At 68.5% G+C, this 55991-nt stretch carries 54 protein-coding genes and 1 tRNA gene (1 of these 55 only partly in view); 28 read left to right on the plus strand and 27 right to left on the minus strand.

The window, feature by feature from the left end:
- Positions 1 to 18 precede the first annotated feature (18 nt).
- The 5 genes from AC07UH_RS07545 to AC07UH_RS07565 all read right to left on the minus strand — a co-directional run bounded on the left by AC07UH_RS07545 (position 19) and on the right by AC07UH_RS07565 (position 7378).
- Positions 19 to 369 (minus strand): lysozyme inhibitor LprI family protein, encoded by a 351-nt coding sequence (locus tag AC07UH_RS07545; protein ID WP_495180270.1) that lies wholly within the window; start codon positions 367 to 369, stop codon positions 19 to 21.
- The gene (locus tag AC07UH_RS07550; protein ID WP_495180269.1) at positions 366 to 1652 is read right to left on the minus strand and encodes an FAD-dependent monooxygenase; all 1287 of its coding nucleotides are present in this window, start codon (positions 1650 to 1652) and stop codon (positions 366 to 368) included. The genes AC07UH_RS07545 and AC07UH_RS07550 overlap by 4 nt, the downstream gene beginning before the upstream one ends.
- Positions 1653 to 1969: 317 nt before the next feature.
- Complete coding sequence (locus tag AC07UH_RS07555) at positions 1970 to 4153, minus strand: penicillin acylase family protein (RefSeq protein ID WP_495180268.1); 2184 nt, start codon at positions 4151 to 4153, stop codon at positions 1970 to 1972.
- A gap of 235 nt (positions 4154 to 4388) precedes the next feature.
- Positions 4389 to 5972, minus strand: coding sequence for a DUF4139 domain-containing protein (locus tag AC07UH_RS07560; protein ID WP_495180267.1), 1584 nt, complete (start codon positions 5970 to 5972; stop codon positions 4389 to 4391).
- Positions 5906 to 7378 (minus strand): DUF4139 domain-containing protein, encoded by a 1473-nt coding sequence (locus AC07UH_RS07565; protein ID WP_495180266.1) that lies wholly within the window; start codon positions 7376 to 7378, stop codon positions 5906 to 5908. Before AC07UH_RS07565 ends, AC07UH_RS07560 begins: the two co-directional genes overlap by 67 nt.
- A 252-nt stretch (positions 7379 to 7630) precedes the next feature.
- Here AC07UH_RS07565 and AC07UH_RS07570 point away from each other — a divergent pair, with 252 nt between their 5' ends.
- Complete coding sequence (locus tag AC07UH_RS07570) at positions 7631 to 7951, plus strand: hypothetical protein (protein ID WP_495180265.1); 321 nt, start codon at positions 7631 to 7633, stop codon at positions 7949 to 7951.
- Positions 7952 to 8115: 164 nt separating this feature from the next.
- A complete protein-coding gene (locus AC07UH_RS07575) occupies positions 8116 to 8946 on the plus strand; it encodes a 23S rRNA (adenine(2030)-N(6))-methyltransferase RlmJ (RefSeq protein ID WP_495180264.1) in 831 nt (276 codons plus the stop codon).
- Between the two features lie 367 nt (positions 8947 to 9313).
- Here AC07UH_RS07575 and AC07UH_RS07580 read toward each other — a convergent pair.
- The 3 genes from AC07UH_RS07580 to AC07UH_RS07590 form a co-directional block, all read right to left on the minus strand.
- Positions 9314 to 9389: transfer RNA gene (locus AC07UH_RS07580), tRNA-Ile, on the minus strand.
- A 152-nt stretch (positions 9390 to 9541) separates the two neighbouring features.
- On the minus strand, positions 9542 to 9805 hold the full coding sequence (locus AC07UH_RS07585; RefSeq protein ID WP_038659191.1) for a hypothetical protein: 264 nt from the start codon (positions 9803 to 9805) through the stop codon (positions 9542 to 9544).
- Positions 9806 to 9941: 136 nt separating this feature from the next.
- A complete protein-coding gene (locus tag AC07UH_RS07590; protein ID WP_495180263.1) occupies positions 9942 to 11339 on the minus strand; it encodes a M20/M25/M40 family metallo-hydrolase in 1398 nt (465 codons plus the stop codon).
- Positions 11340 to 11500: 161 nt separating this feature from the next.
- On the opposite strand from AC07UH_RS07590, the gene ettA reads away from it, so the two are divergent.
- Together ettA and AC07UH_RS07600 are read left to right on the plus strand one after the other, a co-directional pair.
- Positions 11501 to 13180: an energy-dependent translational throttle protein EttA gene (ettA, locus tag AC07UH_RS07595; RefSeq protein WP_495180262.1), complete on the plus strand. Its 1680-nt coding sequence runs from the start codon at positions 11501 to 11503 to the stop codon at positions 13178 to 13180.
- On the plus strand, positions 13180 to 13701 hold the full coding sequence (locus AC07UH_RS07600) for a ribose-phosphate pyrophosphokinase (RefSeq protein ID WP_495180261.1): 522 nt from the start codon (positions 13180 to 13182) through the stop codon (positions 13699 to 13701). The genes ettA and AC07UH_RS07600 overlap by 1 nt, the downstream gene beginning before the upstream one ends.
- On the opposite strand, the gene AC07UH_RS07605 is transcribed toward AC07UH_RS07600, so the two are convergent.
- From AC07UH_RS07605 to AC07UH_RS07625, 5 genes are all read right to left on the minus strand, one after another.
- Positions 13590 to 14186 (minus strand): Uma2 family endonuclease, encoded by a 597-nt coding sequence (locus tag AC07UH_RS07605; RefSeq protein ID WP_495180260.1) that lies wholly within the window; start codon positions 14184 to 14186, stop codon positions 13590 to 13592. The genes AC07UH_RS07600 and AC07UH_RS07605 overlap by 112 nt on opposite strands.
- A gap of 49 nt (positions 14187 to 14235) precedes the next feature.
- A complete protein-coding gene (locus AC07UH_RS07610; protein WP_495180259.1) occupies positions 14236 to 15021 on the minus strand; it encodes an NYN domain-containing protein in 786 nt (261 codons plus the stop codon).
- 23 nt (positions 15022 to 15044) lie between these two features.
- Positions 15045 to 15425: a DoxX family protein gene (locus tag AC07UH_RS07615; protein WP_137897269.1), complete on the minus strand. Its 381-nt coding sequence runs from the start codon at positions 15423 to 15425 to the stop codon at positions 15045 to 15047.
- Positions 15426 to 15510: 85 nt separating this feature from the next.
- Positions 15511 to 15996, minus strand: a complete 486-nt coding sequence (locus AC07UH_RS07620; protein WP_137897363.1) for a GreA/GreB family elongation factor — start codon at positions 15994 to 15996, stop codon at positions 15511 to 15513.
- 9 nt (positions 15997 to 16005) lie between these two features.
- Positions 16006 to 18033 (minus strand): lytic transglycosylase domain-containing protein, encoded by a 2028-nt coding sequence (locus AC07UH_RS07625; protein ID WP_495180258.1) that lies wholly within the window; start codon positions 18031 to 18033, stop codon positions 16006 to 16008.
- Between the two features lie 79 nt (positions 18034 to 18112).
- On the opposite strand from AC07UH_RS07625, the gene dapA reads away from it, so the two are divergent.
- The 13 genes from dapA to AC07UH_RS07690 all read left to right on the plus strand — a co-directional run bounded on the left by dapA (position 18113) and on the right by AC07UH_RS07690 (position 34190).
- The gene (dapA, locus tag AC07UH_RS07630; RefSeq protein ID WP_495180257.1) at positions 18113 to 18997 is read left to right on the plus strand and encodes a 4-hydroxy-tetrahydrodipicolinate synthase; all 885 of its coding nucleotides are present in this window, start codon (positions 18113 to 18115) and stop codon (positions 18995 to 18997) included.
- Positions 18998 to 19270: 273 nt separating this feature from the next.
- A complete protein-coding gene (smpB, locus tag AC07UH_RS07635) occupies positions 19271 to 19753 on the plus strand; it encodes an SsrA-binding protein SmpB (protein WP_038659218.1) in 483 nt (160 codons plus the stop codon).
- Positions 19754 to 19773: 20 nt separating this feature from the next.
- Positions 19774 to 20325, plus strand: coding sequence for a DUF2062 domain-containing protein (locus AC07UH_RS07640; RefSeq protein ID WP_038659222.1), 552 nt, complete (start codon positions 19774 to 19776; stop codon positions 20323 to 20325).
- A 59-nt stretch (positions 20326 to 20384) separates the two neighbouring features.
- Positions 20385 to 22448 (plus strand): M13 family metallopeptidase, encoded by a 2064-nt coding sequence (locus tag AC07UH_RS07645; protein ID WP_495180256.1) that lies wholly within the window; start codon positions 20385 to 20387, stop codon positions 22446 to 22448.
- A 64-nt stretch (positions 22449 to 22512) separates the two neighbouring features.
- Entirely contained in the window at positions 22513 to 24537 is a 2025-nt protein-coding gene (locus AC07UH_RS07650) for a M13 family metallopeptidase (RefSeq protein WP_495180255.1), read from the plus strand.
- Between the two features lie 210 nt (positions 24538 to 24747).
- Positions 24748 to 27123, plus strand: a complete 2376-nt coding sequence (locus tag AC07UH_RS07655; RefSeq protein ID WP_495180254.1) for a hybrid sensor histidine kinase/response regulator — start codon at positions 24748 to 24750, stop codon at positions 27121 to 27123.
- Positions 27124 to 27205: 82 nt separating this feature from the next.
- The gene (locus tag AC07UH_RS07660) at positions 27206 to 27556 is read left to right on the plus strand and encodes a response regulator (RefSeq protein WP_038659233.1); all 351 of its coding nucleotides are present in this window, start codon (positions 27206 to 27208) and stop codon (positions 27554 to 27556) included.
- A 228-nt stretch (positions 27557 to 27784) separates the two neighbouring features.
- Positions 27785 to 28552: an SDR family oxidoreductase gene (locus AC07UH_RS07665; protein WP_495180253.1), complete on the plus strand. Its 768-nt coding sequence runs from the start codon at positions 27785 to 27787 to the stop codon at positions 28550 to 28552.
- 10 nt (positions 28553 to 28562) lie between these two features.
- Positions 28563 to 29477: a glycosidase gene (locus AC07UH_RS07670; protein WP_495180252.1), complete on the plus strand. Its 915-nt coding sequence runs from the start codon at positions 28563 to 28565 to the stop codon at positions 29475 to 29477.
- A 43-nt stretch (positions 29478 to 29520) separates the two neighbouring features.
- Positions 29521 to 31239 carry a dihydroxy-acid dehydratase gene (gene ilvD / locus AC07UH_RS07675; protein WP_495180251.1) on the plus strand — a complete coding sequence of 573 codons (1719 nt, stop codon included), beginning with the start codon at positions 29521 to 29523 and terminating at the stop codon, positions 31237 to 31239.
- Positions 31226 to 31621, plus strand: coding sequence for a hypothetical protein (locus tag AC07UH_RS07680; RefSeq protein WP_495180250.1), 396 nt, complete (start codon positions 31226 to 31228; stop codon positions 31619 to 31621). Before ilvD ends, AC07UH_RS07680 begins: the two co-directional genes overlap by 14 nt.
- Positions 31618 to 33006 carry an NAD(P)H-hydrate dehydratase gene (locus AC07UH_RS07685; protein WP_495180249.1) on the plus strand — a complete coding sequence of 463 codons (1389 nt, stop codon included), beginning with the start codon at positions 31618 to 31620 and terminating at the stop codon, positions 33004 to 33006. Before AC07UH_RS07680 ends, AC07UH_RS07685 begins: the two co-directional genes overlap by 4 nt.
- Positions 33003 to 34190, plus strand: coding sequence for a class I SAM-dependent RNA methyltransferase (locus AC07UH_RS07690; protein ID WP_495180248.1), 1188 nt, complete (start codon positions 33003 to 33005; stop codon positions 34188 to 34190). Before AC07UH_RS07685 ends, AC07UH_RS07690 begins: the two co-directional genes overlap by 4 nt.
- Positions 34191 to 34507: 317 nt before the next feature.
- Here the strand turns inward: AC07UH_RS07690 and truA are convergent, their stop codons facing one another.
- Both truA and fmt read right to left on the minus strand, forming a co-directional pair.
- Entirely contained in the window at positions 34508 to 35245 is a 738-nt protein-coding gene (gene truA, locus AC07UH_RS07695) for a tRNA pseudouridine(38-40) synthase TruA (protein WP_495180247.1), read from the minus strand.
- Entirely contained in the window at positions 35242 to 36153 is a 912-nt protein-coding gene (fmt, locus tag AC07UH_RS07700; protein WP_495180246.1) for a methionyl-tRNA formyltransferase, read from the minus strand. The genes truA and fmt overlap by 4 nt, the downstream gene beginning before the upstream one ends.
- Positions 36154 to 36207: 54 nt before the next feature.
- Here fmt and recR point away from each other — a divergent pair, with 54 nt between their 5' ends.
- From recR to AC07UH_RS07720, 4 genes are all read left to right on the plus strand, one after another.
- Positions 36208 to 36801, plus strand: coding sequence for a recombination mediator RecR (gene recR / locus AC07UH_RS07705; RefSeq protein WP_038659260.1), 594 nt, complete (start codon positions 36208 to 36210; stop codon positions 36799 to 36801).
- 70 nt (positions 36802 to 36871) lie between these two features.
- A complete protein-coding gene (def, locus tag AC07UH_RS07710; protein WP_495180245.1) occupies positions 36872 to 37390 on the plus strand; it encodes a peptide deformylase in 519 nt (172 codons plus the stop codon).
- Positions 37391 to 37543: 153 nt separating this feature from the next.
- A complete protein-coding gene (locus AC07UH_RS07715; RefSeq protein ID WP_495180244.1) occupies positions 37544 to 38995 on the plus strand; it encodes a DNA recombination protein RmuC in 1452 nt (483 codons plus the stop codon).
- Positions 38996 to 39006: 11 nt separating this feature from the next.
- Positions 39007 to 39237, plus strand: coding sequence for a hypothetical protein (locus AC07UH_RS07720; protein ID WP_495180243.1), 231 nt, complete (start codon positions 39007 to 39009; stop codon positions 39235 to 39237).
- 183 nt (positions 39238 to 39420) lie between these two features.
- Here AC07UH_RS07720 and AC07UH_RS07725 read toward each other — a convergent pair whose 3' ends face one another.
- From AC07UH_RS07725 to AC07UH_RS07755, 7 genes are all read right to left on the minus strand, one after another.
- Positions 39421 to 40218, minus strand: a complete 798-nt coding sequence (locus tag AC07UH_RS07725) for a TrmH family RNA methyltransferase (protein WP_495180242.1) — start codon at positions 40216 to 40218, stop codon at positions 39421 to 39423.
- A 113-nt stretch (positions 40219 to 40331) separates the two neighbouring features.
- The gene (locus tag AC07UH_RS07730) at positions 40332 to 40607 is read right to left on the minus strand and encodes an HPr family phosphocarrier protein (RefSeq protein WP_495180241.1); all 276 of its coding nucleotides are present in this window, start codon (positions 40605 to 40607) and stop codon (positions 40332 to 40334) included.
- The gene (locus AC07UH_RS07735; protein ID WP_038659276.1) at positions 40604 to 41011 is read right to left on the minus strand and encodes a PTS sugar transporter subunit IIA; all 408 of its coding nucleotides are present in this window, start codon (positions 41009 to 41011) and stop codon (positions 40604 to 40606) included. The genes AC07UH_RS07730 and AC07UH_RS07735 overlap by 4 nt, the downstream gene beginning before the upstream one ends.
- 14 nt (positions 41012 to 41025) lie before the next feature.
- Positions 41026 to 41934: an RNase adapter RapZ gene (rapZ, locus tag AC07UH_RS07740; protein WP_495180240.1), complete on the minus strand. Its 909-nt coding sequence runs from the start codon at positions 41932 to 41934 to the stop codon at positions 41026 to 41028.
- A 10-nt stretch (positions 41935 to 41944) separates the two neighbouring features.
- Positions 41945 to 42373 (minus strand): HPr kinase/phosphorylase, encoded by a 429-nt coding sequence (locus AC07UH_RS07745; protein ID WP_495180239.1) that lies wholly within the window; start codon positions 42371 to 42373, stop codon positions 41945 to 41947.
- Complete coding sequence (locus AC07UH_RS07750) at positions 42370 to 43941, minus strand: sensor histidine kinase (protein WP_137897289.1); 1572 nt, start codon at positions 43939 to 43941, stop codon at positions 42370 to 42372. The genes AC07UH_RS07745 and AC07UH_RS07750 overlap by 4 nt, the downstream gene beginning before the upstream one ends.
- Complete coding sequence (locus AC07UH_RS07755) at positions 43910 to 44617, minus strand: response regulator transcription factor (RefSeq protein WP_137897290.1); 708 nt, start codon at positions 44615 to 44617, stop codon at positions 43910 to 43912. The genes AC07UH_RS07750 and AC07UH_RS07755 overlap by 32 nt, the downstream gene beginning before the upstream one ends.
- Before the next feature lie 248 nt (positions 44618 to 44865).
- Between AC07UH_RS07755 and AC07UH_RS07760 the strand changes: the two genes are divergently transcribed.
- The 3 genes from AC07UH_RS07760 to AC07UH_RS07770 all read left to right on the plus strand — a co-directional run bounded on the left by AC07UH_RS07760 (position 44866) and on the right by AC07UH_RS07770 (position 48421).
- Entirely contained in the window at positions 44866 to 46479 is a 1614-nt protein-coding gene (locus tag AC07UH_RS07760; protein WP_495180238.1) for a phosphoenolpyruvate carboxykinase, read from the plus strand.
- 87 nt (positions 46480 to 46566) lie between these two features.
- Positions 46567 to 47784 (plus strand): BtaA family protein, encoded by a 1218-nt coding sequence (locus AC07UH_RS07765; RefSeq protein ID WP_495180237.1) that lies wholly within the window; start codon positions 46567 to 46569, stop codon positions 47782 to 47784.
- Complete coding sequence (locus AC07UH_RS07770) at positions 47777 to 48421, plus strand: class I SAM-dependent methyltransferase (protein WP_495180236.1); 645 nt, start codon at positions 47777 to 47779, stop codon at positions 48419 to 48421. Before AC07UH_RS07765 ends, AC07UH_RS07770 begins: the two co-directional genes overlap by 8 nt.
- A 21-nt stretch (positions 48422 to 48442) precedes the next feature.
- On the opposite strand, the gene AC07UH_RS07775 is transcribed toward AC07UH_RS07770, so the two are convergent.
- Genes AC07UH_RS07775 through AC07UH_RS07785 form a run of 3 tightly spaced genes read right to left on the minus strand, consistent with a single transcriptional unit; the run spans position 48443 to position 50375 of the window.
- Positions 48443 to 48883, minus strand: coding sequence for an acyl-CoA thioesterase (locus AC07UH_RS07775; RefSeq protein ID WP_038666315.1), 441 nt, complete (start codon positions 48881 to 48883; stop codon positions 48443 to 48445).
- 59 nt (positions 48884 to 48942) lie between these two features.
- Positions 48943 to 49395, minus strand: coding sequence for an NfeD family protein (locus AC07UH_RS07780; RefSeq protein ID WP_038659292.1), 453 nt, complete (start codon positions 49393 to 49395; stop codon positions 48943 to 48945).
- Positions 49392 to 50375, minus strand: a complete 984-nt coding sequence (locus AC07UH_RS07785) for an SPFH domain-containing protein (RefSeq protein ID WP_495180235.1) — start codon at positions 50373 to 50375, stop codon at positions 49392 to 49394. Before AC07UH_RS07785 ends, AC07UH_RS07780 begins: the two co-directional genes overlap by 4 nt.
- A 74-nt stretch (positions 50376 to 50449) precedes the next feature.
- On the opposite strand from AC07UH_RS07785, the gene AC07UH_RS07790 reads away from it, so the two are divergent.
- The 4 genes from AC07UH_RS07790 to AC07UH_RS07805 all read left to right on the plus strand — a co-directional run bounded on the left by AC07UH_RS07790 (position 50450) and on the right by AC07UH_RS07805 (position 54412).
- Positions 50450 to 51187, plus strand: coding sequence for an ATP-grasp domain-containing protein (locus AC07UH_RS07790; RefSeq protein ID WP_495180234.1), 738 nt, complete (start codon positions 50450 to 50452; stop codon positions 51185 to 51187).
- Positions 51188 to 51249: 62 nt separating this feature from the next.
- Complete coding sequence (gene guaB / locus AC07UH_RS07795; RefSeq protein ID WP_038659300.1) at positions 51250 to 52707, plus strand: IMP dehydrogenase; 1458 nt, start codon at positions 51250 to 51252, stop codon at positions 52705 to 52707.
- The gene (locus AC07UH_RS07800) at positions 52708 to 53880 is read left to right on the plus strand and encodes an RsmB/NOP family class I SAM-dependent RNA methyltransferase (RefSeq protein WP_495180233.1); all 1173 of its coding nucleotides are present in this window, start codon (positions 52708 to 52710) and stop codon (positions 53878 to 53880) included.
- A gap of 31 nt (positions 53881 to 53911) precedes the next feature.
- Positions 53912 to 54412 carry a tetratricopeptide repeat protein gene (locus tag AC07UH_RS07805; protein ID WP_137897298.1) on the plus strand — a complete coding sequence of 167 codons (501 nt, stop codon included), beginning with the start codon at positions 53912 to 53914 and terminating at the stop codon, positions 54410 to 54412.
- Positions 54413 to 54668: 256 nt separating this feature from the next.
- Here AC07UH_RS07805 and rsmA read toward each other — a convergent pair whose 3' ends face one another.
- Positions 54669 to 55511 (minus strand): 16S rRNA (adenine(1518)-N(6)/adenine(1519)-N(6))-dimethyltransferase RsmA, encoded by an 843-nt coding sequence (gene rsmA / locus AC07UH_RS07810; RefSeq protein WP_495180232.1) that lies wholly within the window; start codon positions 55509 to 55511, stop codon positions 54669 to 54671.
- Positions 55508 to 55991, minus strand: partial view of a 4-hydroxythreonine-4-phosphate dehydrogenase PdxA gene (gene pdxA, locus AC07UH_RS07815; protein ID WP_495180231.1) — the end only. Its footprint extends 509 nt past the window's final position; 484 of the gene's 993 nt are visible here — the last part of the coding sequence; its start codon lies off the right edge, out of view; it ends in the stop codon at positions 55508 to 55510. Before pdxA ends, rsmA begins: the two co-directional genes overlap by 4 nt.

The raw sequence follows: 55991 nt of genomic DNA on the forward strand, positions 1-55991 counted from the left end.
CGCGCGGGACGTTCATCCTCAGCGAAGCCTTTTCAGCCAGGTGATGCGCCGCCGGGTCTGTGCCGTCAGGCAAGCCGGATGATTGGACATCTCGATCGTCCCGCTGCCTTCGACGCTGGCTATCGGGCAGGCCCGATCGCGCTGTCCGAGCCATGCGCGCTGCGCTGCCCGCAGGGCGGAGCGGCGGGCAGGGGGAAGGCGCCGCTTCGTCGATCGGTAGACGTCGTTCAGCTCGGCGTCGCGGCGCCTGTAGTCCGCAACGAAGCACGCCGACATCGCCGATGTCACGCCCTGCGCCGCTTCCCCGGAATCGAGGCAGCGATTGAGCTGGCTCGACGCGGCAAGAATGATAGCGAGCACGATCATCATCGATCTCCGTTCCCGGGATCAATGCCGCGGCGTTCGATTGGCTCCCCGGCGACGCCGGCAGGCGCGTCCGGGCGATCGATCTGGCCGACGCCACAGATACGGTGGGCGAAATACGTCGCACCGTCACGGGTCTCCATCAGGTCCCGAACGATCGCGCGCAGCGCCGCTGCGCCCGCATCCGGCCTGAGCAGCGCGACCTGTGCCCGCGACCAGTCGAGCACCTGTTCGGCGATCGGCCGCCGTTCCTGCTCGTAGCTGTCGAGCAGCGATGATGGTGCCCGGCCGTGCGCGACCGCGGCCAGTTTCCACCCCAGGTTCGTCGCGTCACCTATACCCAGATTGAGGCCCTGTCCGCCCAATGGGGCATGTACGTGGGCGGCGTCGCCGGCCAGCAGCACGCGTCCCCGACGATAACCGGCCGCCAGAAAGGCGCGGTCGGTCCATGTAGTGGCCAGCTCCACCGCATTCACGGCGACGTCCGTTCCCGAGACGCGCCGCAAGACGGCCTGTACGTGGTCGCGGGTGAGCGGCGTGGTGCGGTGGTTCGCTCCGCCATCGAAGTCGATCATCGTGACGACGCCGGGCGGCGCATAGGTATACATGCCCGTCGCGCTATGCTGGCGGCCGGGGCGTAGCGGATTGGGTTCGTCGAGGCGTAGCGCCATCGAATAGCCGGTGAACTCCGGCTCGGTACCGGCGAAGCCGATCCCGGCGGCCTTGCGCACCGTGCTGCGTCCGCCATCGCAGCCAACCAGCCAGCGGGCACGAAGCGGGCCGCCTCCGGCACGCACCTCGACGCAGTCCGCGAGCGCCATCACGTCGTCGATAGCGCAGCCGTAGCGGATCGTGACGCCGAGCGCGTCCGCCCGGGTCGCGAGGACGTGCTCGATATCCGCCATCGTGACGGCGAGCGTCTCGTTGCCGCCGCGTGCCTGCGCTGGCCATTGTTCGTCGTCCACCAGGTCGCGGAAGAATTGCAGGCCGGCGAAATGCCCGGCGGGACGCCTCTTGCCGGCCGTCCATGGCGCTGTGACGGCTACGGTCTGCGCCGTCATGAGCGCTTCGAGCGGCTCGAGCAGATCGCGGCGCGACAGGCTCGCCAGCGTCGGCAGGTTCAGCCCGCGAAGGCCGAACGGCAGCGTCTTCAGCGGCGATACTGGCGTGGCGGCGCGCTCGAGCACGAGGACGCGGCAGCCGGCGAGCCCGAGCTCGCACGCCAGGAATAGGCCCACGGGTCCCGCGCCGGCGATGATGACGTCGTAGGTGGAATGATCGGGTAACATGGTTGTGGCTCCTCCAGTCGATGTTCGACCGGAGCGTTCCCCATTCAGGCACCCTCACGGACGAACGGCCGGGCGCCGCTAATCGGCGTCCGCTGTTCGTCGTGGGGGTCCCGGCCGAGGCCGAAGACCAGAGCTTCCGTTACCGGAAGGGCTTGGGCTGACCACACCAAGCCTGCCTTTTCCGACGATCCTCCCATAGCGGATCGCCATCGTCCGGGGAATATCCCTCAATGCCTGCAATCGACGGGACGACGTCAGAAGGCGGCGCGACGTCGCGCCCTGCCGCAATCCCGATCCGCGGTGCCGGCATCGCCGTGCTAGTCGCCCGGTCGATAGCGACGTTCGATATGCCCGTTCAGTTCGTCGGGATAGAAATAGACCGGACGGAGCGTGCCTTGGGCGTAACGCGTGGCCTGATCGGCGAAGTGACGCGAGCTGGGGTCGCCGCTCTGGCCGCCGGCCATTACCGCCATCGCCTTCACCCGCGGACCGAATTCGACGACGGCGACGAAGCTGTTGCCGCTGGTGCCGTAATAGCGCTTCGTACCCGGCCAGCGCTTCGCCCCGAACGAGGCCAGACTGCCCCATTGGGCCGAGGTGAAGGGCACGGGGATGGAGGGCGCCGCGTCGTCGAAGTGCGGCGCGATCGCATCGTCGAGCCGCTGGAATCGATTGATCCGTCCCCACGGTATGCGCCAGCCGCCGAAGTCGCGGGTCAGCCGGTCGATCGCATCCGACAGCGCCGCGAGCTTGGCGTCAGCACCGACGCGGGTGGCGATATAGTCGGGGACGTTCAGCCGTTCGGCCTGCGCGAAGCCGCCGACCGCGTGCCACAGCTGGTCGCCCCAGAACACCGCGAGACTCGTTGCGGCCGACTCCTGGCTCCAGCGCCGATCCCAGCCTTTCAGCGCGGCGATCGGGGCGGCGAGCGCCTCACGGCGGGGATCGCGTGCGGGCAAGGCGTCCCACGCTGCGACGAGCCCGGGCAGCAGCTGCGCGAAGGCGGGCAGATAGGGATCGAAGGCGGCGGCGCGCAGCCGCTCGGCCGTCCAGCCGCTCTTGCCGGTCAGCAGCAGATCGGCGTGCACGCCGCGTGCATTGCCGCCGACCTGATCCATATAGCGGGGATAATCCGTCGCTTTGGGGCTGTCGGGACCTGCCGCGCTCCAAGGCCAGTCGTTGGTATTGTGCACCCATCCGATCCGCGGGGCGACCACGCTCGGCAGGCTGGCGAGGCTGTGCAGCCCGTGCCAGTCGGTTGCCGGATCGCTGCCGTCGACCGGGCGGGTATAGTCGAACCGGTCGCTGCGCACCGGCATGAACTGCGGCATCAGGAAGGCGATCTCGCCCTTGTCGTCGGCGAACAGCGTGTCGTTGGACGCGTTCGCCTTGCGTTCGGCGACCGCCGTATAGCTTGCGAGATCGGTCGCCTTGGTGCGCAGATAGCTTTGTTCGAGTGCGGGGACGGGTTTCCACATCAGCGCGGTCGCGATCCAGCGTCCCGCCTTCCTCGCGACGATCGGACCGTGATGCGTGTGATAGGTCGTGAAGCGCCGCTCCGCCATCGTGCCGTCGGCCTTGCGGTAGCGCAACGCGACGGTGCGGGTCGCCACCGGGCGCCGCTCGCTGCCGTAGCGATAGGCGTAGCCGGCGCCGCGCCGTTCGATCCGCTCGGCGAATTCGTCGATGGCGTCGACGGTCGACGACGTGTGCATCCACCCTGCCTTGGCATTGAAGCCCTGATAGACGAAGAACTGGCCCCAGGTGCTGGCACCGTAGGCGTTCAGGCCCTCGGCGCTGGTCATCTGCGCCTCGGACCGGAAATAGAAGCTGGTATGCGGGTTGATGAGCAGCAGCGCTTTGCCGTTCGCCGTCAGCCGCGGGGCGATGGCGATACCGTTCGATCCCGACGGCTCGCGCGGCACCGCACCCATTTCCTCGGGCGTCGGCGGGGTGGGCGTGCCGTAGAAGGTCTTCAGGTCGCTGAGCGTGATCCGCTCGATATCGCCGCCGATGCTGCCCTCGGTGAAGCTGAGCGCCATCCACGGTTCGAAGCGGGTCAGGACCCTGGGGCGTGTCCGGGGATGGGTCGCCAGATAGAAGTTCAGCCCGTCGGCCCAGGCCTGCATCAGCGTGCGCAGCCAGGCGGAACTGGCGGCATAGTCGCGGCGAAGCGCGGCCGGATCGACGAACAGTCGCTGGCGCAGATCGGCCCAGATCGCGTCTTCGCCCGCCGCTTCGGCGGTGCGACCGAGTGCGGTCAGGTAATTGGCCTCGATGCGGGCGAAGTCGTCCTCGGCCTGCGCGTAGATCAGGCCGAACACCGCGTCGGCATCCGTCCGTCCGCGGATATGGGGAATGCCCCAATCGTCGCGCGTGATCGTGACGCGCGCGGCCTGTGCCTGCCAGCGCGTCGCCTCGCCTGGCGGCGGGCTCGGCGCGGTCGCCAGCAGGGCCGACAGGATCACGGAAGTGCGCGTGCGTCGGAGAACCTTGTCCATCCGCGCAGCCTAGGGCGGGATAAAACGAAAGACCATGTGCCGGCCGACGATCGCCGCTGCCTAGGCGGGAACGGTCGCGCGACGCTCGCCACGATGGCTGTGAACACGTCTATAGCGCCGGGCTTGCGTCTCTCGCCATCCGGCGCATGGTGTTTGGAGGCCGCGACGTTCGCGGCTGGGGCGACTAGTGGGACCCCGCGATCAGGTCGGTTTCTGAGTCAGCACGTCCGGCAATCTAGTCAGACCCGAGCATCTCGTAATCGAACGTCGCTAGGCCGTTCGCCGGCACCGTCGTCGCCCAGACGTAGCGGCCGTTCCGCCGACGGAGGGGCTGCCGGAATCGCAGATGCCGGTCGTCACCGCTGGTCCCGAGCCTGGCCTCGAACTCGATCGGCCATGGGGTGGCGTTGGTGACCGTCAGCAGATGACCGTCCGCGTGACGGCGCGCCGGCCGATCGGCGATCTCCACCGACACGCCGGGGCCGGCATCGAGCCGATACTCGATGTCCTCGCCCACCGCTTTGTCGTCGGTCCTCGTGGAGCCGATCAACAACCGCCGACCGCCCATCTCCTGAAACACCTCGACTTGCCCCGCCGGCAATGGCGCTCCGAGGCCACCGGTGGTGGTGTTGCGCGCGCGCAGGATCAGGCGGGGGGCGCTCGCATCGGCGTCGAAGACGTCGCTGACATACACCGCGCGCATCGCCACGCCTTGCCGGGCGAGGAATGCCACCTGCTTCTGCGCTTTCGCCGCGACGGTGACCCGGTCGGGGAAGCGGTAGAGCTTGAGGTCGCCAAGTTCCTCCTGCTTCGCGATTCTAGCGCCAGTGACGACGATTTCCTGAGCCATCGGCGCTGGCGGGGGCGGGGGTGGCGGCGGTGGCGGGGGAGGCGGCAATGGCGAGGAATAGTCGGCGCCGGTCGGGAAGCATTGCAGCGTCAGTGCGCGGTTACGGTCGATGCCGACTATCGGTAGCCGGTCCGACTCCACCCGATTGACCTTGCCGGCCACGGCTGCCGCCCGCGCGTTGGGGAAGCTGGTGACGTCGTTCGATGCGAGGGTCACCCACGCGAACAGATCAGCGGAGCGACCATCGGGCTGCATCGTCACGACATAGTCCGCTTGCCAGTCGAACCCGGTGGCGAGGTAGGACAGGGTCAGCGTGGCGGTGGCCGCGTGCGCGCTGGTGGTTCGGATCGACAGCGTCGGCTTGTCGGACAGGCCGGCGGGCACCTCCGGATAGACGATCGCCTCCGCAAGGCCGGTGCATCGCACCGCCTCGGTGCCGGCAGCCAAAGTGACCAGCGCGGCGCCGCGGGCGGCGGAGCGGATCGTCGCCGGCTGTTCGACCACCTTGCCGGTCGCGCGGTCGGTCCGACGGATGATGACCCGCCGACCGAGCGCCCGGTCGTAGAGCGAACGCGGCGAGAGCAGGTCGGCGTCGAGGTTCTTCTCGATGACCCCGCTCGGCAGGTCGGCGACGACGGCGGACTCGGGCAAAATGTTGCCCGCAACGCCCTCGAACCGGATCACCGCCGTGCCCGCCGGCAGGGTGATCGTCCGCCGTTCGGTGATGAGCGCGACACCGGCGGGGTGGTTGCGGTCGATCTCGCGACCCCGGCGATCCGGCGCGCCGTAGACGGTGACGCTGACGTCGTCGGGCCTGGTCGAGGTGACCACCACCTGCGCGTCGAGCACCGTCGGCGCAGCCACTGCCAGCAGCAGGGCGAGCCAGGCGAGGCGCACGATCGTCAGTACCGCGTGTCGAAGGTCGCGGTCAGCGTCGCGGTGCCGTTCGCGGGCACCCGCACATGCCATATCCGCTCGTCGAGCGAGCGCTGCTCGCCCGGCTGGCTCTCCGCCGTTACGCGCGTGTCTTCCCACCTGTCGCCAAGGCCCGCCTGGCTGACGTCGACCGTCACCGGCTCGGGCCGGGCGTTGGTCAGGACGTAGCGCATCGCGGTGCGCCAGTAGGTGACGCTGCGCGATTCCTCAACCGTGCGGGTCGGCGCGCCTTGAACCTTGATCCGGTAGCGGGCGGTGCGTTCCCACTCGTCGGCCAGGATCTTCTCGCGCTTGTCGACCGCTGGTTGAACCTTCACGTCGAACGCCTCGCCCGTCTTGATTGCGAGCTGGCTGCCCATCGGCGTGTGGCCGATGCCGTTCTCGCCGACGAACTGCGGCTGCCCCGTGGCGTCGCGCATATAGACGCGCACCGTCCCCGCCGGCAGCGCATCGCCCAGCCCGCCTTCGCGCGCGGTGGAGAAGCCGATCACCGTGTCGGCCGAGCGCGGCTCCTGATCGCTGCCCATCCAGCCGTTGCGGAACGCGTACAGCTTGCGCGCGGCGACACCGCCGACCGACAGGAAGCTCACCTGCTTCTGCTGGTTGGCGGCGATGGTGGTGCGGTGGCCGAGTGGGTAGAGATAGAAATCGCCCAGCCGCGCACGGCCGGCGCTCTGCGTCCCCGGCCGGGTGCCCGGCGCCAGCCCCAGGCTGCGGCTGCTGTTGCCGCCGGGACCGCCCGCGACCAGCAGCGCGTCGGCATCGACATAGGTGGTGCCGCCGCTATTGCCGAGCGTGATCCAGCCCTGCACGTCGACGGTCGATTTACCCTCGTCGAACAGCGCCACATAGTCGGCCGACCACGACAGGCCGCCGGTGAGATAACTGATCGTCACCGGCCGCCGCCCGGCGTTCTTCGCATCCAAAGTGATCGACAGCGTCGGTCGCGCGCGCAGGTTGGGCGGCAACGAATCGAAGACGACCCGCACGGGCAGGCCATCGTCGCGCAGCACCTCGATCCGGCTGCCGATCTGCAGGATGACGCCGTCGTTGGAGGCGAGCACCCGGGCCTGTTCGCGCGTCTCCGCACCCGTCGCCGGGTTGGTGCGGACGAGGGTGATGGTCTGTCCCACCGCCTTTTCCATCAGCGCGCGCGGCGACAGCAAGTCATAGTCGTAATTCTGTTCGACGATCGTCGTGCCCTCGGCCGACAGGCGGACGGTGGCGGGGCGGATCTCGCTCGACACGTCGGGGAATTCCTGCCGGGAGATGCCAGCCGGCAGGGTCATCTGCCGCGTGTCCTGGATCAGCGCGGTGTCGTTGGCATAGATCGTGACCGCCACGTCACCCTGCGCGCTGCGGCCGGCAACCGAAGGCGGCACAGCCTGAGCCCATGCCCCGGCAGGCACAACCGCCAGCAAAACCAACGTCGATCGCATAGTCTCTCCCCCTGCGGTGAGCTTACGGGGCGGGGCGGCGCCGCGCAACGTCGGACATAGACGACGCGGGGGACAGGCCGGTCATGCGGAACTTGAACGGAAGGTAGAAGCTGGGCGCGCGAAACTTGCCTCGAGTGACCGGCTTTGGGTCGTTGTAGCCGCACTTTAATCCGCACGTCCGTCAGCTTGGCCGTGATCCGATACGCCCCCGGACCCGTGCTTTGGCCGGCATAGCATGTTAGGGCCGCCTCCATGTCGAAAACCCAGAGCAACGGCGGCGCCGTCGAAGTCGATGGCGCCACGTATGATTGGCACCTCCAGCGTGAACCGCATCAGTCGGATGATGAAGGGTGGAAGGGAATGATCATCGCCCTTCTCCAGCGCGATGCAAAACGCGAAGCATGGGTGCAATTCCCGCCGCCGAAGCGGCTATTGAAGGGCTTGCCGCGCGGCCGTCTGCAACTGGACGACGCCACTATTTCGCGATGCGTGCGCGCCGCGATGTCGGCGGGCTGGGAACCGATGTCGCGGGGCAAGCCGGTTGTGTTCGAGGTCGATGCCCAAGGCAATTGAAGCAGCCGCGACCGAAGCCTCGATCATCGGACATTCCCATGCGCCTCCGCGTCGATTGCTGGCGCGGGCTCAAGGTGGATCGGTTGTTCAATTGCTTCGCGCTCATCTGGCGCACAGCAGCATGCAAATACGCATAAGGTAGATCGGCAGGATCCGAGTTCACGATGAATTATCGCCATTCCTTTCACGCAGGCAATAGTGCCGATGTCGTCAAGCACAGCCTGTTGATAGCGCTCGTAAAGGCCTTGCAACAAAAACCGGGCGCGTTGACCTTGATCGACACGCATGCCGGCCGCGGGCTGTACGACCTCGACGGCGCGGAAGCCCAACGCACGGGCGAATCCATCGAAGGCGTTCTTCGAGCTTTTGCCGACCCGAACCCCTTGCTGGACGACTATCGCGCGGCGGTACAGGCGGTGAATGTCGGACCCGAGCCGCATTTCTATCCTGGTTCGCCGCGGGTCCTGGCGCAGCTTCTGCGTTCGCAAGACTTCCTTATCCTGAACGAAAAACATCCCGAGGAGGCTCATACCCTGCGCAAGGTGATGCGCGATACTTCCGCTGCCGTGCACGAACGTGACGCCTACGAGCTTTGGCTGGCGATGCTGCCGACCCGAACCGCACGCGGCGTCGTGGTGATCGACCCGCCGTACGAACAGCTCGATGAACGCGCCCGCATCACAGCGACCCTCGCCGCCGCTTACCGCAAATGGGCGCATGGCGTGACGGTGGTCTGGTATCCGCTCAAGGACCGTGCCGCGCACGGGCGATGGAAGGAGCAGCTGAAAACGCTCCGCATTCCAAAATTTCTGGAGGTGGAGCATTGGTTGTACGATGGCGATCAACCCGACATCTACAATGGAGCAGGCCTTTTCATCGTCAATCCGCCCTATGCTTTCATGCAGGCGCTGCCGTCTCTGCTGGAAGCGTTGCGCGCGATGCTTGCCCCGGAGGGGCACCGAGGGGAGATCACGGCCGACTGGTTGAGCCGTTGATGTGGAACCCCGACGCCCTCGGTGAGGACGTGCCGCGTTGCTGATGCCAAACGAGCATCTCGCGAGGTCGACTTGCTGCCGCACCATTCCCGGAAGTGGCGGTGATCTGATCACGCGGTTCCAATGCGCCTCGCACGGCCTTCGGAAAGCAATCGCTCAGAGCGGTGCGACTCAGGGAAGATCAAGGGTGTCGCCCGCTGGCGCGGCGATTCGGAGGTCACTCCCTGCATCGGAGGAGCAAGGCCACATGGCCAGCGCCGCGATGACCAGCGCTTTCGCCCAGTGTCGGTGGGTTGCCTGACCGCCTCAATCCGATCGTGCCCAACCTGCCGTAAGCGTATGATCCTCTAAGGCATTTGGCGAAGGATGGTGGGCCCGGCAGGACTCGAACCCGCAACCTAGCCGTTATGAGCGGCCAGCTCTAACCATTGAGCTACAGGCCCCACCTCGGCGTTCGCTAGCGCAACCGGCGGCAAAGAAAAAGCCGGTGCGTGGGCGCGCGGGCCACGAAAAAGGGCGCCTCCCGCATGGGAAGCGCCCTTCGAGATCGTGCGACAGCCCGATCGGCGCGTCGGGCGAACCCGACGCCGCGCGATTAGAGGTTGTCGGCCTTGGCCTCGGCTGCGTCACGGACGTTGTCCGCTGCGGCGTTCGTGTTGTCGGCAACGTTCTCGAGCGCGGCAGCAGCCGATGCGTTCGAGGTGTTGTCGGCCAGCGCGTCGATGTTGTCGGCCTGCGCTTCCATGTTGTCGGCCAGCATGTCACCGTTGTTCTCAACGGCAGCAGCTTCAGGCGACTTGTGGCAGGCAGCGACGGACATCAGGCCGGCGGCAGCGAGAACGAAAGCGATCTTCTTCATTCGGTTGCTCCCAAGCAAAGCAAAGCAAAATCGCGGCCGGCCCGATCGCCGTCGCGAGACAGCTCAAATACCGCACGACTCCCCCCGGTCAATCACGAAATTCACCGGGGCGAAAGGTTCCGACATTCTTTGGCCGTTATCGCCGCGGCGTGACCGACCCGATCTCCTCCGGCGCATTGGCCACGATCGCGAGCATCGTCGTCCACGCCGCGACGTTCTGGCGCAGCTGTTCGGGATCGATCCGGTCGAGCGTGTCGTCGGGCGTATGGTGGGTATCGAAATAGCGGGTACCGTCCTGGTTGAGGTCGATCGCGGCGACGCCGAGCGCCAGCGTCGGGCCGACGTCGGTACCGTCGCCACCCACGCCCGCGCCGCGCCCGATGCCGAGCGGCGCCAGCGCGGTCTGCAGCCGGTCGGCGATCGGCTTGGCGCTGTCGGGGAGGTTGACCTCGTAGCGCCAGATGCGGTCCGCACCGAAATCGCTTTCGCCGGCGGTCGCATGCCGCTCGCCGCCATGCACCCGCGCATAGTCCTTGCCGCCATAGCCGCCCGGCTCCTCCGCGCCGAACCAGACGACGCGGATCGTCCGCTTCGGCCGCGGCCCGTCGAGCAGGCGCTTGGCGGCGGCGGTGGTGATCGCGACGCCCGAGGCATCGTCGATCGCGCCGGTGCCGAGATCCCAGCTGTCGAGATGGCCGCCGACCAGCACGATCCCGGCCTTGGGATCGCTGCCCGGCACCTCGGCGATGACGTTCCCGGAGGTGCCGGTGCCGGCGAAGCGCGGGGTGAGCACCAGCTTCAGCGTGATCGGCTTGCCGCGGTCGGCGATCCGTTCGAGTAGTTCGGCGTCGCTGACCGACAAGGCCGCCGACGGGATCGGGGCGACACCGGCAGGGAAATCGGTGACGCCGGTATGCGGGTTGCGGTGATGATCGGTGCCGATCGACTTGATGACGATCGCCGCCGCGCCGAGCCGCGCCGCCAGCGCCGGGCCGACGAAGCGGGCAGGGCCGTAGGCGCCGTAGCTCGATCCGTCCTGCGTCGGCACCATCGCATTGCCGACATAGACGATCTTGCCGCGCACCGCCTCGGCGGGGGCGTTGGCGAGATCGCCATAGGTGCGGAACACCACCACCGGCGCGGTCAGGCCCGCCGCGGGCGTCGCGCCCGAATTGCCGAGCGCGACCAGCTTGAGCGTCTGCGGGAAGGGGGCGAGCACCTCGGCGCGCTCCTCGCCGCGCAGCCAGACCGGCATCTGATAGGTCTCGACATGGACGTTCTTGAAGCCGAGCGCCTTGAGCTTGGCGACGCCCCAGGTACGGGCCCGCGCCTCCGCCTCGGTCGCCGCGAGCCGCTGGCCAACCTCGGTGGTAAGCCCCTCGACGATGTCATAGGCGACGTCGTCCTTCAGCGCCGCGTCGCGCAGCGCCGCGACCTTGGCATCGACCGGGGCGGGCAGCGGCGGCGCGGCGCGCTGCGCCGCCAGCGCGGTGGAAGAAGCGAGGGCCAGCAAGGTCAGTGCGATGCGCGTCATTCGGTCGTTTCCCTGTTCGATCGTATCGCCAGGGTGTGAGCGATGGCCGCGTCGAGCACAAGCCGGGGCGGGCCGCGGCGGCGGCATTTGCACGGTGGGCATCGGATCGCTACATGCCGCTCCAAGATTTCCCGTCCTTATCGATCAGGAGCCGTCGGCACATGGCCGTCCAGTATACCTACGTCATGAAGGGTCTGACCAAGACCTTCCCCGGCGCGAACAAGCCCGTCCTCAACAACATCCATCTGCAGTTCATTCCGTCGGCGAAGATCGCGATCATCGGCCCCAACGGCGCCGGCAAGTCGACGCTGATGAAGATCATGGCGGGCATGGACGCCGATTTCACCGGCGAGGCTTGGGCCGCCGAAGGCGTGCGCGTCGGCTATCTCGCGCAGGAGCCGCAGCTCGATCCGACCAAGGACGTGATGGGCAACGTCAAGGACGGCGTCCGCCCGGTCGCCGACCTCGTCGACCGCTTCAACGCCATCTCGGCGGAGATGGGCGATCCCAAGGACGACACCGACTTCGACGCGCTGATGGAGGAAATGGGCGAGCTCCAGGCCAAGATCGACGCGGTCGACGGCTGGACGCTCGACAGCCAGCTCGAACAGGCGATGGAAGCGCTGCGCTGCCCGCCGGGCGACGCCGAGGTCACCCGCCTGTCGGGCGGCGAGAAGCGCCGCGTCGCCCTGTGCAAGCTGCTGCTCGAAAAGCCCGACATCCTGCTGCTCGACGAACCGACCAACCACCTCGACGCCGAGAGCGTGTCGTGGCTGGAAAATTATCTCAAGGAATATACCGGCAACGTCATCCTCGTGACGCACGACCGTTACTTCCTCGACAACGTCGTCAATTGGGTGCTCGAGCTCGATCGCGGGCGTTATTTTACCTACGAGAGCAACTATTCGGGTTATCTGGAAAAGAAGGCGAAGCGGCTCGAGCAGGAAGAGCGCGAGGAGGCCGGCAAGCAGAAGGCGATCGCCGACGAACTCGCCTGGATGCGTCAGACACCCAAGGCGCGCCAGACCAAGTCCAAGGCGCGTATCCGCGCGTTCGACGAGCTGATGGCGAAGCAGGAGAATCGCGTCGCCGGCAAGGCGCAGATCCTCATCCAGCTTCCCGAACGGCTCGGTGGCAAGGTGATCGAGGCCAAGGGCCTGACCAAGGCCTATGGCGACAAATTGCTGTTCGACGGCTTGGACTTCACGCTGCCGCCGGGCGGCATCGTCGGCGTGATCGGACCGAACGGCGCGGGCAAATCGACGCTGTTCAAGCTCATCACCGGCCAGGAAACCCCCGACAGCGGCACGATCGAGGTCGGCTCGACGGTGAAGCTCGGCTATGTCGACCAGAGCCGCGACGATCTCGATCCCAACAAGAACGTCTGGCAGGAGATTTCGGACGAGCTCGAGGTCTTCCGCTTCGGCAAGCAGGAGCTCGGCACGCGCGCCTATGTCGGCGCGTTCAACTTCCGCGGCCCCGACCAGCAGAAGAAGGTCGGCCAGCTCTCGGGCGGTGAACGCAACCGCGTCCATATGGCCAAGATGCTCAAGGAGGGCGGCAACGTCCTGCTGCTCGACGAACCGACCAACGACCTCGACGTCGAGACGCTGCGCGCGCTCGAAGAGGCGCTGGAGACGTTCGCGGGTTGCGCGGTGGTCATCAGCCACGATCGCTTCTTCCTCGATCGCCTCTGCACGCACATCCTCGCCTTCGAGGGCGACAGCCACGTCGAATGGTTCGAGGGCAATTACGAGAGCTACGAGGAAGACAAGCGCCGTCGCCTCGGCGACGCGGCCGACCGGCCGACGCGGCTGGCGTACAAGAAGCTCACGCGCTGATGATGGCGAGCCGGCCGCACGAGGACGATCTCGGCGGCTGGCTCGCGGCGAACGGTTTCACGCTTGCCGAGGGGCCGGGCGCGATCGCCGACGTATCGCGGGTGCGGTCACTGCTTGTAGCCGCCGCGCGCGACGGGCGGGCACTGACCTACGGCGAATGTCTGGCGGCTTTGGGTCATCGCTTCACCCGACCCAAGATGCACGCCTCGTGCTGTACGCTCGATACGATCGACGAAGCCGGCGCACGGGTGGGAGAACCCGATCTCGCCGTGCTGGTGGTCCGCCAGTCGGATCGTCTGCCGGGGCAGGGTTGGTGGATCGGTAACGCGGCAAAGGCGGGCTACACCGGCCCGTGGACCGGGCCCGACGCCATGACGTTCGTGCGGCACCGGCAGGCGGCGGCCTATCGCTACCGATGGGAGGATGCGGAACGCTCAAGCGCCGTAGTTTGCACGATCAGGCCCGATATCGTCGCTGAGTCCAATCCATCCCCGAACGATATTGTCCGTCGGTCGGCATAGGCTCCGGCATGCGGATGCCACATCTGATGGATGACACGCCCGTTGACGTCGGCAACCCAATATTCCGGAATGCCCGCGCGGGCATAGATTGCCGCTTTGCGGGTCATGTCCGACCGTAACGTCGCATCCGCGATCTCGACGATCAGCCCGACCGAGCGGGCCGGGATGAAGCCATCGCCGTCGGGCTCGCTCGTCAGCGTCAGGTCGGGTTCCGGCGCATCGTGTTCGCTGAGTGCTACGCTCACCTCGACGGCCACCGAATAGGCCGATCCGGTCGCAAGCAGCCCCTCGGACAGCGCAAGATAGAGCGCCATCTTGACGCGCCCGTGCGGCCGATGCTGCGCGTTCATGTAGACGATTTCCCCGTCAAGCAGCTCGGTCTTGCTGTAGGGCTGAAACGCTCCGGTTTCGTCGAGCAGCATGTAATCGGCGGCGCGAAGCCTGACGGGCAGCGGGACGACGTTGAGCGGGAGCACCTCGGTCATCACCGTAATCTATCATGCCGTCGGCGATGAGCCAACGTCGCCGCAGCCATCACCGCACCCGCTTGACGAACACCCGCCCGTCCTCACGCCGCTCGCTCTGGAAATTCGGCACCGCCTGGATGAGGTCGGACAGGCGCTGATAGCCGTAGTTGCGCGCGTCGAAGCTCGATCGGTTGCCGGCGAGCTGGCCCATCGCCGACAGGCTGACATAGCCCTTTTCGTCGCGCTTGACCGACTGATAGGCGTCGATCAGCAGCGCGATCAGCTCGGGATCGATTGGCTTCTTCGCCTTAGGCGCGGCGATCGAGGGGGGCAGCGAGTCGCCGATCGGCACGTCGACGTTCGCCGGTTTCGCCGCCGCAGCCGCCGGGGCGGTCGCCTCCGCCTTCGCCTCGCTGACCAGCGCGCCGACGTCGATGAACCGCGTGCACGCCTGTTTGAACGCCTCGGGCGTCTTGAGATTGCCGAAACCGTAGACGGGGATGCCGTCCTGGCGGATGCGCATCGCCAGCGGCATGAAGTCGCTGTCCGACGACATGATGCCGAAGCCGCCGATCCGCCCGCGGAACAGCAGGTCCATCGCGTCGATCGTCATCTTCATGTCGGTGGCGTTCTTGCCTTTGGTCAAGTCGAACTGCTGCTGCGGCTCGATGCCGTGCTTGAGCGTCATGTCGCGCCAGCCCTTGAGCGCGGGCTTCGACCAATTGCCGTAGACGCGGCGGATGTTGACCGTACCCAGCTCGGCGAGCACGGTCAGCACGGGGTCGATCGCATGCCAGGAGGCATTGTCGGCGTCGATCAGCAGGGCGATGTTGCGATTGTTGTCGTCGGGCATCCGCCCGGCCTATCAGAGCCGGCTCAGCCCCGCCAGCGCAGCGCGTCGACGCTCCACCGCCCGCCACCGGCGGCGGCAAGGTACAGAAAGCCGAAGCAATAGAGGATCGCCGCCTCGCCGCCATTGGCGAGCGGCAGCCAGCCCTGCGGCGCATGCGCGAGGAAATAGGCCACCGCCATCTGCCCCGACAGGAGGAAGGCGACCGGTCGGGTCAGCAGGCCGGCCGCGATCAGCGCGCCGCCGACCAGTTCGAGCACCCCGGCGACAGTGAGCAGCGGATTGAGCGGCATCGGAAAAGGCGGCAGGCCGAAGAACTTTGATACGCCATGGCCGAGGAACAGCAGGCCGAAGACGAAGCGGAAGACGCTGAGGAGATAGGGGGACCAGCGGTCGGGGATCGGCATGACGGGGACCTTTCGTTGTCATCCCGAAACATCGCGCCGGCCGGCAAACGGCGCAATACGAAGGGCCGAAACGGTCCGTTGCCGCTTACGCCGCGGGATAGGCGATCGCGATCACCTCATATTCCTTTTCGCCCGCGGGCAGCAGCACGCGGCGCAGATCGCCCACCGTCGCCCCCCGCAGCGCGCGCGCGATCGGCGCGTTCCAGCCGATGCGGCCGGCGCCCGCCTCCGCCTCGTCGTCGCCGACCAACGTCAGTATCCGTTCGTTGTCGTCCTCGTCGGCGATCGTCACCTTCGCGCCGAACCAGACGCGCGTCCGGTCCTCGGCACGCGCCGGATCGACGACCTTGGCCGCCTTCATCCGCTTCGACAGCCAGCCGAGCCGGCGGTCGATCTCGCGCAGCCGCTTGCGGCCGTAGATATAGTCGCCGTTCTCCGACCGGTCGCCGTTGCCCGCCGCCCAGGCGATCGTCTCGACCAGCGCCGGCCGCTCGGTGCCGAACAATCGGTCGTATTCCGCGCGCAACACCGCATAGCCCGCGGGCGTGATGTAATTCGGCCGTTGCTCCATCGCCATGGCTCAGCCCGGACGGCCCTTGCCGAGATACCAGCTCGTATTCGCCGGTCCGCGGCTCTTCGCACGCGCCGGATTGATGAGGTCGTAGACGACCGCATTCTCGATCACGCGCTGCACGTAGTTGCGCGTTTCCTGATAGGGGATCGCCTCGATCCAGTCGACCATGTCGACCGCGCCGGTGCGCGGATCGCCATTGGCGCGCAGCCATTTGTTCACGTTGCCGCCGCCCGCGTTATAGGCGGCAATGGCGAGCGGATAGCTGCCGTAGATAGTGAAGATGCGCTGGAAATAGCTCGATCCCAGCATGATCGACAGCTTCGGATCGGTGGTCAGCGCGCCGGGGTCGTAGGCGATGCCGATCTTGCCCGATTGCTCGCGCGCGGTGGCGGGCATCAGCTGCATCAGCCCGCGCGCGCCGGCATGGCTGACCGCGGTCTTGTCGAACTGGCTCTCCTGCCGTGCGATCGCGTGGATCAGCGTCCAATTGTCCTCGTAACCGACCGGCACCGCCACCGTTGGGAAACCGGTTGCGGAATAGTCGCTAAGCCCGTTCTGCATCGCGCTGCGCCCGACCAGCACGCCGAGATCGGGCCGGCCGATCTGCGACGACAGTTCGGCGGCAAGCAGGTGATCGTTCGGCGTCGTCGCGTCCGCCGCGATCTGGCGGATGAACGCGGTCTGGTCCTGCCACTGGCCGATCTGGCCGAGGAAGCGCGCCGCGCGCACCGTCTCGCGGCTGGCGAAGGCCTGCCGCACCTCGGGCGCGATCGCCGGCGTGCCGATCGCGGGCGGCGCCACCAGCGGCCGCCCGGTCCGCTCGAGCGCGAGCTGGCCGTAGAATTGATCGCGATAGCCCGCCGCCTGCGCGTAATAACCGGCGGCTTCCGCCGGTTTGCCCGCCGCCTCGGCGGCGCGGCCGGCCCAATAGAAGCCCTTGGCGCGCGTCTGTGGCGCCTGGCTGCCGCGGCCGTAGCGGTCGAACATCACCATCGCATCGGCGGGCCGGCCGAGCTGCTTCATCGCGGTCTGCCCGGCGAGCCAGACGAGGCTCGTATAATCGTCCCGCTCGCCATAGGGCTTGGTCGAGACGTCGGTGCCGGCCGGATAGGCGTCGTCGACCTGCCGCGCGATGTCATAGGCGAGCTGATATTGCCCGTCCGCCGCAGCGCCGCGCGCGTTGGTCAGCAGCACTTCGTACCACGCCTCGACCGCCCCCGGCCGCGAGGCGAGGCTGCGCGGCCGCGCCAGCCAGTTGCGCGCGGTCGGCGACGCGCCCGAATTGCGCAGCCACACCGCGCGATCCGCGACATAGCCGGGGTCGCTGGCGAACTGATCCTGCGTCCGCATCGCGAGATCGGCGGCGGTGGCGGCATTGGTGCGGAACGCGAGCCGCGCCTCGAACACGGGACGCCGCGCCGGGCTGGTGTAGGCGATCTGCCGGCCGGCGACGCCGGTCGCATTCTGCCACAGCAAGGCATCCATGCGCGCATCGTGATCGTCGGGTGTCAGCGCGCTCGCGAAGCTCGTCAGGATCGTCGCCTCGTCGTTCGCCGACAGCCCGCCCTTGCGCCACGCCGCGCGCGCGGCGGCCTGCGCCTCGGCGCTGCGCCCGACCGCCTGATAGGCGCGCGCCTGCGCAACGAGACCCCCGGTCGACTGCGGCGGGAAGCGGGTGAAGAAGGCGAGCACGTTGCTCGGCGAGGCATTGACCGCCTGCCGCTCGGCAGCGCGCCGGTTGGCGGTCTGGCTCGGCCAGCCGGGATGCGCCATCAGGAAGCCGGCATAACTGTCGAAGGGCAGCGCGTCGGTCTGCTGGATCGTCTTCCATTGCGCGATCGCGGCTGCGATCGCGCCGTCGGCGGGCGATTGCGGCGCCTGCGGCGACATGTTCGCCATCTGGGTGCGATAGCGTTCGAGCGCGTCGGGGCTGCTCGCCTGATTGCCGGGCGGGATCTGCTGCTGTACGGGCGCCGCGGTGACTCCGGCGAAGGCGGCGATGAGGATCGAGATCGGCAGGCTGGTCGGGTGCATGTGGACATCATACGGTCTCGACCCGTATCTGTCCTGAACGAAAATCCCGACCCGGCGCAGCAGGAGCCCGAAAAGTCCCATGTTCTCTGGTTCCATCCCCGCTCTGGTCACGCCCTTCGCCGCCGACGGGGCCTTCGACGAAGCCGTCTATCGTGATCTTATAGACTGGCAGATCGCCGAAGGATCGTCGGCGCTGGTCCCCTGCGGCACGACCGGCGAGGCGGCGACGCTGACCGCCGACGAGCATTTCGGCATCGTTCGCATCTGCGTCGATCAGGCGGCGGGCCGCGTGCCGGTGATCGCCGGCGCCGGCTCGAACGACACGCAGGTCGCCGCCGCCAATATCCGCCGCGCCAAGGAGGCGGGGGCCGACGCGGCGCTGATGGTCCCGCCTTATTACAACCGGCCGAGCCAGGAGGGCATCTACCAGCATTTCGCCCGGCTTGCCGAGCAGGCGGACCTGCCGATCGTCCTCTACAACGTACCCGGCCGCACGGTGACCGACATCCAGCCGGCGACGCTGGTGCGGATCGTCACCGCCTTCCCCGACATCTTCGTCGCGGTGAAGGATGCGAGCGGCGCGATCGCGCGCGTCTCGGCGCATCGTGCCGGCTGCGGGCCGGACTTCGTCCAGCTTTCCGGCAACGACGATATGGCGCTGGCGTTCAACGCGATGGGGGGCAGGGGGTGTATCTCGGTCTCCGCCAACGTCGCGCCGCGACTGTGCGCCGAATTCCAAGCGGCGTGTCAGGCAGGCGATTATGCCGCCGCGCTGGCGTTGCAGGACCGGCTGTATCCGCTCCACGACGCTTTGTTCACCGATGCGTCGCCGGGGCCGTTGAAATACGCAATGACCCGCGTCCGGCCGGGCTTCCCGCAGGGGCTGCGCCTGCCGATGACCTGGCCCTCGGAGGCGTCGCGCAACGCGGTCGATGCGGCCCTCGTACACGCGGGGCTCCTTTAAATCCTCCCTCGCGTAGCGGGGGAGGGGGACCGCCCGGCGTAGCCGGGTGGTGGAGGGGGCGTCTCCGCATACGGCCAGTTCGCCGTATCCTCCCCCTCCGTCACGCCCTTCGGGCGCGCCACAGTGCCGGGTCGGTCATGCCCCCGGCATGACCTTGAACGGCCGGGGGCCGTTCAACCCGGCATCCCCGACGGGGGAGGAATTTGCCCGTCCGAACGATATAACCTTCCACCGCTTCCCCTTGCCCGCAACACCGCCTACATCGCCGGTCACATGTCGCGTCCCAAACCCGCCACCTTCGACAAGAAGAAGATCGTCGCCGAGAACCGCAAGGCCCGGTTCGAATATACCATCGATACCGTCTACGAGGCGGGGATCGCGCTGACCGGCACCGAGGTGAAGTCGCTGCGCTTCGGCGAGGGCAGTATCGCGGAAAGCTATGCCGAGGTGCGCGACGGCTCGGTCTGGCTGGTCAACGCCAACGTCCCCGAATTCAGCCACGGCAACCGCTTCAACCACGAGGCCAAGCGCCCGCGCAAATTGCTGCTCCACGAACGCGAGATCAACAAGCTGCATGGCGCCGTCGCGCGCGAGGGGATGACGCTTGTCCCGCTTAGCGTCTATTTCAACGGCCGCGGCCGCGCGAAGGTCGAACTCGCGCTCGCCAAGGGCCGCAAGGACCACGACAAGCGCGCCGCGATCAAGGAGCGCGAATGGAAGCGTGAAGCCGGTCGCATCATGCGCGACCGCGGCTGACCGGAGCGAACGCGCACCGCATGTTCCAGAAAAGCGTCGCCTGGTGTCGTCGCAACATGCCGACCCGCGAATCGATGGAATCGAACCGGCTGCTGCGGCCGGTCGCGCATCGGGTGATGGAGCCGGGCCTGTGGCGGTTCAACCGCCGCTCGGTGCCGCGCGGCGTCGCGCTCGGCATGGTCGCCGGCTTCCTCTTCCCGGTCGCGCAGATCGCGATTGCCGCGCTGTTCGCGCTGCCGTTCCGCGCCAACGTGCCGGTCGCGGCGCTCACCACCTTCATCACCAATCCGCTCACCACGCCCTTTTTGTGGTTCGTCGCCTATCGGATCGGCGCGTGGATCCTGCACAGCGACGCGCCGGCGATCGTCCAGCCGGTGGCGGAGGCGACCGACTGGCTCCACCGCGTCACCGGCGCGCTCGGCTGGCTGTGGGACAAGGGGCCGGCGTTCGCCCTCGGCCTCGTCATCCTGACCAGTGTCTGCGCGGGCCTCGGCTATGCGCTCAGCGCGTTCGGCTGGCGATTATGGATCGCCCGCAAATGGCGTCATCGTCATGCGGCAAACCGGGTTTGACGGACGGCGGCAAGCCGGTACAACAGACATGATAACATTCGATACTATGGGGGATTTTGATGCGTAAACAGGTACTTGGCGCCATTCTGCTCGCTTCGGCCGCATCCGGCGCGGTCTATGCGCAGACCGCCGCCCGCTCCGCCACGGCACCCGTCGCCACCAATGGCAAGCCGCAGCTCGGCGACTTCGGCGTCGACCTGACCGCGATGGACCGCAAGATCGCGCCCGGCGACGATTTCTACAATTACGTCAACGGCGCGTGGATGGCGCGGACCGAGATCCCCGCCGACAAGGCGAGCTGGGGCGGCTTCGGCATCCTGCGCGATTTGTCCGATACCCGCACCCGTGCGGTGATCGAGGGGGCGGCGGCCAACCCGGGCAGCGATCCCGTCGCCGCCAAGATCGGCGACACCTATGCGACCTTCATGGACGCTGCGGCGATCGAGGCGGCCGGCGCCACCCCGCTGAAGCCGTATCTCGCCAAGATCGCGGCGATCCGCTCGCAGAGCGATCTCGCCAAGGCGTTCGGCGAGGCGACGATGCACGGCATCGACGTGCCGGTCGGTGCCGGCATCGAACAGGACCTCAAGGACAATACCGTCTACGCCGTCTATCTCGGCCAGGGCGGCCTCGGCCTGCCCGACCGCGATTACTATCTGAAGGACGACGCCAAGTTCGCCGAGGCACGGACCAAATACGTCGCCTATATCGCCGACATGCTGCGCATGGCCGGCCAGCCCGATCCGCAGGGCTCGGCGCAGCGCATCTATGATCTCGAGAAGCAGATCGCGCAGGTCCATTGGGCGCGTGCCGAGCTGCGCGAGGTCGAGAAGGGCTATAACCCCGCGCAGGTCGCCGATCTCGCCACCAGCATGCCCGGCTTCGACTGGAAGGCGATGCTCGCCGCCCAGGGCCTTGGCGCGCAGTCCCGCGTGATCGTCGGCCAGCCCTCGGCGCTGACCGGCATCGCCAAGATCGTCGCGGCGACGCCGCTGCCGGTGTGGCGCGAATATCTGGCGTTCCATACCATCTCGAACGCCGCGCCGCTGCTGTCGTCGAACTTCGTCAACGCGCAATTCGCCCTGTTCGGCACGACGATCAACGGCACGCCGGAGCTCAAGCAGCGCTGGAAGCGCGGCGTCGATCTGGTCAACGGCAGCCTCGGCGAGGCGGTCGGCCAGATCTACGTGCAGAAATACTTCCCGCCCGAGGCGAAGGCCAAGGCCGACGAACTGGTCCGCAACCTGATCGCGGCGATGGACGCGCGCCTCGCCAAGCTCGAATGGATGGCGCCCGAGACGAAGGTGAAGGCGCGCGCCAAGCTCGCCGCCTTCACGCCCAAGATCGGCTATCCCGACAAGTTCCGCGACTATACCGCGCTGCGCGTCGTCAAGGGGGACGTGCTGGGCAATGCCGACCGCGTCGCCGAGTTCGAATACAACCGCCAGCTCAACAAGATCGGCAAGCCGGTCGACCGCAGCGAATGGTTCATGACGCCGCAGACGGTCAACGCCTACGCCAACCCGCTGATGAACGAGGTCGTCTTCCCGGCCGCGATCCTCCAGCCGCCGTTCTTCGATCCCAATGCCGATCCGGCGGTGAACTATGGCGCGATCGGCGCGGTGATCGGCCACGAGCTGAGCCATCACTTCGACGATCAGGGCCGCAAGTTCGACCCCAAGGGCAATTTCGCCGATTGGTGGACGCCCGCCGACGTCCAGCGCTTCACCGCGCTGACCGACAAGGTCGTCGCGCAATATGGCGCCTACGAACCGATCCCGGGCAGCCACGTCAACGGCAAGCTGACGCTGGGCGAGAACATGGCCGATCTCGCCGGCATCAACGTCGCCTATGACGCCTACAAGCTGTCGCTCAAGGGCAAGAAGGCGGCGGTGCTCGACGGGTTCACGGGCGACCAGCGCTTCTTCATGGGCTTCGGCCAGGTCTGGCAGACCAAGGCGCGCGAGGCGTCGATCAAGAACCAGCTCACCACCGATCCGCATACGCCGGGCCAGTGGCGCGCGTACGTGGTCCGCAACCTCGACGCCTGGTATCCGGCGTTCGACGTGAAGCCGGGGCAGAAATATTATCTCGCCCCCGCCGACCGCATCAAGATCTGGTAATCACGTTTCTATCCGCCGCCCGCTCCCCGTCGAGCGGGCGGCGGTTTTGTTTTCGGGAGCTTGCATGAAGTCCTTCCTCCTCGCCGGTCTGCTCGGCGCCTCGGCGCTCGCCGGCATCGTCCACGCGCAGAACGCGCCCGCACCCGCCGCACCATCGGGCAAGCCCGAACTCGGCACCTACGGCTTCGACACCGCCGGCATGAACACCGCGGTCGCGCCGGGCGACGATTTCTACGATTATGCCAACGGCACCTGGGCGAAGACCACGGCGATCCCCGCCGACAAGTCGAGCTTCGGCGCGTTCGACGTGCTCGCCGACCGCTCGCGCGACCGTACCCGCGGCATCCTCGAAGCCGCCGCCAAGACCAGCGGGTCGAAGATCGGCACCGCTTATGCGACCTATCTCGACACCGCGGGAATCGAAAAGAAGGGTCTTGCCCCGATCAAGCCGTGGCTCGCCGAGATCAAGGCGGTGACCAAGGCGCGCTATCCGACGCTGATCGCCAAGGCGGCGAGGCAGGGCGTCGGCACGCCCTTCGGCACCGGCGTCGGCCAGGACGCCAAGAACCCCGAAGTCTATATCGTCGGGGTCCGTCAGGCCGGCCTCGGCCTGCCCGACCGCGATTATTACCTCGACGCCAAGAACGCCAAGGAGAAGGCGGGCTATGAGTCGCATATCGCGAAGATGTTCACCCTCGCCGGCGAGCGCGATGCGGCGGCGCGCGCGAAGGCGCTGGTCGATTTCGAGACGCAGATCGCGCAGGTGAGCTGGACGCGGATCGACAGCCGCGACGCCAACAAGACCTATAACAAGACCAATGCCGCCGATCTGGCGCGCAGCGCGCCGGGCTTCGACTTCGTCACTTACCTGAAAGCGCTCGGCACGCCGGTCGACAGCCTCAACGTCAGCCAGCCGTCGGCGATCGCCGGCATCGCCAGACTGATCGCCGATGCACCGGTCGCGGTGCTGCAGGATCAACTGCTGATCCGCAGCCTCGACAATTATGCCGACGTGCTGCCTGCCGCCTTCGATCAGGAGCAGTTCGCCTTCTACGGCACGTTGCTCTCGGGCACGCCGCAGCAGGAGGAGCGCTGGAAGCGCGCGGTCGGCTTCACCAGCGGCGCGCTGTCCGACGAGGTCAGCAGGGTCTATGTCGCGCAATATTTCCCGCCCGAGACCAAGGCGGCGGCGGACAGCCTCGTCAAGAACGTGCTGGCGGCGATGGGCACGCGCATCGACAAGCTCGACTGGATGGCGCCCGAGACCAAGGTCAAGGCGCATGCCAAGCTCGCCGCCTTCACCCCCAAGATCGGCTATCCCGATCGCTGGCGCGATTATTCGGCGCTTAAGATCGTCGCCGGCGACGCCTTCGGCAACGAGCGTCGCAGCGCGGAATGGCGCTACGCCTATAACATCGGCCATCTCGGCAAGCCGTTGCAGCGCTGGGAATGGGGCATGACGCCGATGACGGTCAACGCTTATGCCAATTTCGGCATGGTCGAGATCGTCTTCCCCGCCGCGATCCTGCAACCGCCGTTCTTCGATCCCAACGCCGATCCGGCGGTCAATTACGGCGGCATCGGCGCGGTGATCGGCCATGAACTGAGCCACCATTTCGACGATCAGGGCTCGAAATACGACGCCAAGGGCCAGCTCACCGACTGGTGGACGCCGCAGGACGTGGCGCGGTTCAAGGCGCTCACCGGCAAGCTCGTCGCGCAATATGACGCCTATGAACCGCTGCCCGGCATGCACGTGAAGGGCGCGCTGACGCTCGGCGAGAACACCGCCGATCTCGCCGGCCTGTCGGTCGCCTATGACGCGTACAAGACGTCGCTGGGCGGTCGCGCGGCACCGGTGATCGACGGCATGACCGGCGACCAGCGTTTCTATCTTGGCTGGGCGCAGGTCTGGCGCCGCAACTATCGCGAGGCCAACCTCAAGCAGCGGCTGATGACCGATCCGCACAGCCCGTCGCAGCAGCGCACCTGGGTCGTCCGCAACCTCGACCCCTGGTATGCCGCCTACAAGCCGGCACCGACCGGCAAGATCGTCCTGCCGCCCGAACAGCGCGTGCGCATCTGGTAGCTGCGTCCTGCCCCGCCATGCCGCAACGACGGCATGGCGGGGTGTCGTAAGGGCAGGGGGCCGGCGGGCCGCCACGAGCGGGCGGCCCGCCGGCAGGGACATTTGGCCAATGCCAAACAGGAACCAATACGCCGCAACGGCTTACTCCTGCGCCGGACTGCTACCAATCGCTTGACCTGACCGGCCCGATCCCGCGATGACGGCGCGGAGATGGCCTCGTCCCCGATCCTCGATAACCCCACCCGCACCGCCGCGTTGATCGCCGGCGTGATCACGCTTGCCGCGGCGGCACTGATCCTCGCCGTCGTCGGCAGCCTCGTCGCCGCGGCGGGGTTCTTCGCGGTCGGGATCATTGCCGCCGGCATGGTCTTCGCCTGGCGCCTGCTGACCCCGCAACACGCCGGCGAGGCGCGCGCGGTCGACTGGGAGTTCACCCGTGCCGTCGCGCAGGCGAGCAGCGACGCCGTGGCGATCACCGACCGCGCCGGCCGGCTGGTCTGCGCCAACGACGCCTATGAGGCGCTGTTCGCCGGCTTCCCGACCCCGCCCGGCCTGCCGCTCGACAATGACGGCGTCGCCCTGCTCGGCAATGCCGGCCGCATCGCCTGGCGCGAGGGCAATGGCGTCGTCCGCAATCTGCAGGTCGGCGTCCACCGCGTCTGCGCGCGCATCACCCGCGCCGGCGACGAAGGCGACATGCTCGTCTGGCGGTTCAGCGTGACCGAAGAGCAGGACGTCGCCGCCTCGACCGAGGCGCTGATCGAGGGGGCGACCGGCGACCGCCTCGGCGGTGCCGGCGTGATGGCGGCGCTGATCTGCCCCGATGGCCGCGTCCGCGCCGCCAACCGGGTGCTGGCCCAGCGCGCGCTCGGCGGCGGCGAGCGGCTGGAGGGGCGCGACTTCGCGCGATTGCTGATCACCGACAGCCGCGGCCTCGTCCGCTTCGAACGCGAGGGGCTCGACGGCACGCCGCTGCGCGTCGTCCAGATCCCCTTCATGGATTCGGAGGACGCCCCGGTGCTCGTCGCGCTGCTCGACGACGAGGACAGCGCGCCGGCGATCGGCGCCTCGGCCTCGGCGCACGTGCGCAGCCTCGTCAGCCTGATGCCGTTCGGCATGGCGCTCGTCGACCGCGAGGGCAAGTTCCTGCAGATGAACGACGCCTTCATCCGCGCTGCGGGTGTCGAGCCGAAGGCGCCGCCGCTCTACCCGGGTGATCTCGTCGTGCGCGAGGACAAGGCCGCGGTCGCCGATGCGATCCGCCGCTTCGCCGGCGGCGCGACGCATTCCTCCGACATGGCGGTCCGGCTCAAGAGCCATCCCGACGAGCCGGTCGCGCTCACCATCGCCGGCGCGCGCGGCCTCGGCGATGCCGCGGTGCTGCTCAGCCTCAAGGACAATAGCGAAGAAAGCCGCCTCAAGCGCGAGGTGGCGCAGGCGACGAAGATGCAGGCGGTCGGCCAGCTCGCCGGCGGCGTCGCCCACGATTTCAACAACATCCTGACCGCGATCATCGGCCATTGCGACCTGATGATGATGCGCCATTCGCCCGGCGACAGCGATTACGACGATATCCAGCAGATCCGCACCAATTCGAACCGCGCCGCCAGCCTGACCCGCCAGTTGCTCGCGTTCAGCCGCCAGCAGACGCTGCGGCCGCAGACGCTGCAATTGCCCGACGTCGTCGCCGAGGTTTCCAACCTGCTCAAGCGGCTGATGGGCGAACAGATCCGCCTCGACGTCACGCACGGGCGCAATCTCGGGGCGGTGCGCGCCGATCCGGGCCAGCTCGAACAGGTCGTCGTCAATCTCGCCGTCAACGCCCGTGATGCGATGCTCGCGCACAATTCGGGCGGCGGCGGCACGCTGACCATCCAGACCAAGTCCGTTACCGCCACCGAGGTGCGCGCGATGGCGTCCGACATCCTGCCCGTCGCCGATTACACTGCTTTGGTGGTGAGCGACGAGGGCGGCGGCATTCCCCCGGAGATCCTGCCCAAGATCTTCGAACCCTTCTTCACCACCAAGGAGGTCGGCAAGGGCACCGGCCTCGGCCTGTCGACCGTCTACGGCATCGTCAAGCAATCGGGCGGCTGGATCTTCGCCGAATCGAAGCCGGGGCAGGGCGCGACCTTCACCATGTACCTGCCGGTCCATGCCGCCGGCACCGTCAGCCGCGTCCCCGCCTCGCGGCCGAGCCCGAAGCCGGTCGAGATGTGGGGCACCGGCACGATCCTGCTCGTCGAGGACGAAGGCATGGTCCGCGCCGTCGCCGAACGCGCGCTGACCCGCCAGGGCTATACCGTGATGACCGCGGAGAATGGCGAGGCGGCGCTCGAACTGCTCGACCGCAACGGTCGCCCCGACCTGCTGATCAGCGACGTGGTGATGCCGACGATGGACGGCCCGACGATGGTCCGCCACGCCCGCGACCGCTATCCCGATCTGCCGATCATCTTCATGTCGGGCTATGCCGAGGAGCAATTGCGCCGCTCGATCGACCTCGACAACGTCGCCTTCCTGCCCAAACCGTTCAGCGTGCAGCAGCTTGCCGAGGCGGCGAGGGACGTGCTGGTCGGGCGCTGATCGCGGGTTCGCCGCCGGAACGGGACACCGCGCGCGAAATCATATGTTGGCATTGCACAACGACCGCGGGTAAGGGCGCGGGATGGCTTCTCCTACGCAGATCCTCATCGTCGAGGATGAACCCCTCATTGCGATGATGCTCGAGGATTTCCTCGAGGTCCTGGACAAGACGTCCGCCGGCACCGTCGACACGGTCGCCGGTGCGCTGGCGCGGGTCGAGGACGGCGGCATCGACGCCGCGATCCTCGACGTCAACCTGCGCGGCGGCGAGAAGAGCACGCCGATCGCCGAAGCGTTGGCGGCGCGCGACATCCCCTTCATCTTCGCCACCGGCGGCAGCGACGACAGCGTCGACGCGCAGTTCCGCGACCGGCCGGTGCTGCAGAAGCCGTTCACGATGGACGGCGTGGCGAAGGCCCTCGAAGCGCTCTAAAGCGGGGCCTCTGGCAAATTCTGCCAGTGCTCCCGCGCAGGCGGGAGCCCGGGAGTCGCGCGCGCTACCGGACGTTTCTTTGCTTGGCTCTGGGTTCCCGCCTTCGCGGGAACACGGGGAGGCGATCGCGCGAAGCGACAGGTGCGCCACCGAGCATGACGCATTTGTCACCGGAACGAAGGCCCTGCGGATCGCATTGACGGTCCAGGCTTTCAGGAGGGAACAGGCGTGGCAGGTGAACCGATTGCGATCGTGACCGGCGGGGAATCCGGCATCGGTGCGGCCTGCGTCGCGGCGCTCGCCAAGGCCGGCGCCCGCGTCGTCTTCACCTATTTCCGCGACGCAGCCGCCGCGCATGCGGTGGTGCAGGCCGCCGGCGGCGAGGCCCTCGCGCATGCCGTGCAATGCGACGTCTCCAGCGAAGCCGCGGTCGAGACCCTCTTCACCAAGGCCGAGGCGCGCTTCGGCACCGCGACCTGGCTGGTCAATTCCGCCGGGCTCAACATGGCCGGCACCAAGCTGGTCGACATGCCGCTCGACCAGTTCGACCGGGTGATCCGCTCCGACCTCTACGGCCCGTTCCTCACCTGTCGCCGCTTCGTCCGCGCCGCCGAAGCTGCGAAAGCCGGCGGCCGTATCGTCAACATCTCCTCGATCCACGAGCGCGCGCCGCGTCCCGGCGGCGCCGATTACGATTCGGCCAAGGGCGGCCTCGCCCAGCTCACCGCGACGCTGGCGCTCGAGCTGGCGCCGTCGCGGATCGCGGTCAACGGCATCGCCCCCGGCATGATCCTGACCCCGATGAACGCGCATGCGGTCGCGGACCGTGACTATCGCGCGAAGCTGGAGGCGAACATCCCCTGGGGCCGCGCCGGCACCGCCGACGAGGTCGCGACGCTCGTCGCCTTCCTGCTCTCGCCCGCCGCCGATTACATCACCGGCACCACCGTGACGATCGACGGCGCCTTGTCGCTCGTCATCGCGCAGGGCGCATAAGGAGCGCCCGATGCCCACCTACGCCGTCGAAGCGCTCGACACCGTCACCATCGCCCAGGGTTCGCCGATCGACGGCATGGACCTGATGAGCCCGTTCGTGTGGCAGGAGCACGGCCGCTACCGCATGCTGGTGCGCGGCGTCCCCGATCCGCTCGGGCCGCACGATCCGACCGGGCTGATCGCCAGCGGCTGGAGCGACGACGGCCTCCATTTCACGCTCGACGCGCAACTCGCCATCGCCCCGGGGACCGATCCGCAGGACGCCGACGCGGGCGGCTGCGAGGACCCGACCGTGCTGATCGCCGACGATGGCAGCTATGTCGTCTATTACACCGGCGTCGACGCCGCCCGCTCGCAAGGCGTGCTGATCGCCGCTAGCGGCCCGTCGCTCGACACGTTGGTCAAACGCCGCGTCGCGCTCGCCGCTCCGGCGGGCGAGGGCAATATCAAGGAAGCGACCTTCGCGCAGACCCCGGCGGGCGACTGGCGCCTGTTCTACGAATATGCCGCTGCGGAAGAGCGCGGCATCGGCGCCTCGCGCGTCGGCATCGCCCGGGCCGAAATGCTCGGCGATCCGTGGACGTCGCTCGCCGATCCCTTCCCGATCCGCGCAGACTCTTGGGACAATTGGCACCTCTCCACCGGCCCGGTCTGCCAATTGCCCGGTGCCGATCCGGTGATGTTCTACAATGGCGCGACGCTCGACGCGCGCTGGCGGATCGGCTGGATCAGTTTCTCGCCGGACTTCGCGCACGTCACCGGCCGCGGCCTCGAACCCGTCATCCTGCCGCCGCCGCCCGAGGATCGCGCCAAGACCGACATCGCCTTCGCTGCCTCGACGATCATCGAGAACGGCATGATATCGTTATACTTTTCGCTTGAGGACCGCATCCTGCGCCGCGCGCGCATCCGTTATTACGCGTAACAAGCTTGCGTTGAAGGGCCCTCCCGCGACATAGGGCGTCGCCATGACCCAGTTTGACAAGTCCCGCCTGCCGAGCCGTCACGTCTCCGTCGGCCCCGAACGCGCTCCGCATCGCAGTTATTATTACGCCATGGGCATCGGCGAGGAGGATATCGCCAAGCCCTTCGTCGCGCTCGCCAGCGCCGGCAACAATTCGGCGCCGTGCAACACCACGCTCGACGGTCAGGCCGATGCCGCGCAGGCCGGCGTGATTCAGGGCGGCGGCATGCCGCGCCGCTTCAACACGATCACCGTCACCGACGGTATCGCGATGGGCCATCAGGGGATGAAGGCGTCGCTGGTCAGCCGCGAGGTGATCGCCGATTCGGTCGAGCTGTCGGTGCGCGGCCATTGCTACGACGCGCTGGTCGGCTTCGCCGGCTGCGACAAGTCGCTGCCCGGCATGATGATGGCGATGCTGCGCCTCAACATCCCGTCGATCTTCGTCTACGGCGGCTCGATCCTGCCCGGCCGCTTCCACGACCGCGACGTCACCGTCGTCGACGTGTTCGAGGTGGTCGGCAAATATGCCGCCGGCGCCTGTCCGCTGTCGGAAGTCCACGAACTCGAAAAGGTCGCCTGTCCCGGTCACGGCGCCTGCGGCGGCCAGTTCACCGCCAACACCATGGCCTGCGTCGGCGAGGCGATCGGCCTCAGCCTGCCCAACAGCAACATGGTCCCCGCACCTTATTCGACGCGCGAGCAGATCGCCGTCGCCGCCGGCGCGCAGGTGATGGAGCTGGTCGCGAAGCAACTCCGCCCGCGCGACATCTGCACCCGCGAAGCCTTCATCAACGCCGCCCGCGTCGTCGCCGCCACCGGCGGCTCGACCAACGCCGCGCTCCATCTGCCGGCGATGGCGAGCGAGGCGGGCATCGACTTCGACCTGTTCGACGTCGCCGAGGCGTTCAAGTCGACGCCGTATATCGCCGACCTCAAGCCCGGCGGGAAGTATGTCGCGAAGGACATGTACGAGGCGGGCGGCGTGTACATGCTGATGAAGACGATGCTCGCCGGCGGCCTGCTCGACGGCAATTGCATGACCGTCACCGGGCGTACGCTGGGCGAGAACATCGATCAGGTGACGTGGAACCCCGACCAGAAGGTCATCTACGACGTCGCCACGCCATTGAGCCCGACCGGCGGTGTCGTCGGCCTGCGCGGCAGCCTCGCCCCCGATGGCGCGATCGTGAAGGTCGCCGGCATGCACCGCCTCCAGTTCGAGGGACCGGCGCGCGTCTTCGATTGCGAGGAGGATTGCTTCGCCGCTGTCGAGGCGCGCAGCATCAACGAGGGCGAGGTGCTCATCATCCGCTACGAGGGGCCGAAGGGCGGCCCCGGCATGCGCGAGATGCTGTCGACCACCGCCGCGCTCTACGGCCTCGGCATGGGCGAGAAGGTCGCGCTCATCACCGACGGCCGCTTCTCGGGCGCGACGCGCGGCTTCTGCATCGGCCATGTCGGTCCCGAAGCCGCCGAGGGCGGCCCGATCGCGCTGGTCGAGGACGGCGACACGATCCGCATCGACGCCGAGGCGGGCACGATCGACCTGCTGGTCGACGATGCCGTGCTCGCCGAGCGCCGCGCCGCGTGGCGCCCGCGGGTGAACGATTACGGCTCGGGCGCATTGTGGCGCTATGCCCAGAACGTCGGTCCTGCCTGGCAGGGCGCTGTCACCCATCCCGGCGCCAAGGCCGAAACGCACGTCTATGCGGATATCTGATCGCGGCGCGGCGGGGGCGACGCTGCTCCTCCTCGCCGCGTGCAGCGATCCGCACGCCGACGGCAACACGCTGGCGCGGATCGAATCGGCGCAGGCCGAGGCGGCGGAGGACGACGGCAACATCCTCTGCGCTCGCAACGGTGCGGCGCTGAAGCGCGACTGCACCGTCGAGCAGACGCAGAGCGAGCGCGGCCTGATCCTCACCGTGCGCCATGCCGATGGCGGCTTCCACCGTTTGCTGGTGACGCGCGATGGCCGCGGCGTGGTCGCGGCGGACGGCGCCGAACCGGCGAAGGTCACGATCCCCGAGCCGGGTGTGATCGACGTCGCGCTCGGCACCGATCGCTACCGTCTCCCCGCGACGATCAAGCCCGCCCGATGATCGCGATCGACGGCCAGCCGATTCTCACCGCCGCGCAGATGCGCGCCGCCGAGGACGCTGCGATCGCTGCCGGCACGTCGGTCACGGCGCTGATGCAGCGGGCGGGGGAGGGCATCGCCGCCGCCGCGCGCCGCCTCGCCGCCGGCGCGGACGTTCTGGTGGTCTGCGGCCCCGGCAACAATGGCGGCGACGGCTATGTCGCCGCGACGACGCTCGCCCGCCTTGGCCACCCGGTCCGCGTCGCCGCCAGCGCCCCGCCGAAGACCGACGCCGCCATCGCCGCGCGCGCCGGCTGGACCGGCCCGATCGAGCCGCTCGCCGACGCCGCACCCGCGCCGGTGCTGATCGATTGCCTGTTCGGCACCGGCGTGACGCGTCCGCTCGCACCCGAGATCGACGCGACGCTCGCCCGCCTGTCGCGCGCCGCGCGCCTCGTCATCGCCGCCGATTTGCCCAGCGGCACCGATGGCGACACCGCCCGAGCCCCCGATTGGGCCACGGACCACCCCGTCACGCTGACGCTCGCGCTCGGCGCGCTCAAACCCGCGCACGTCCTCCACCCCGCCGCGGCCGCCTGCGGCACCGTCCGCCTGATCGACCTCGCTATCGACCGCTTCGATACGGTCGCCGTCACCCGCCGGCCGATGCTGCCGCAACCCGGCCCTTCCTCGCACAAATATATCCGCGGCATGGTCGCGATCGTCACGGGGGCGATGGAAGGCGCCGCTCGCCTCGCCGCCGTCGCCGCACTGCGCAGCGGTGCGGGCTATGTCGCGCTTTACGGCGGCAGCGGGCAGGGCGGTCCCGACGCGATCGTCCACCGCCCCTACGACCCCGAAGCGCTCGCCGACGACCGCATCGGCGCGATCCTGATCGGTCCCGGCCTCGGCCGTGACGACGAGGCACGCGCGCGGCTCGCCGCGCTGATCGCCGCCGACACGCACCGGCTCGTCATCGACGGCGACGCGCTCCACCTGCTCGACCCGGACGCGTTGTGCGACCGCCGCAATCCGGTCGTCCTCACCCCCCACGCCGGCGAGTTCCGCGCGCTGTTCGGCACCCCCGACGGCGCGCTGATTGATCAGGCGCGCCGCGCCGCGACCCGCGCCGCCGCCGTCGTCGTCCTCAAAGGCCCGACGACGATCGTCGCCGACGCCACCTGCGCGCGCGTCCACCCCGCCGGCAATCCGTGGCTCTCCACCGCCGGCACCGGCGACGTCCTCGCCGGCACGATCGCCGCACAGCTCGCGCATCCCCAAGCCGATCTGCTGGCCGCCGCCGATGCCGGCGTCTGGCTGCACGCCCGCGCCGCGCGGATCGCAGGGAAAAGCTTCATCGCCGACGACTTGGCAAATGCGCTCACCCCGGCCAGAGCCGGCGCATGACTTCCACCGACACCATTTTACGCGTCGCGGCGCGCGGCGACGGCGTCACCGCCGATGGCCGCCACGCCGCCTTCGCCGCGCCCGGCGACCTGCTCGGCGCCGACGGCACGCTGACCCACGGCCCGCACCATCAGGCACCGCCCTGCCGCCACTTCCCCGAATGCGGCGGCTGCCAGCTCCAGCATCTCGACGACGAGGCTTATGCCGCCTTCGTCACCGACCGCGTCGCCAGCGCGCTCGACGGGCAGGAACTGACCGCCACGCTGCGCCCGCCGCTCGTCTCGCCGCCCAACACCCGCCGCCGCGCGACGCTGCATGCGGAGGGGAAGGGCGGTCGCGTCACGCTCGGCTTCACCGCCGAGAAGAGCCATGCGATCGTCGACATGCGCGAATGCCATATCCTCGCGCCCGCCTTGTTCGCGGTCGTCGCCCCGTTGCGCACCCTGCTCCAGAAGCTCGGCTTCAAGCGGCGCGGCGACGTCCACCTGACCCTGTCCGACCAGGGGCCGGACGTTATGGTCACCAACCTCACCGCCGACGGCCTCGCCGCCGCCGAGGCGATCACCAGCTTCTGCGAACGCCACGCCATCGCGCGCTTCACGCTTGACAGCGGCATCGGCGCCGAGACCCGCTGGGAGCCGCAACCGGTGACGATCACGCTCGGCGGCCATCCGGTGCCGCTGCCCCCCGCCGCATTCCTGCAGGCGACGCAGGAGGGCGAGGACGCGCTCGTCGCCGCGATGCGCGAGGCGACCAGCGGCGCGACGACGATCGCCGACCTGTTCGCCGGCCTCGGCACCTTCACCCTTGCGCTGCCCGCACGCGTCTACGCCGCGGAGGGCGCGCGCGACGCGCTCTTCTCGCTCAAGGCGGCGGCGGGCAGGGGCCAGCTTCCCGTCTTCACCGAACACCGCGATCTCTACCGCCGCCCGCTGACGGTGGCCGAGCTCGACCGGTTCGACGCGATCGTGATCGATCCGCCGCGCGCCGGCGCCCGCGAGCAGGTCGAGGCGCTCGCCGCCTGTCAGGCCAAGGTGATCGGCTACGTCTCGTGCAACCCGTCCAGCTTCGCCCGCGACGCGAAGCTGCTGATCGACGGCGGCTGGCGGATCGACTGGGTCCAGCCCGTCGGCCAGTTCCGCTGGTCCACCCACGTCGAACTGGCGGCGCGCTTCGTGCGGTGATGTCGCGCGAAGACGCGAAGACGCGAAGAGGTCCCGCCAGGCGGCGACCGAAGCGACCGGAAGACAATGCGCCGCATGGGGAACGCGCCCCAGCTATCCCGATCGCAACACCTTCGCGTCTTCGCGTCTTCGCGCGAAACCATCATCGGCCTGAAAAGAAAGATGGTTCACGCAGAGACGCGGAGGCGCGGAGATGTTGCGCCCGCGGGCAGATCACCGATCGTCGCCAGCTTCCCGCTCGCGGCGGCCGGAAACGCCAACGTCTCCCGATCGCGCCACCTGCGCCAAGGGCGGGATCTCCGCGCCTCCGCGTGAACTCAATATACGGCGGAGACGAAGAACAGCCCGTCCGGCGGCGCGTTCAAACCCAGCCGCGCCCGATCCCGCGCCTCCAGCGCCACCCGCACATCGTCCACCGACCAGCGCCCCATACCGACCAGCGCCAGACACCCGACCATCGAGCGCACCTGATGGTGAAGGAACGACCGCGCCGCCGCCCGCACCGAGATTCGTTCACCCGCACGCGTCACCGACAGCAGATCGAGCGTCCGCACCGGGCTGTCCGCCTGACAATGCGCCGAGCGGAACGTGGTGAAGTCGTGCCGCCCGACCAGCACCGCCGCCGCTGCCGCCATCGCGTCGGCATCGAGCATCTGCGGCACCTGCCACGCTAGCCCCGCCTCCCAGGTCAGCGGCGCCCGGCGGTTGACGATGCGATACTCATACGCCCGCCCCAGACAGGAAAACCGGGCATGCCAGTCGTCCGCCACCACGACGCAATCGAGTACCGCCACCGGCGCCGGCCGCACCCGCGCATTCAGCGCCTCCATCAACCGGAACGGCGCGATATCCTTGCCGATATCGACATGCGCGCGCATCCCCAGCCCATGCACCCCGGCATCGGTCCGCCCCGCCGCATGCACCGCGGTCCGCTCGCCGGTCACCGCGAACACCGCCTCCTCCAGCGCTTGCTGCACGCTCGGCCCGTGCTTCTGCCGCTGCCAGCCCATGAACGGCCGGCCGTCATATTCCACCGTCAGCGCGAACCGCGTCAAAGCTGCGTGCCCGATCGCACCGGAAAGCCGCGCAGCAACTCGGCGGTGCTGGTCACGCCGCGCCCGGCGCGCTGCACCAGCGTCGGCCGGATCGCGCCGTCGCCGCAGGCGATCGTCAGCGCATCGTCCACCGTCGTCCCCTCGCCGCCGGGGAAGCTGAACGGCAGCACGTCGGCCGCGAGCACCTTGACCCGCTCGCCCGCGATCTCGAACCACGCCCCCGGCGCCGGGTGCATGGCGCGCACCAGCCGCTCGACCTCGACCGCGCTACGCGTGAAGTCGATCCGCGCCTCCGCCTTGTCGATCTTGCTGGCATAAGTGACGCCCGCCTCGGGCTGCGCCACCGGCGGATGCGCGTCGGGATCGCCGAGCACTTCGACCATCAACCGCGCGCCCAACGCCGCAAGCTCTGCGGTCAGCTCGCCCGCGGTCTTGCGATCGACCGCCACGCGCCCTTCCATCCGCACCGGCCCGGTATCGAGCCCCGCCTCCATCTGCATGATCCCAACCCCGGTCTCGGCATCGCCAGCGAGGATCGCGCGCTGCACCGGCGCCGCCCCGCGCCAGCGCGGCAGCAGCGAGCCATGCACGTTGAGACACCCCAACCGCGGCGCCGCCAGCACCGGCTTCGGCAGGATCAGCCCGTACGCCGCCACCACCGCGACATCCGCGTCCAGCGCCGCGAACGCCGCCTGCTCCTCCGCGCCCTTCAGGCTGACCGGATGCCGCACCGCGATCCCGAGCGCCTCGGCGCGCTGCTGCACCGGCGAGGCGACCGTCTCGCGCCCGCGCCGCCCGCCGGGGCGCGGCGGCTGGCTATAGGCCGCGACGACGTCATGCCCGGCCGAAACCAGCGCCTCCAGCGTCGGTACGGCGAAGTCGGGGGTTCCCATAAAGATGATCCGCATGGCCTGCCTTCAACGCGCTGGCGGGCGACGGCGCAACCCCCTATCTGTTCCGTCATGGCCTCTCCCGAAATCGAAGCCCTGACCCAGGCGCTCGCGCGCCTCCCCGGCCTTGGCCCGCGCTCGGCGCGCCGCGCGGTGCTGCATCTGCTCAAGAAGCGCGAGGCGGCGCTCGGTCCGCTGCGTGCCGCGCTCGAAGCGGTCGACGAACGGCTCGAAACCTGCGCCACCTGCGGCAACGTCGACACCGCCAACCCCTGCGCGATCTGCGCCGACCCGCGCCGCGACCAGCGCTCGCTCTGCGTGGTCGAGGAAGTGGCGGATCTGTGGGCACTCGAACGCTCGCGGCTGTTTCCCGGCCGCTTCCACGTCCTCGGCGGCCGGCTGTCGGCGCTCGAAGGCATCCGCCCGGAAGATCTCGCGATCGACGCGCTGGTCACCCGGATCGAGGCCGGCGGCATCGACGAGGTCGTCCTCGCGATGAACGCGACGCTGGAGGGCCAGACGACGGCGCATTATCTCGCTGACCGCATCGAACGCTTCCCGGTGCGCGTGACCCAGCTCGCGCACGGCCTGCCGGTCGGCGGCGAGCTGGACTATCTCGACGAAGGCACGCTCGCGCAGGCGCTGCGCGCGCGACGTCCGGTCTAATTCCTCCCCGTGCCGGGGAGGACTATGCTCGAACTTGACGCCAAACCCCTCGCCACCTAGCTCACGCCACATGGCAGTCCTTCCCATCGTCGAAGTCCCCGATCCGCGCCTGCGCCTGATCTCCAAGCCCGTCGAGCAGGTCACCGACGAGACGCGCGCCTTCGTCCGGGACATGATCGACACGATGTACGACGCCAACGGCATCGGCCTCGCCGCAATTCAGGTCGGCGTCGACAGCCGCATCCTCGTCATCGACCTGCAGGATGAGAAGGACGAGGAAGACAAGCCGATCAAGGCGCCCCACGCCTATATCAACCCCGAAATCCTCTCGGTCAGCGAAGAGACGAGCAGCTATAACGAAGGCTGCCTGTCGATCCCCGAACAATATGCCGACGTTGCGCGCCCGGCGAGCTGCCGCGTCCGCTGGCTCGACGAGCAAGGCGAGCGCCATGAGGAAGAGCTGACCGGGCTGCTCTCGACCTGCATGCAGCATGAGATCGACCATCTCAACGGCGTGCTCTTCATCGACCATATCAGCCGCCTGAAGCGCGATATGGTGATGAAGAAGCTGGCGAAGATGCGCCGCTAAGGCGTTTGCCCAGCCCCCCTGAAGGAAGGGGCGGGGCTTGCTAGCCTCTCGCATCCCGTCTGCCGTATTTAGGGACTGTCCTCCCCCCGACGTTCGATCTATGTTCCTCGCCACGACAAGACTGCCGGCTCGGTTTGCCGGCCGCCAAAGGGAATGAACGTGGACCTGACGATCGTCATCATCGCCATCCTTGCGCTGGCCGCGGGCCTGCTCGTCGGCGCGCTGCTCGCCAACCGCAAGGCCGGCAGCCTCGCGGCCGATCTCGCCGTGGCGCAGAGCAAGGCCGCCGACGCCGAGCTGGTCGCCCGCGCCCGCGACGCCGTCGAGCGTGAGCGCAACGAGGCGATGCGCGACCTCGCCGCGCTGCGCGCCCAGTCGGAGGATCGCGCAGCTACCCTCGACGCGCTGCGCGACGAACTCGCGACGATCCGCGCCGATCGCGACGCCGCCCGCACCGCGCTCGCCAGCACCGGCGCGCAGATCGAGGCGTTCGAAGCGCGCCTGTTCGACATGCGCGACGCCAAGGAGCAGATGGCGGCGCAGTTCAACGACCTCGCCAACAAGGCGCTGACCGACGCGCAAAAGGCGTTCCTCGATCGCGCCGAAGCGCGCTTCCGCCAGTCGGAGGAACTCGCCGGCACCAATCTCAAATCCTTGCTCCAGCCGGTCAACGACCGTCTCGCCCGTTACGAGGAGGGCGTCGCCAAGGTCGAGGCCGAGCGGCGCGACGCCTTCGGCGATCTCAAGGGCCAGATCGAACAGATGCGGCTCGGTCAGGAACGCGTCTCGGGCGAGGCGGCCAAATTGGTCAACGCGTTGCGCAACGCCCCCAAGGCGCGCGGTCGCTGGGGCGAGCAACAGCTTCGCAACGTGCTCGAAACCTGCGGCCTCGCCGAACATACCGATTTCGCGATGGAGGTCAGCGTCGCCGACGGGGAAGGGGGCCGCCTGCGCCCCGATGCGATCGTCCGAGTCCCCGGCGGCAAGTCGCTGATTATCGACGCCAAGGTGTCGCTCAACGCCTATCAGGACGCCTTCGGCGCGGTCGACGAGGGCGAGCGAAACATCGGCCTCACCGCGCATGCCGCGTCGATGCGCGCGCATATCAACGGCCTGTCCGCCAAGGCCTATTGGTCGCAGTTCGACGACACGCCGGAATATGTCGTGATGTTCGTCCCCGGCGAACATTTTCTGTCCGCCGCGCTGGAGCATGATGCCGGCCTGTGGGATTATGCGTTCGACAAAAGGGTGTTGCTGGCGACGCCGACCAACCTCATCGCAATCGCGCGCACGGTGGCGGCGGTTTGGCGGCAGGAGAAACTGGCCACCGAAGCCCGAGCCATCGGCGCGCTCGGCAAGGAACTCTACGACCGGCTGGCCAAGGCCGGCGAGGATCTCCGCAAGGTGGGCGGGGGCCTCACCACCGCAGTCAACAATTACAACAATTTCGTCTCGAGCTTCGAAAGCCGCGCCTTAGTGTCGGCGCGCAAGTTCCGCGATCTCAATATCGAGCCCGGTGCGCGTGAGATCGGCGTCGCGGAACCCGTCGAGGCCCTGGCGCGCTACGGCGAGGAAGCGCTGCGCCTGCCGGATGCGGCGGAATAGAGGAGCGGGCGATGAAGGGCATGCATCACGGCGACGTCATCATGGATCACGACGGCAGGCTGTCCGGCATGGTGGCGGGCGACGTGATCGTTCGCTCTGGCTGCGATGTCCGGATCAGCGGCATGGTCGCGGGAGACGTCTATATCGAGGCCGGCGCCCGGGCGCGGATCAGCGGCATGGTGTCCGGCCGGATCGTCAACCGCGGCGGCGCGATCCGGGTCAGCGGCATGATCGGAGGCTAGGCCGATCGGCAAGGCTTTGATGCGGCGGCCGAACCCGGCGCTGCTGTTCCACTGGTGACAGCCGTGATATCCGAATGGCTGTTTTCTGATCGGTGCAGATGTCGAAATGATAGGGCTCGATCGTTTTGATTAAGGCGTCCAACTCGTCCATGTTGGCTGCCCGGCAAGACGCGAGGATGAGCCTTAGCCGTGCTGAGCCAGCACCTCATAGGCCATCACCGCCGTTGCAACCGCGGCGTTGAGGCTGTCCGCCTTGCCCAGCATCGGGATCTTGACCAGCAGGTCGCACGCCGCGGCATAGTCCGCCGGCATCCCCTGCGCCTCGTTGCCGGTCAGCAGGAAGGTCGGCGCCGCGTAGCGCGCCGCGCGATAATCGTGTTCGGTATCGAGGCTCAGCCCGACGAGCTGCCCCGGCCCCTCGCGCAGCCAGCCGAGGAATGACGCCCACTCGCTCCGCACGACGGGAATGGTGAACAGCGCCCCCATACTGGCGCGCACCGCCTCGACCGAAAAGGGATCGACGCATTCGCCGATCAGGATCAGCCCGCCCGCGCCGACCGCATCGGCGGTGCGCAGGATCGTGCCGAGATTGCCGGGATCGCGCAGCCGCTCGGCGACCAGCCAGATCTTCGCCGTGGTCCGATCGAGATCGGCGAGCGTCCGGTCGAACTCGTCGAACACGCCGACCACCGCCTGCGGATTGTCCTTGCCCGACAGTTTGGACAGGATGTCGGGCGTTGTCTGGATCGACTCGCCGCCCGCCATCTCGACGTCGATCGACAGGGCATGGACCAAAGGATGGTCGGCATTGCCCGCCGCATAGAACAGGATGCGCGGCAGCCGCCCGGTCTCGCGCGCCTCGGTGAGGATACGCAGCCCCTCGGCCATGAACTGGCGCGCGCCGCGGCGATGGCGCTTGTCGCGCAGCTCGCGGGCGTATTTGACAAGCGGGTTGGAAAAGGCGGTGATTTCACGGGGCATGGCGCGTCGGCCTTCGCGCTAGCCGAAGGCTGGCGCAAGGCGAAAACGACGCGCCCGGCCGGCGCGGCATCGGCCGCGTCCGACGACGCGGCTTTGCCGCGGCGCCACCGCCGTCAATCTTCGCCGAATTTGGCTTCGACCAGCTCGCACAGCGCGCCGACCGCCGCCTCGGCGCCGTCGCCGCTCGCGCTGATCGTGATCGAATCGCCCTTGGCCGCGCCGAGCATCATCAGCCCCATGATCGAGGTGCCGGTCACCGCGCCGTCGTCCTTGCTGACCCTGACCTCGACCGGCTGGGTCGAGGCGAGCGTGACGAACTTGGCGCTCGCCCGCGCGTGGAGCCCCCGCTTGTTGGTGATGAGGACGGTGCGTGCGATCTCGTCGCTCACGCCGCCGCCTCGCCGAGCACTTCGGAGGCGACCGAGATATATTTGCGCCCCGCCTCGCGCGCCGCGGCCACCGCCTCGACGACCTTCATCGACTTGCGCGCCGAACCGAGCCGGATCAGCATCGGTAGGTTCATTCCCGCGATCACCTCGACCCGGCCGCGCTCCATCAGCGAGATGGCCAAGTTGGACGGCGTGCCGCCGAACAGGTCGGTCAGCACGATCACGCCGCGCCCCGAATCGACCGCGCCGATCGCCGTGGCGATATCGGCACGCCGCTCCTCCATATCGTCGTCGGGACCGATGGAGATCGTCGCGATGCGATCCTGCGGGCCGACGACATGGATCATCGCGGTCACGAATTCCTCCGCAAGCCGCCCATGCGTCACCAGAACGAGGCCAATCATCTCAGATACGTTACTCATTTGCTGGCGGGCGGCCCCTCGAGCGAGTCCTGCGGTGCGGCCCCGAGGTCGCGATGCGTAATGGTGGGCGAAAAACCCGCTTTGCGCAACCGGTCAGCGAGAAGCTCGGTGACATGGACCGATCTATGTCTCCCTCCGGTACAGCCGATCGCGACGCTGACATAGGATTTGCCCTCGGCACGATAGCGCGGCAGCAGCAGTTCGAGCAGGCCGCCGATCTGCGCCATTGCCGCCGGATAGGCGGGGTCCGCTGCGACATAGGCGGCGACATCGGCGTCGAGTCCGGTGCCGGGGCGCAATACCGGGTCCCAATGCGGATTGCGCAGGAAACGCATGTCGAAGACGAGATCGGCGTTGCGCGGCAGCCCGCGCGCGAAGCCGAACGACTGGATCAACAGCACCGGCGCGTCGCGTCCGTGGCCGGCGAAGGTCGTGCGCACCTGCTGCGCCAGCGCATTGGCGGTGAGGTCGGTGGTGTCGATCAACCGGTTGGCCCAGTCGCGCAACGGACGCAGCAATTCGCGCTCGCGGGCGATGCCGTCGCCCGCCGGCCGGTCGGGCGCGAGCGGGTGCCGCCGCCGCGTCTCCGAATAGCGCCGCTCCAGCTCGGCGCCCGAACAGTCGAGGAACAGCATGCCGATATCGAGGCCATGGTCGTCACGCAGCGTACGGATACGCTCGACGATGCGCGTCGGGTCGAAGTCGCGGGTGCGCGCGCCGATACCGATCGCCAGCGGCTGGCTGTCGTCGGCCGCCCCCGCGGCGAGCGGCGCGTCGAGCAACCGGTCGAGCAGCACCAGCGGCAGATTGTCGACCACCTCCCAGCCCAGATCCTCCAGCGTCTTGAGCACCGTCGACTTGCCGGCGCCGGACAGGCCGGTGACGAGCAATATGTCCTTGGTCATAGCAGGAACCTCATTCCGGTGTCGCCTCGGGCTGACGCAATGCCCATTCGATCTTGAGCGGCGTCGCGGCGTGAAACGCGTCGAGCCCGATCTCGCGCACGTCGAGTCCCGCCAGCCGGCGCCGCTGCCGCTCTGGCATGCGGACGGGCGCGCCGTCGAGCCGGACGATCAGCGCGACCGGCACGTCGTCGACCGAGGCCATGCGGACGATGCCGATCCCGCGCACCTCGATCTGGCCGCGGATCGTCGCCGGCGCGCTGGCCAGCAGCGTCGCACCGTCGCGCACCAGCAATGTCTGGTCGTCGCTGACCAGTATCGCGCCCCGATCGATCAGCCGCAATGCGAGGTCGGACTTGCCTGCCCCCGGCGGCCCTTCGAGCAGCACCGCGCGGCCGTGGATCGCGACGCAGGTCGCGTGGCGGCGTTCGCGCGCGATCATTCGGCAACGAGCGGCAGGCGGACGACGAAGCGCGCACCGCCCAACCGGTCCTCGCGCGATTCGACCGCGATGCTGCCCTGATGCGCCTCGACGATCGTCCGCGCGATCGCGAGGCCGAGGCCGGAATGCTGGCCGAACGCTTCCGATTCGGGGCGGATCGACTGGAAACGGCGGAAGATCGCCTCGCGCGCTTCCTCGGGCACGCCCGGCCCCTCGTCCTCGACGCGGACGACGAGATCGTCGCCCTCGCGCGCCACCGCGATCGCGATCAGCGCACCGTCGGGCGAGAAGGAGAGGGCGTTGTCGATCAGATTGTCGAACACGCGTTCGAGCCGCGCGCCCTCGCCGAGCGTCACCAGCGGCGCCCCGGCATGATCGAAGCGCAGCCGCACGCCGCGCTCGACCTCGCGAGCGAGCCGCTGGCCGACCAGCGCGCGGATCATCGCCGCGATATCGATCGCCTCGAACTTGGCACGGCTGAGCTGCGCGTCGAGGCGCGACGCCTCGGAGATGTCGGTGATCAGCCGGTCGAGCCGATGGACGTCGTCGCGGACGATCGACAGCAGCCGCGCGCGCAAGTCGGGGTCCCTGACCGCGTCGAGCCCCTCGACCGCCGACCGCAGCGAGGCGAGCGGGTTCTTCATCTCGTGCGTCACGTCGGCGGCGAACGCCTCGGTCGCATCGATCCGCGCACGCAGCGCGAGGCTCATGTCGGAGAGCGCGCGCGCCAGACTGCCGATCTCGTCGCGGCGCGAGGGCAAACGGGGGACGACGACCTCGCGCGCCCGGCCGAGGCGCACCCGCACCGCCGCCCGCGCCAGCCGGCGCAGCGGCCGTACGATCGTCCGCGCGAGGAACAGCGACAGCGCGACCGACACGATCGTCACCAGCAGCAGCACGAGGCTCAATCGGAAGCGCTCGATTCGCACCGTCTGGGTGATGTCGCGCGCGTTGATCGTCGTCATCACCACCCCGCCGCTCGGCAAAGGCGCCGCGGCGGTGATCACCGGCGTCCGGTCGGGCGCACGCCAGACGCTCGCCGAACTCAGCCCGGTACGCGCCCGCCGTACATCGGGCCATTGCCGCCCGTCGCTCCGCTCGCGGTAGAGCGGCGCACGCGCCGCGCCGACGATGATGTCGATCCCGGCGTCGAGCCAGCGCGCCACCACCTGGTCCCAGGCCTGTTTGTCGGGATCGAGCAGCACCGCGTTGCGCGATCCCAGCGCGCGGCTGTCGACGATCGTCCGCCCCGTCGCGTCGAACACCCTGAGCCGCGCGTTCGTGTCGCGTGTCAGCCGCAACAGCAGGTCGTCGCGCTGGTCGGGGGCGACCATCGCCAGTGCCTCGCCGATCAGCCGCGCCTCGCGCGCCGCCTGCGCGACGCGGCTGTCGACGATGCGGCTGCGATACGAATCGAGGTAGAAGAAGCCGCCGGCGAGCAGCAGCAGCGCGATGATGTTGACCGCGAGGATGCGGCGGGTGAGCGAGATCTGCCCCGACCAGCGCAGCGCAAGATCGCCGCCCTCCGGCCGCGGCTCACTCGTCGGAGAATCGGTATCCGGCGCCATACAGGGTCTCGATCGCGTCGAAGGTGGGATCGACGCCGCGGAACTTGCGGCGCAGGCGCTTGATATGGCTGTCGATGGTGCGGTCGTCGACGTAGATGTCGTCCTGATAGGCGGCATCCATCAGCTGGTTGCGCGTCTTGACGATGCCCGGCCGCTGCGCGAGCGTTTCGAGGATCAGGAATTCGGTCACGGTCAGCGTCACCGGCTCGCCGCCCCAGGTGGTGCGATGCCGCGCCGGGTCCATCGACAGCCGCCCGCGCACCAGCGGTTCGCTGCCGGTCGCTGCCGGATCCTCCGCCGTGGTGGCGGCGACCTCGGTCCGGCGCAGGATCGCGCGGATGCGGGCGATCAGCAGCCGCTGGCTGAACGGCTTGGCGATATAATCGTCCGCGCCCATCGCCAGGCCGAGCGCCTCGTCGAGCTCGTCGTCCTTGCTGGTCAGGAAGATCACCGGGATCTGGCTCTTCTCGCGCAGCCGGCGCAGCAGCTCGAGCCCGTCCATCCGCGGCATCTTGATGTCGAAGATGGCGAGATCGGGCGGATTGTCGGTGAGCGCCTTGAGCGCGGTCTCGCCGTCCGAATAGACGCGGGTCAGGAACCCCTCGGTCTGCAGGGCGATCGAGACCGAGGTCAGGATATTGCGGTCGTCGTCGACCAGCGCGATCGTCGCGGTCATACGTGGGGGACCCTCGGCATCATCGGCCTGCGGTAGGGCAAAGCGGCGCGAGGCTCAACCGGGCGATAGTCTCCCCTGTGTAGCGGCCCACAAACGCCGGAGAGGCCATCATTCCGTCCCGTAACGACCCACCGTCCGTCGCGCGGCGATTTGACGCTACGTCGCGGCTGGCTTATGCGCAGGCCGATCACCGGCGTGCGTGCAGACCCTCCCCAGGATGCGCGCGCCGGGCCGAACGCATTGGGAGGATGTACGTGAACGAGCGCATTCCGCACGCAGGTCTCGCGAGCCAGTCTATCGAAACGAGAGCCGATCTCCACTGGAACCTGGTCACCGCGCGGCTGGTCGAGGCCGCGGTCGCCCGCGGCGAGGGCAAGCTCAGCGCCGACGGGCCTTTGGTGGTCGAGACCGGCGCGCACACCGGCCGCTCGGCGCAGGACAAGTTCATCGTCCGCGACGCCGAGACCGAGGACAGCGTCTGGTGGGGCAAGTCCAACAAGGGCATGGACCCGGCGCATTTCGCCGCGCTCAAGGCCGATTTCCTCGCCGCGCTGCGCGACAAGGAGCATCTGTTCGTCCAGGATCTCTACGGCGGGTCGCAGCCCGAGAACCGGGTCCGCGTCCGCGTCGTCAACGAGCTTGCCTGGCACAATCTCTTCATCCGCACGATGCTGGTCAGGCCGGAGGAGCATGAGCTGCAGGGCTTCGTCCCCGAATATACGATCATCGACCTGCCGAGCTTCCGCGCCGATCCCGCCCGCCACGGCACGCGCAGCGAGACGGTGATCGCGGTCAATTTCACCGAGAAGCTGATCCTGATCGGCGGCACCCGCTACGCCGGCGAGATGAAGAAGTCGGTGTTCGGCCTGCTCAACTATCTGCTGCCGAAGAGCGGCGTGATGCCGATGCATTGCTCCGCCAATATGGGCGCGGACGGCTCGACCGCGGTGTTCTTCGGCCTGTCCGGCACCGGCAAGACGACGCTCAGCGCCGATGCCAGCCGCACGCTGATCGGCGACGACGAGCACGGCTGGTCCGACACGGCGGTGTTCAATTTCGAGGGCGGCTGCTACGCCAAGATGATCCGCCTGTCGCCCGATGCCGAGCCGGAGATCTTCGCGACCACCAAGCGCTTCGGCACGGTGCTCGAGAATGTCGTGATGGACCCGGTCACCCGCCAACTCGACCTCGACGACAACAGCCTCGCCGAGAACAGCCGCGGCGCCTATCCGATCGACTTCATCCCCAATGCCTCGCGCGACAATATGGGCGGGGTGCCGAAGAACATCGTGATGCTGACCGCGGACGCCTATGGCGTGCTGCCGCCGATCGCCAAGCTGACCCCCGATCAGGCGATGTACCATTTCCTGTCGGGTTATACCGCGCGCGTCGCCGGCACCGAGATCGGCGTCACCGAACCCGACGCGACCTTCTCGACCTGTTTCGGCGCGCCGTTCATGCCGCGGCATCCCTCGGTCTACGGCAATCTGCTCAAGGAGCGGATCGCCGAGGGCGGGGTGGATTGCTGGCTGGTCAACACCGGCTGGACCGGCGGCAAATATGGCGTCGGTCATCGCATGCCGATCAAGGCGACGCGCGCGCTGCTCAACGCCGCGCTCGACGGCAGCCTCAAGCACGGCGAGTTCCGCACCGATCCCAATTTCGGCTTCCAGGTGCCGGTCGAGGTGCCGGGCGTCGACGGCGCGATCCTCGACCCGCGCAGCACCTGGGCGGATACCGCCGCCTATGACGCCACCGCCGCGAAACTCGTCGATCTGTTCGTCGAGAATTTCGCGCAATTCGACGACCATGTCGATGCCGGCGTGCGCCGGTCTGCACCGCAGGTGATCGAAGCGGCGTGATGCTGTCACGATAGCATCGCGCAACCGACCATGCGCCGTCACATTGGCGGCGCATGGGCCCGCCCCAGGACAATCAGGGGCGGAACGATGAGCGGAACGCAAAAGGCAGTGGCAGCCGCGATGCAGCGGCACGGCCATCTTTCCAGACAGGGCCTGCTCGAACGCGCCTTCACCTGGGCGTTCCGCGGCCTCGTCTATGCGCAGATCTGGGAAGACCCGGTGGTCGACATGGCGGCGCTGGCGATCACGCCGGACAGCCATGTCGTCACCATCGCTTCGGGCGGCTGCAACATGCTGTCCTATCTGACTGCCGACCCCAAGGCGATCGACGCGGTCGACCTCAACACCGCGCATATCGCGCTCGGCACGCTCAAGCTCGCCGCGGCCCGCCATCTGCCCGATCATGCGAGCTTCCACCGCTTCTTCGGGCACGCCGCCAGCCGCGACAATCTCGCGGCGTACGAACGGCATATCCGTCCGCATATCGACGAGCCGACGCGCCGCTATTGGGAAGGGCGCGATCTCAGCGGCCGGCGCCGGATCGCCGGTTTCGCCAGCGGCGTCCACAAGCGCGGGCTGCTCGGCCGCTTCATCGGTGCGGCGCATCTGCTCGCCAGGCTCAACGGCGTCGATCCGCGACTGCTGCTCGAAGCCGAGACGATCGAGGAGCAGCGCGCCATCTTCGAACGCGATTTCGCGCCGGTGTTCGACCGCGGCTTCGTCAAATGGCTGACCGACCAGCCCGCCTCGCTGTTCGGCCTCGGCATCCCACCCGCGCAGTTCGAGGCGCTCGCCGGTGACGGGCGGATGGCGGCGGTGCTGCGCCAGCGGCTGGAAAAGCTCGCCTGCGGCTTCGACCTGCGCGACAATTATTTCGCCTGGCAGGCGTTCGGCCGCCGTTACGGTGAGGGACCGGCCGCACCGCTGCCGCCCTATCTGCAGGCGGAGCATTATGACGCGATCGTCGCCCGCGTCGGCCGCGTCGATCTCCGCCACGCCAATATGACCGAACATCTCGCCGGCCTGCCCGCCGCATCGCGCGACCGCTATATCCTGCTCGACGCGCAGGACTGGATGACCGACGAACAGCTCGGCGAGCTATGGACGCAGATCACCCGCACCGCGCGACCAGGTGCACGCATCCTGTTCCGCACCGCCGGCGAGGCCGACATCATCCCCGGCCGCATTCCCGACGCGACCGTCGCGCGCTGGCGCTATCAGGCGGAGGCGTCGCGTCGGTTCACCGCGCAGGACCGGTCGGCGATCTATGGCGGCGTCCATCTCTACGTGCTCGCCGATGGTTGAGGGGGACCATGCCGGCCGGATGGATCGCATCTACGGCGGGCAGCGACATATTTACGATCTCACCCGCAAATATTATCTGTTCGGGCGGGACCGGCTGATCGACGGGCTCGACCTGCATGCGGGCGGTACGCTGCTGGAAATCGGCTGCGGCACGGGACGCAATCTGGTCCGCGCGGCCCGCGCCTGGCCCGGCGCCCGGCTGTACGGGATCGACATCTCCGCCGCGATGCTGACCACCGCACGCGCCAACGTCGCCGCCGCCGGCCTGTCGGACCGGATCGTGCTGGCGCAGGGCGATGCCGCCGGTTTCGATTCGCAGATGTTGTTCGGGCTGGCGCGGTTCGATCGCGTGATGTTCAGCTACACGCTGTCGATGATCCCGCCATGGCGGGAGGCGCTCGCTCAGGGGCTGGCGGTGACGCGCGACACGGGACGGCTGGTGGTGGTGGACTTCGGCACGCAATCGGGCTGGCCGGCGATCTGGCGCAAGCCGTTTCTGGCATGGCTCGCGCATTTCGACGTCACGCCGCGCGCCGAGCTGGCAGGCGAGGTTGCGCGACTCGCCACGAGCCAGGGCCGCACGTGCGCTACCCGGATGCTCTGGCGGGACTATTCGCAGATGGCGTGGGTCGCGTAACCGACGCTGCCCCGACCCCGGTCAGCCGCGCTCGACCGGCCCCGTCGCCGGCAACGGCCCATCGCCCCGCTGGAAGAATTGCTCGACGATCTCACGCGCCAGCCGTGCCGGCCGCAACGTTTCCGCATCCAGGCAGCACCAGCTCGATTTGACCTCGGCGAGCACCTCTTCGCCGCGCCGGATCACCGTCTCGTAGAAGGCGCGCGCGCCCTGTACCTTTTCGAGCAGCACCGTCGCGATCACGTCGTCGCCGAGGAAGGTCGGCTTGCGGTAGGTGATCTCATGCTTCAGCGCGACCCACAGATGCGCGGTGACCGCTTCCGCCGGCGCGAGCTTCTGCCAGTGGCTGACCACGGCATCCTGTACCCACTTCAGGTAGCTCGCGTTGTTGACGTGCCCCATGAAATCGATGTCGGCGGGATCGATGCCGATCGGGAAGCTGTGGGGGATGCTCTGGGTCACAGGCTCCATATAGCAGATCGCCGTGCCGCTTACACCCGGCAAGCGTGGTGCGCAGCGAATTAACCGCCCGCCGGCTCGACGATCGCGATCCCGTCGCGGATCGCGACGATCCGCACCCGTGCGCCCGCTTCCGCGACCACGCCGCGCGCCGGCCACGATCCGTCGCCGACCACCACGCGGCCGCCCTCGGGGCCGATCGCCACCTGCACCACCGCGGTGGTGCCGATCAGCCGCGCCACGCGGTCGTTGAGCTGCGGATCGCTGCTCGGCACCGGAAAATCCACATACCAGCGCTTGCCGATCAGGACGGTGACGATGCTCCACAGCGCGAAGGCGACGATCTGCGCCGCCACCGGCAGGCCGGGCAATACCAGCACCGCGACGCCGACCACCGCCGCGGCGATCGCGAGGAACACCGCGAAGACGCCGGGGATCACCAGCTCGGCGATCCCGAGCAGCAGCGCCGCGATCAGCCACGCGCCGCCCGCTCCGCCGATCGTGTCCAGCGTCACGCCGGCGGCAGTTCGAACGGCCCGCGCTTCGCCTCGGGCCTGGCCGCCCCGGCGGCGTTGGTCGGGGCAGGGGCCTTGCCGAGCGCATCCTTGGCCAGCTCGCCGATCCCGCCGAGCGTCCCGATCAACTGCGTCGCCTCGACCGGGAACAGGATCGTCTTGGCGTTGGGGCTGGTCGCGAATTTGCCGATCGCCTCGACGTATTTCTGCGCGATGAAATAGTTGATCGCCTGCGTCCCGCCGCGCTCGATCGCCTCGGACACCACCAGCGTCGCCTTCGCCTCGGCTTCCGCGGCACGCTCGCGCGCCTCCGAGTCGCGGAAGGCGGATTCCTTGCGGCCTTCCGATTCGAGGATGCGTGCCTGCTTCTGCCCTTCGGCACGCAGGATCTCCGACGCCCGCGTGCCCTCGGCTTCGAGGATGTTGGCGCGCTTCTCGCGCTCCGCCTTCATCTGCCGGCCCATCGCGGTGACGATATCGGCCGGCGGACGGATGTCCTTGATCTCGACACGGGTGATCTTCACCCCCCACGGCACCGTCGCATGGTCGACGACCGACAGCAGCCGCGCGTTGATCTCGTCGCGTTTCGACAGCGTCTCGTCGAGATCCATCGACCCCATCACCGTGCGCAGGTTGGTGGTGGTGAGCTGGAGCAACGCGACATACAGGTCCGACACCTCATAGGCCGCCTTCGGCGCGTCGAGCACCTGGAAGAAGACCACGCCGTCGGTCGAGACGATCGCATTGTCCTTGGTGATGATCTCCTGACCCGGAATCTCGATCACCTGCTCCATCATGTTCACCTTGCGCCCCACCCGGTAGAAGAAGGCGGGGTAGAAGTTGAAGCCCGGGCTTGCGGTGGCGGTGTAGCGGCCGAAATGCTCGATAGTATATTGATAGCCCTGCCGGACGATCTTGATGCTGGTGAACAGATAGAACAGCACCAGGACCAGTGCGAACGCAGCAATCGTGATACCCATGAGCCCTCCCGCCGGCGCGAATCCCTACGCCGTTGACCGATCCTAGCACAGCTCGACGTTCGACAAAGGTCACCATGCAGCGCATTCTTTTCGGCAACCATTCCACACAGATGCCCGCCATCGCCCGCCATATCGATCATCATCGGTACGAGGCGAGCTTCGCCCCCTTCGACGCGGTCGACCTGTCGCGCTTCGATCTCGTCGTGCCGCTGCGCGTCGGGCAGATCGAGGGCGCGCGTGGCGGCCGCACGGTGCTCCCGACCGCGGACCTCGTCGCGCTGTGCGACGACAAACTGGCACTCAACCTCTGGCTGATCGATCACGGCTTCGGCGACACCGTGCCCACGCTGCTCGGCGCGCGGCCGACCGACTATCCCTATATCCGCAAGACCCGGCGCGGCGATTTCGGCTTCGGCTGCGCGATGATCCGCGGTCCCGGCGAGGATGACGGCAGCGATCATCCCGACGTCTTCCGCCAGCGCGCGGTCGCCGGTGCCGACGAATACGTCCTCCACCTGCTCCGCGTCGGCGGCGCGATCCGCTTCCAGGTCGCCTATCGCTACGACATGGGCCAGCCGCTCGGCGTCCGCGGCGCGGTCGATCGCCCGGCGAGCATCACCCCCGCCGATCCCGGCCCGGCGCTCGGCCCCTGCACCGCGATCCTCGAAGCGCTCGGCTATGAGGGCACCTGCTGCTTCAACTACAAATGGGAGGAGGGCGCCTTGCGCGTCCTCGAACTCAACCCGCGTTTCGGCGGCTCGCTGGTCGGCGTGGTGACGGAATACGTCACGGCGCATCTCGCCGCCCTCTAGCGCAGATGCTGCGCTGCGGTTACATGGCCCGCCACTTATCCCTCCCGCGAGGAAACGGCACCTTGGACATCCGGCTCGGCCTCACCTTCGACGACGTTCTGCTCGTACCCGGCGAGTCGGACATCCTGCCGAGCACCGCCGACACGCGCACGCAGCTGACGCGCGGCATCGCGCTCAACATCCCGATCCTGTCCTCGGCGATGGATACGGTGACCGAGGCGGACATGGCGATCGTCATGGCGCAATTGGGCGGCATCGGCGTGCTCCACCGCAACCTGTCGATCGAGGAACAGGTCGCCGCGGTGCGCCAGGTCAAGCGGTTCGAATCGGGCATGGTGGTCAATCCGATCACGATCGCGCCGACCGCGACGCTGGGCGAGGCGCAGGCGCTGATGGCGCATCACAAGATCAGCGGCATTCCCGTGGTCGAGCGCGACGGCAAGCTCGTCGGCATCCTCACCAACCGCGACGTCCGCTTCGCCGGCGATCCCAAACAGCCGGTCGCCGAGCTGATGACGCACGACAATCTCGCCACCGTCTCGACCGACGTCGGGCAGGAGGAGGCGCGCGTGCTGCTCCACCAGCGCCGCATCGAGAAACTGCTGGTGGTCGACGAGGCCTATCGCTGCGTCGGCCTCATCACCGTCAAGGACATCGAGAAGGCGGTGACCTATCCCACCGCGACCAAGGACGCCTCCGGCCGGCTGCGCGTCGCCTCCGCGACCACCGTCGGCGACAAGGGGTTCGAACGGACCGAGGCGCTGGTCGACGCCGAATGCGACCTGATCGTCATCGACACCGCGCACGGCCACAATCGCGACGTCGCGCGCGCCGTCGAGCGCGTGAAGAAGCTCTCCAACTCGGTGCAGGTCGTCGCCGGCAACGTCGCCACCGGCGAGGCGACGCGCGCGCTGATCGACGCCGGTGCCGACGGCATCAAGGTCGGCATCGGCCCGGGCTCGATCTGCACCACCCGCGTCGTCGCCGGTGTCGGCGTGCCGCAGCTCACCGCGGTGATGGATTGCGCCGAAGCCGCCGCGAAGCACGGCGTTCCCGTGATCGCCGACGGTGGCCTGCGCACCTCGGGCGACCTCGCCAAGGCACTGGCGGCGGGCGCCTCGACGTGCATGGTCGGTTCGCTGCTCGCCGGCACCGAGGAGGCGCCGGGCGAGACGTTCCTGTATCAGGGCCGCGCCTACAAGAGCTATCGCGGCATGGGATCGGTCGGTGCGATGGGCCGCGGCTCGGCCGACCGCTATTTCCAGGGCGACATCAAGGATCAGATGAAGCTGGTCCCCGAGGGGATCGAGGGGCAGGTTGCCTATAAGGGGCCGGCGCGCGACGTGATCCACCAGCTCGTCGGCGGCATCAAGGCGGCGATGGGCTATACCGGCTCGGCGACGATCCCCGATCTGCAGAAGCGCGCGCAATTCGTCCAGATCACCGGCGCCGGGCTCAAGGAAAGCCACGTCCATGACGTCACCATCACGCGGGAAGCCCCCAATTACCCGACCCGCTAAGTGACCCCCGCCGCCCGCACCCAGGCCGCGATCGAACTGCTCGACGCGGTCATCGCCGCGGCGCGCGGCGGTGGCGCCGCCGCCGACACGCTCATCGCGCGCTATTTCGCCACCCGCCGCTACGCCGGGTCGAAGGACCGCCGCGCGGTGCGCGAGCTCGTCTATGCCGCGATCCGCCGCGCCGGCGAAGTGCCCGCCTCGGGCCGTGCCGCGCTGCTCGCGGTCGCCGCCGACGACGCGGCGATCGCGGCCACCTTCGACGGCTCGACGCACGGCCCCGCACCGATCGCCGCCGGCGAGGGCGCGGCTCCCGCCGGCGTCATGCCCGCCTGGCTCGCCGACGCGCTCGCCGCCTCGGGGATCGGCGCCGAGCAGCAGGTGGCGTTGATCGGTCGCGCCCCGCTCGACGTGCGCGTCAACCGGCTGCTCGCCGATCCGGCGACGCTCGCCGAACGGCTCGGCGGCACACCGATCCCCGGTCTGCCCGACGCGCTGCGGCTGCCCGCCGGTACCAATATCGACACGCTCGCCGGTCAGGCCGAGGTGCAGGACGCCGGCAGCCAGATCGTCAGCCTCGCCGCGCTGGCGCAGCCCGGCCAGCGGATCGTCGATCTCTGCGCGGGCGGCGGCGGCAAGACGCTCGCGCTCGCCGCGGCGATGCGCGACGAGGGGCAGATTCTCGCCGCCGATATCGACCGCGGCCGCCTGTCGCGCCTCGCGCCCCGCGCCGCCAGGGCCGGCGTGACCATCGTCGAGACGCGGCTGCTCGACCCCCGGCGCGAAGCCGAGGCGCTCGCCGACTGGCAGGACGCCGCCGATTGCGTGCTGATCGACGCGCCCTGCTCGGGCACGGGCACGTGGCGGCGCAATCCCGAGGCACGCTGGCGGCTGACGCCCGACCGGCTCGCCGGCTTTGCCGCGCAGCAACGGCACGTCCTCGCCGTCGGCGCGGCGCTGGTCCGGCCCAGCGGCGCTCTGGTCTATATCACCTGTTCGCTGCTCGATGCCGAGGGCATGGATCAGGTCGACGCCTTCCTCGCCGATCATCCCGGCTGGACCGCCGCGCCGCTCGATCTGCCCGCCGGCACGCCGCGCGGAAAGGGCTATCGGCTCGATCCGGCAAGCGACGACACCGACGGCTTTTTTGTCGCGCGGCTGACCCGCCCCTGCTAATCCGGCAGCCGTGCCCCCAGTGGAGACCTTCATGCGCGTTACGTCCGTCGCTCTTGCCGCTGCGCTGACCCTCGTCTGTGTCTCGACCTCGCTCAGCGGCCAGCGACCCGACGACCAGATCGACGCGCGCTCGCTGCAATTGCTGGCGCAGGGCCGCGCCGCCAAAGCGGCCGGCAATCTCGACGGCGCGACCGACCTGCTCGAGACCGCGGTCGCGGTCGATCCGCGCAACCGTCAGGCGTTCGTCACGCTTGCCGAGGTCGCCGAGAGCCGTGGCCTGCCCGGCAAGGCGATCCGCTTGTACCGCGAGGCGCTGACGCTCGAACCCAATGACGTCGTCGCGTTGCGCGGGCAGGGCGAGGCGCTGGTCGCCAAGGGCGCGGTGGCGATCGCCAAGACCAATCTCGCCAAGATCCGCACGCTCTGCAAGGCCGGCTGCCCGGAGGCGAACCAGCTGGCGGCAGCGATCGCCAAGGGACCGCCGGTCACGACGGCACAGACCGAGACCAAGCCGACCGCGCCGAAGGAATAAACGCCCGGCACGGGGAGGGGGACCGCATATGGGTGTTAGTGTGAGTCCCTCGTGTTCCAAACCCACCCCGTCACCCCGGACTTGTTCCGGGGTCCACTCCGCGGCGAGGAGAAAGGCGTGAGCGGACAACGTTCTCCCGCGGCCCGGTGGACCCCGGAACGAGTCCGGGGTGACGGATCTAACTAGGAAACCGATCAAGCCTCATACCGCAGCCATAGGAAAGGCTCGCTGTCGGGCACGCATCAGGCCTCTAGGCTCAACTCGCGCCGCCCACCACCCGCGCCAGCGCGACGAATTCGTCGACGCTCACCGTCTCCGCCCGTCGCGTCGGATCGATCCCGATCTGCTCCAGCCCGGCCAAGGCCCCCGGCACGCCCTTCAGGCTCTGCCGCAGCATCTTGCGTCGCTGGCCGAACGCCGCCGCGGTGATTCGCTCCAGCACGCGCACCTCGACCCCCTCCGGCGCCTCGCCCGGCACGATATGCACCACGGCAGACATCACCTTGGGCGGCGGGGTGAAGGCCGAGCGGTGCACCGGCATCGCGATCCGCGCCGACGAGCGCCATTGGCTCAGCACCGCCAGCCGCCCGTAGGCGTCGTCGTTCGCCGAGGCGACGATCCGCTCGGCGACCTCTTTCTGGAACATCAGCGTGCACGACTGCCACCACGGCTGCCATTCCGCGGTTAGCCAGCCGACCAGCAACGCAGTGCCGACGTTATAGGGCAGATTGGAGACGATATGCGGTCGCCCGGCGAACAGCGCCGGCGCATCCACCGCCAGCGCGTCGCCCTCGATCACGCGCAGCTTGCCGGGATAGGCCTCGCCCAGTTCCGCCAGCGCCGGAATGCAGCGCCGGTCGCGCTCGATCGCGGTGACGTTCGCCCCCGCCGCCAGCAGCGCGCGGGTCAACCCGCCGGGCCCCGGCCCGACCTCGAGCACCTCCGCGCCATCGAGATCCCCCGGTACCGCCGCGATCCGTGCCAGCAACTGGCCGTCGAACAGAAAATTCTGGCCCAGCGCCTTGCTGGCGTTGAGCCCGTAGCGCGCGATCACCTCGCGCAGGGGCGGCAGCTTGCCGCCCGCAGGTGCGTCGGTCATGCCCGCGCGCGCCGGTCCGCCGCCTGACCCGCCAGCGCGATCGCCGCGATCATCGCGCCGGGATGCGCCTCGTCGCGGCCGGCGATGCCGAAAGCGGTGCCGTGATCGGGCGAGGTCCGCACGATCGGCAGGCCGAGCGTGATGTTGACGCCCTCGTCGAAATGCAGCGTCTTGATCGGCACCAAAGCCTGATCGTGGTAGCAGCAGAGCACCGCATCATAGCCGGCGCGGGCTCGTGCGTGGAACAGCGTATCGGCGGGGAACGGCCCGGTCGCGTCGATCCCCTCGGCACGCAGTTGCGCGATCGCCGGTGCGAGGATGTCGATCTCCTCGCGCCCGATCGCACCGCCTTCGCCGGCATGCGGGTTGAGCCCGGCGAAGGCGAGCCGCGGCGCGGCGATCCCGAAATCGCGGGTCAGCCCCAGCGCCGTGGCGCGGCCCTTGGCGACGATCAGCTCGACCGACAGCAACGACGGCACT

It is taken from the genome of Sphingomonas sp. GW821-FHT04B01 (assembly GCF_059420425.1).

What these genes read in the sequence shown, in the direction of transcription:
- AC07UH_RS07785 (WP_495180235.1), bottom strand. Translation starts at nt 50,375, where the DNA reads ATGGGTATCACGATTGCTGCGTTCGCACTGGTCCTGGTGCTGTTCTAT.
- ettA (WP_495180262.1), top strand. Translation starts at nt 11,501, where the DNA reads ATGGCCGTCCAGTATACCTACGTCATGAAGGGTCTGACCAAGACCTTC.
- AC07UH_RS07550 (WP_495180269.1), bottom strand. Translation starts at nt 1,652, where the DNA reads ATGTTACCCGATCATTCCACCTACGACGTCATCATCGCCGGCGCGGGA.
- AC07UH_RS07805 (WP_137897298.1), top strand. Translation starts at nt 53,912, where the DNA reads ATGCGCGTTACGTCCGTCGCTCTTGCCGCTGCGCTGACCCTCGTCTGT.
- AC07UH_RS07570 (WP_495180265.1), top strand. Translation starts at nt 7,631, where the DNA reads ATGTCGAAAACCCAGAGCAACGGCGGCGCCGTCGAAGTCGATGGCGCC.
- AC07UH_RS07765 (WP_495180237.1), top strand. Translation starts at nt 46,567, where the DNA reads ATGAGCGGAACGCAAAAGGCAGTGGCAGCCGCGATGCAGCGGCACGGC.
- AC07UH_RS07560 (WP_495180267.1), bottom strand. Translation starts at nt 5,972, where the DNA reads ATGGCATGTGCGGGTGCCCGCGAACGGCACCGCGACGCTGACCGCGAC.
- AC07UH_RS07590 (WP_495180263.1), bottom strand. Translation starts at nt 11,339, where the DNA reads ATGACGCGCATCGCACTGACCTTGCTGGCCCTCGCTTCTTCCACCGCG.
- AC07UH_RS07650 (WP_495180255.1), top strand. Translation starts at nt 22,513, where the DNA reads ATGAAGTCCTTCCTCCTCGCCGGTCTGCTCGGCGCCTCGGCGCTCGCC.
- AC07UH_RS07615 (WP_137897269.1), bottom strand. Translation starts at nt 15,425, where the DNA reads ATGCCGATCCCCGACCGCTGGTCCCCCTATCTCCTCAGCGTCTTCCGC.
- AC07UH_RS07655 (WP_495180254.1), top strand. Translation starts at nt 24,748, where the DNA reads ATGGCCTCGTCCCCGATCCTCGATAACCCCACCCGCACCGCCGCGTTG.
- AC07UH_RS07625 (WP_495180258.1), bottom strand. Translation starts at nt 18,033, where the DNA reads ATGCACCCGACCAGCCTGCCGATCTCGATCCTCATCGCCGCCTTCGCC.
- AC07UH_RS07565 (WP_495180266.1), bottom strand. Translation starts at nt 7,378, where the DNA reads ATGCGATCGACGTTGGTTTTGCTGGCGGTTGTGCCTGCCGGGGCATGG.
- def (WP_495180245.1), top strand. Translation starts at nt 36,872, where the DNA reads ATGGCAGTCCTTCCCATCGTCGAAGTCCCCGATCCGCGCCTGCGCCTG.
- AC07UH_RS07600 (WP_495180261.1), top strand. Translation starts at nt 13,180, where the DNA reads ATGATGGCGAGCCGGCCGCACGAGGACGATCTCGGCGGCTGGCTCGCG.
- AC07UH_RS07720 (WP_495180243.1), top strand. Translation starts at nt 39,007, where the DNA reads ATGAAGGGCATGCATCACGGCGACGTCATCATGGATCACGACGGCAGG.
- rsmA (WP_495180232.1), bottom strand. Translation starts at nt 55,511, where the DNA reads ATGACCGACGCACCTGCGGGCGGCAAGCTGCCGCCCCTGCGCGAGGTG.
- AC07UH_RS07545 (WP_495180270.1), bottom strand. Translation starts at nt 369, where the DNA reads ATGATGATCGTGCTCGCTATCATTCTTGCCGCGTCGAGCCAGCTCAAT.
- AC07UH_RS07790 (WP_495180234.1), top strand. Translation starts at nt 50,450, where the DNA reads ATGCAGCGCATTCTTTTCGGCAACCATTCCACACAGATGCCCGCCATC.
- AC07UH_RS07645 (WP_495180256.1), top strand. Translation starts at nt 20,385, where the DNA reads ATGCGTAAACAGGTACTTGGCGCCATTCTGCTCGCTTCGGCCGCATCC.
- rapZ (WP_495180240.1), bottom strand. Translation starts at nt 41,934, where the DNA reads ATGACCAAGGACATATTGCTCGTCACCGGCCTGTCCGGCGCCGGCAAG.
- AC07UH_RS07745 (WP_495180239.1), bottom strand. Translation starts at nt 42,373, where the DNA reads ATGATCGCGCGCGAACGCCGCCACGCGACCTGCGTCGCGATCCACGGC.
- dapA (WP_495180257.1), top strand. Translation starts at nt 18,113, where the DNA reads ATGTTCTCTGGTTCCATCCCCGCTCTGGTCACGCCCTTCGCCGCCGAC.
- AC07UH_RS07585 (WP_038659191.1), bottom strand. Translation starts at nt 9,805, where the DNA reads ATGAAGAAGATCGCTTTCGTTCTCGCTGCCGCCGGCCTGATGTCCGTC.
- fmt (WP_495180246.1), bottom strand. Translation starts at nt 36,153, where the DNA reads ATGCGGATCATCTTTATGGGAACCCCCGACTTCGCCGTACCGACGCTG.
- AC07UH_RS07555 (WP_495180268.1), bottom strand. Translation starts at nt 4,153, where the DNA reads ATGGACAAGGTTCTCCGACGCACGCGCACTTCCGTGATCCTGTCGGCC.
- AC07UH_RS07725 (WP_495180242.1), bottom strand. Translation starts at nt 40,218, where the DNA reads ATGCCCCGTGAAATCACCGCCTTTTCCAACCCGCTTGTCAAATACGCC.
- AC07UH_RS07610 (WP_495180259.1), bottom strand. Translation starts at nt 15,021, where the DNA reads ATGCCCGACGACAACAATCGCAACATCGCCCTGCTGATCGACGCCGAC.
- AC07UH_RS07680 (WP_495180250.1), top strand. Translation starts at nt 31,226, where the DNA reads ATGCGGATATCTGATCGCGGCGCGGCGGGGGCGACGCTGCTCCTCCTC.
- AC07UH_RS07735 (WP_038659276.1), bottom strand. Translation starts at nt 41,011, where the DNA reads ATGATTGGCCTCGTTCTGGTGACGCATGGGCGGCTTGCGGAGGAATTC.
- AC07UH_RS07660 (WP_038659233.1), top strand. Translation starts at nt 27,206, where the DNA reads ATGGCTTCTCCTACGCAGATCCTCATCGTCGAGGATGAACCCCTCATT.
- AC07UH_RS07620 (WP_137897363.1), bottom strand. Translation starts at nt 15,996, where the DNA reads ATGGAGCAACGGCCGAATTACATCACGCCCGCGGGCTATGCGGTGTTG.
- smpB (WP_038659218.1), top strand. Translation starts at nt 19,271, where the DNA reads ATGTCGCGTCCCAAACCCGCCACCTTCGACAAGAAGAAGATCGTCGCC.
- AC07UH_RS07755 (WP_137897290.1), bottom strand. Translation starts at nt 44,617, where the DNA reads ATGACCGCGACGATCGCGCTGGTCGACGACGACCGCAATATCCTGACC.
- AC07UH_RS07685 (WP_495180249.1), top strand. Translation starts at nt 31,618, where the DNA reads ATGATCGCGATCGACGGCCAGCCGATTCTCACCGCCGCGCAGATGCGC.
- AC07UH_RS07750 (WP_137897289.1), bottom strand. Translation starts at nt 43,941, where the DNA reads ATGGCGCCGGATACCGATTCTCCGACGAGTGAGCCGCGGCCGGAGGGC.
- AC07UH_RS07715 (WP_495180244.1), top strand. Translation starts at nt 37,544, where the DNA reads ATGAACGTGGACCTGACGATCGTCATCATCGCCATCCTTGCGCTGGCC.
- AC07UH_RS07640 (WP_038659222.1), top strand. Translation starts at nt 19,774, where the DNA reads ATGTTCCAGAAAAGCGTCGCCTGGTGTCGTCGCAACATGCCGACCCGC.
- recR (WP_038659260.1), top strand. Translation starts at nt 36,208, where the DNA reads ATGGCCTCTCCCGAAATCGAAGCCCTGACCCAGGCGCTCGCGCGCCTC.
- AC07UH_RS07770 (WP_495180236.1), top strand. Translation starts at nt 47,777, where the DNA reads ATGGTTGAGGGGGACCATGCCGGCCGGATGGATCGCATCTACGGCGGG.
- AC07UH_RS07760 (WP_495180238.1), top strand. Translation starts at nt 44,866, where the DNA reads ATGTACGTGAACGAGCGCATTCCGCACGCAGGTCTCGCGAGCCAGTCT.
- AC07UH_RS07605 (WP_495180260.1), bottom strand. Translation starts at nt 14,186, where the DNA reads ATGACCGAGGTGCTCCCGCTCAACGTCGTCCCGCTGCCCGTCAGGCTT.
- AC07UH_RS07690 (WP_495180248.1), top strand. Translation starts at nt 33,003, where the DNA reads ATGACTTCCACCGACACCATTTTACGCGTCGCGGCGCGCGGCGACGGC.
- AC07UH_RS07575 (WP_495180264.1), top strand. Translation starts at nt 8,116, where the DNA reads ATGAATTATCGCCATTCCTTTCACGCAGGCAATAGTGCCGATGTCGTC.
- AC07UH_RS07670 (WP_495180252.1), top strand. Translation starts at nt 28,563, where the DNA reads ATGCCCACCTACGCCGTCGAAGCGCTCGACACCGTCACCATCGCCCAG.
- ilvD (WP_495180251.1), top strand. Translation starts at nt 29,521, where the DNA reads ATGACCCAGTTTGACAAGTCCCGCCTGCCGAGCCGTCACGTCTCCGTC.